This window comes from Streptomyces sp. NBC_01750 (assembly GCF_035918095.1).
Taxonomy (GTDB): domain Bacteria; phylum Actinomycetota; class Actinomycetes; order Streptomycetales; family Streptomycetaceae; genus Streptomyces.
Genome location: NZ_CP109137.1, coordinates 1888463 through 1944646, shown reverse-complemented (window position 1 = coordinate 1944646; position 56184 = coordinate 1888463). Strand labels below are relative to the sequence as shown.

The window sequence follows — 56184 nt, the reverse complement described above, 5'->3', positions numbered from 1 at the left end:
GAGCGGCCGGTCGGCGCTGCGCCATTGCCAGTCCACGGCGAAGGTGAGGATGGCGCCGAAACCGATCGAAGTGATGGCGCCGATGGAAAGCAACCCCGCCATGGCACACCCCCTTTGTCTGTCGTCAACGGGCTCCGTGCCCAGTGCCGCCTTTACTGTTCCGAAGGCCCCGGGGCGCTCCCAGGGGCCTGTTGGCCCCTGTGCGCGCCATACAGCCCTCGCCGGCGGCAAGGGCGCACTGCACTGGCTTTGTCCCCTGCCGCTGTTCCCGGGAACGGATATGAACAGCCGGATCCCGAAGGACTGTTGGCGGCGTGGAGTGGTCCGTTCGCCCCCATGGCCCGCGCCGCCCGCGCAGGGACATTGGCCGCCCGAGGACCCCCCTTCCGACACGGTCATCGCCGTGAACCGGCTGGTGGACAACGCCTCGAAGGCACTCGCCGACTTCGAACCTCTCACCCAGGAGCAGGTAGACCACATCGTCGCCAAGGCGTCGGTCGCCGCCCTGGACCAGCACACGGCCGCTCCGGCCGCCCTCGGGTCCTTCGATCTCACGGAGCCGGGAGCTGTTCGACGAGGGCCGGTCGGCCCGGCATGCGGACCCGTTCGGCCGGGATGCCCGCCTGGCACCGCCGCCCGATCGGGACAGTCCCCGCTGACGACTCGGTCGCGGCGGGAGGGGCTCTTCGTGGGAGCGCAGGTGCCGTCCCGGGCCCACCGGCCCCGGGCAGGGACCTGTGGCCCCTGAGCAGAGCGGCAAGGGTCGACCACTGTGGGAGACGTCGGCCCGTCCCCCTATTCCTCCAGGGAGCCAGCCATGTCCCGCACTGTCACCGTCGGCTTCGACGGATCCCGAGAAAGCCTGGCCGCCGTCGACTGGGCGGCCGAGGAGGCGCTACGGCGCGGGATTCCGCTGAAGCTCCTGCACGTGTGGAGCAAGGACGAAGAACGCCGCGCACGTGTCGATCCGGCGACAGCACGTGGATGGGGGCAGCGGACCCTGCGAATCACGGAGCGGCGTCTGCGGCGCCGCCACTGCGGACTGAGCGTGGTGACCGCGTGGGTCCCGGGTGACTCGGCCGACGCTCTGTGCGCCGCCGGAGACGAATCAGACCTGCTTGTGCTGGGCTCGCGCGGTCTGAGTGGACTGGTCGGCTTCCTCGCCGGGTCCGTATCCCTGGCGGTGCTCGCCCGGATGCGGCGTCCGGCCATCCTCGTACGTGCTCACAACGCCCCGGCGCCCGGGAACTCTCGGCCGGCCGGTGATGTCCTCCTGGGACTGGACGTGTACCCGCCGAGCGACGAGACGATCGAGTTCGCCTTCACCGCAGCCGAACGATACGGCTGCCGCCTGCACGTGCTGCACAGCTGGCAAATGCCTGCTGTGCACGGGCCCGACATGGCGGGCCTCCTGCCGACGTTGTTGGCCGACATCGGGCAGGAGCGGCAGCAGGCGCTTGACGACGCGCTCGCGCCCTGGACGGAGAAGTACCCCGCCGTACCCGTCTTCCGTCGGAGCAGCCAGGGACGGGCGGCGCAAGATCTGGCCGAGGCATCCCGCGACGCCCGGCTGGTCGTGGTGGGACGCCGGAACCGCCGCTCGCGGATCGACACCCACATCGGCGCTGTCACTCACGGGGTTCTGCACCACTCCGTGGCCCCCGTCGCGGTCGTACCGCACGACTGATACCAACGGCCGTCGGTGCGGCCGGAAAGCTGTGTCGCGGGGAGCTGGCACCCACGGATGAGACGGGCAACCTGCAAGGAAGCGCGCCCATGCGAGGCCACCAGTCTCCCGAGGGCCGGGCAGGCCCCGAGGGGCGGGAGTTTGACGACAGGGCTAGCTAGCCCTGTCGGGTGGCGGCGAGGTGGGCGTCCACGGCGACGACGCCGTCGACGCCCTGGCAGAGGCCCACGACCACTGGGACGAGACGCGGTTCCGGAACGTGGCCCCGCAGGGTGACGACCCCGTCGTGGACCTCGACCGCGACGGTGCCTTCGTCCAGGCCGAGGATGCGTCCCAGGACGTCCTGCTCGACCTCGCTGCGGATCTCGACGTCGGAGCGGATGAAGGCGTCGAGCAGGTCGCTGCGGCTGACGATGCCGGTGAGGAGCCCGTCGTCGCCGACCACCGGCAGTTGCTTGACGTGGCGACTGCGGAGTTCCCGCGCGGCCCGGGGGATCGTCCAGTCGGCGCGGGCGGTGAAGACGGGGCTGCTCATGAGCGCGCCCGCGGTCCGGGCCCGGGCCTTGCCCCAGGCGCGCTCGTCGTTCCCGTGCCGCCCCTGCGGATCGGGCATGCCGGTCTCGTGCCGCAGCATGTCGGACGCGGACACGACGCCGATGGGGGCGCCAACCTCGTCGACGACCGGGGCCGCGACGATGTCGTTCGCGTCCAGCAGGGCGGCGACCTCCTGGATCGGTGTGTTGGGGCGAAGGGTGACGACCTCCTCGGTCATCACGTCGCCGACCGTGCGGCGGTGCAGCATGGCATCGGCCCTCCTCCGCATTGCGACGAGGCAGCCGCGGTCGGACTGCCCGGGCGGACGACGCGGCGCGCCGGCCTCCGCGGCCCTGCCGTGCTCGTCCACGCCGTCTTCCCTACCCATGACAGCACTGCGCCGCTCCGGCGACCAGTGACGTTCGGCCTGGCGGGGAGGGCCGGCGGTCCCACGGCCAAAGGGTGCGGCCGAGGGCGAATGCTGGCGACGCTGGGCGCCTTGCCGTTGCGCTTGTCGAGGGGATGATCAGGTCGCCCCCTGACTGCTCACTCAGCGTCATTGAGCTGCGGGCTTCAGCCGCGAATGGGCGACACCTCAGCATGCGACCTCAACAGTTCCAAGGCTGACCTTCAGGTCAGGCCGGAATAAGGGACCGTTGCAGGGCAGGGCTTTCCCCCCGCAGGACTGCGTCGGTTGATACCCACTGGGCAACGGCGCGTACAGGGAACTGCCCTGACCTCACCCCACCACCTCCGGCAGGCGGTCCTAAGCGGTGGCGCGCTCCAATGTTGGTGATGTACTTTGATGGCATACATCATGGATGCTGGAGGTGCTCGATGTCCGTCACACAGATTGATCTCGATGACGAGGCACTCGCCGAGGCCATGCGGCTGATGGGTGTCACGACGAAGAAGGAGACGGTCAACGCGGCCCTGCGGGACTACGTGGCACGGATCAAGCGGCTCGATGCCGCCGAGAAGCTGGCCGCGCGCGGTGCGCGTGGCGAGTTCGAGCAGGCCGCGGCGGCGCATGACGCAGGCAAGCGTGCCCGACGCGAGGCCTTCGAGTGATCACATACCTGCTTGACACCTCCGCCCTGTGGCACCTGTTCCGCACCCCCGGAGCATTGCCGCCCTGGGAGGGGCACATCGCCGCCGGGGTGTTCCACCTCTGCGAGCCGGCACGCGCCGAATTTCTCTACTCGGCAACCAGCCCGCCCCACCGGGACGAGCTCGCGGAGGAGTTGGACGCACTCTGCCATCTCTCTCCCGTTCCGAAGAATGCCTGGCGTTGGGTCGACACCGCCCAGTACAAACTGACCCAGCGGGGTCAGCATCGCGCGGCAGGAGCGATCGACCTGTTGGTGTGTGCGACCGCGGTCCACCACGGGCATACCGTCCTCCATGTGGACAACGACTTCGCGATGGTGGCCGGAGTACTCAAGGAAGTTCAGCAGCGAGACGTACGAGCCTGATCTCCTGGGCCGGTCCACGCTGTCGGCCTGTTGGCCTCTTGTTGAGCGATGTCCAAGTCACTGTCCCGGGACTGTGAACCTGGTCGGTTCCTGAGCGCAGCCGTCGCACCGTCCAGATCTGCGAGTCGTGCGGCCAGGGTGGCCTCCGCGAGCCGGGTTGGCAGTGCGGCGCTGAACTTGAGGCCGTTCAGTGCACGCGCGTCCCCTGCGGGAAGGCACAGTTGATCGGCGGCCTCCGAAATGACCTTCCTCCATTCCGCGGGAGTCACGTCCTGGCGAGGTCGGATGCCGGTGTCTGTTGGCCTCTGGAGGGGATCGGCGATCGTGGTGAGTGTGGCGGCCAGGGTGGCGTTGGCCCGGTAGCGGGCCCAGGTCCACCAGCGGTCTTGGCGCGTCTGGTGAGCGTGACCGGCGGGTCGGTGCCGAGGAGTACTTTCCGTGCCGCCTGAGTCAGTTCGTACGAGGCGGTCCGGCCGGAACCTGCTCCTCCCCAGCGCGCCTTGCCGCCGCCGTCGACCGGTTCGACGAAGCATCGCCGCCGGGACCAGTCGATGTACGTCACCTGCCAGCTCTGTCCGGCGAGGAGCAGGCGCTGAGGACCCGCCACCTCTTCGGTCAGCAGCGCGGGATTGGTCGTGCCGATCTCGGTGCGGCCCGAGGGCAACGTGAACTCTGTAGCCGCGGTGAACACCGCGGTGAGGTCCATGAAGTGCCGGTAGCCGAAGCGGCGTTCAGCCTCGGGGCCGATGAACAGCATCCCTCCGTCCCGGTCCAGGAACCCTTCCTCGATCAGGTGGCGCACGAGGGGCTCGGCCGAAGTTCCGAAGGGGCCAAGCCCTCCCCACCATTCCTGCCACAGTCGGTCTCCGACCCGGTGCTCCTGGAGGCAGAGGGCCAGTACTTGTTGGGCGACGATGTGCCGGGGCGCTGGTGGGGCCGTCACTGGCTCCACCCAGCCGCGTGACCACAGCAGTAGCAGGGCTGCCGCACCGATCAGTCCGCCCTCGTCGACGGTGAGGAACAGGCAGGTACGGGTGAAACCTCGCCGCCGGCCGGTACGGCCACGCCGCTGGAGGAAGGAAGCCACGGTGGCGGGCGCATCGATCTCGATGACGCGGTCCAAGTCGCCTACGTCGATGCCGAGTTCCAGGGGGCCGGTGGCCCATCGGGGCTCGTGGCCCGGTGGGCCACCGGCGAAGCGTGCTGATCACACGGTCTCGGCCACTCCGTTGAGCGCCGGTGCGGGGACCGTTTTAGTGATGTTGACGGGCGGTGCGGCCGCTGCTGTTTCCCGGGCGAGGAAGGAGCCGAGTTCGCCGATGGTGCTCATGAGGGGGGCGGGGAAGACGACGGTGGTGTTCTTGTCCACGCCGATCTCCACCAGGCTCTGCAGGTTGCGGAGTTGCAGGGCAAGCGGGTGGGCCATCATTGTGTCCGAGGCGTCGCCGAGCGCGGCGGCGGCGAGCGATTCTCCCTCGGCGTTGATGATCTTCGCCCTCTTCTCGCGTTCGGCTTCCGCCTGCTTGGCCATCGCGCGCTTCATGCTGTCGGGCAGCTGGATGTCCTTGAGCTCGACCAGGGTGACCTCGACACCCCATTCGGCGGTGGTCACATCGAGGATCTGGCGGATATCCAGATTGATGCGGTCGGTCTCGGAGAGCGTCTCGTCGAGGGTGTGCTGGCCGACGACCTTGCGCAGGGTGGTCTGGGCGATCTGGTTGATCGCCGCGTGGGCGTTCTCGATCGCGATGACGGACTTCACTGCGTCGACGACCCGGAAGTAGGCAACCGCGGACACGTCCACACTCACGTTGTCGCGCGTGATGATGCCCTGGGACTGGATCGGCATGGTGACGATCCGCAGCGACACCCGGTGCAGGACATCCACGACAGGGATGATGAACCGCAGCCCCGGGGAACGGGTTCCCACCAGGCGGCCGAAACGGAACAGCACCCCCATCTCGTACTGCTTGACGACCTTGATGGCCATGGCGAGCGCCACCAGAGCTAGGACGACGGCGATGACCAGGAGAAGGATCAGAACTTCCATGTGTTGCTCCTCAGGTTGAGGACCGCGTCGACCTGCCCGAGGTCCCGGGAATGCGTCGGCACAACGGGTGATGCCATGGGTACCGACTGCTTGGCTGTGCCCGTGGCCCCGTCGCGACGTTCGCGGGCCCATCTGAGCAGGGCGCCCGGAGGTTTCGAGGACCGCGGACTACCGTGCCTCCAGCATCGCTTGCTGCGGATGCGCGCGGCAGGGCCGAACGGTCCCCGAAGCGCCGTGTCAACCTCTGTTTCTCACAGCGGTTCTTCCGCGTGATGAGCCGTCACCGCCGGGCGGAGGCCGGGCGCTCACCTGGGCACCGTGTGCTGTTCGCCGCGGTGGGACGAGGACTTGGCGGGGGCGGAGGGCCGCTTTCGCGGAAGCTACGCTGTGACGTCTTCCCGGGTGTACCTCCAGACATTTCTGACCCGACGTCAGCCAGCCGTGCTTCGGAGGCTTGTCGGCCTGGTCGTGTGGGAGCACGTTGGCGGCCAGAGGACGCTGTAGTGGATCAGGCGAGCCTGCTGGCACGCCCGGGACGACGAAGCTCTGCTCAGACTGCGGAGCTCACATCAGCCAGGGCGCCTCCTCGTGCCCCGTCGGGTCCCGGAACCAGTCCGTGTGCCCCTGGCGGAACGATGTAACTGTGGGTTCCCTCCTCCGCGGGTCAGCCGTTGTCGGCGGGGAGGGGGACGGCCCAGTGCAGGACGGTACCGGCGGGCTGGTTAGGGGTGAGGGTGAGGGTGCCGCCGAGGTCGGTGGCGCGAGCCTGGAGGTTGGCCAGTCCGCTGCCGCGGGTGCCGGCGGGGTCGGTGCCGCGGCCGTTGTCGGCCACTCGAAGCCGCAGGTGCGTGGCGGTGGCCTCGGCGGTGACGTCCACGGCGGTGGCGTGGGCGTGGCGGGCGGCGTTGGCGAGGGCTTCGCGGAGCACGGAGAGCAGCTGGTCGGCCACGTCGTTGGTGACGAGGGTGTCCGGCAGACTGGTCATACGCAGGGCCGGGGTGAAGCCCAGGGCCTCGGCCGCCTGGCCTGTCTCGGCCACCAGTCGGGCCCGCAGGCCGGTGTCCTCGTGACTGGGGCGTTGGTGCAGGGCGTAGATGGTGGAGCGGATGATCTTGATGGTGTCGTCGAGGCCGTCCACGACCTGCTGGATGCGGTCGGCGACCTGTGGACGGTCGGCGACTTGGGCGAGGGTGGACTGCAGGGTAAGTCCGTCGGTGAACAGGCGTTGGATGGCCAGGTCGTGCAGGTCGCGGGCGATGCGGTCGCGGTCTCCGAGGAGGAGAAGCTGTTCGGCGGCGCGGCGGTGTTCGGCGATCTCCAGGGCGAGTGCCGCGTGGTTGGCGAATCCGGCGATCATGGAGACGGTCGCGTCGGCGAATGCGGGACGGCCAGAGAGGCCGGCGACCTGCAGGACGCCGCGTACGTGTGCGGGGGTCGGCATCCCAGTCCCCGGTAGTGATCGTCTCGCCGGAGCTGTAGACCTTCCCGGCCAGGGTGGTCTCGGGCAGGACCAGCCCGTGTACGCGGTCCGCGTCCTGGCCGACGGCGGCTTCGATGACCAGGTCGCCGGTGTGGGGAACGGGTACGGCGAGGGTGATCAGGTCGGCGTCGGCCATGTCACGGACGGTGGCAGTGAAGGTCTTCAGCACCTCGGCGGGGTCGGTGCCGGACAGCAGACTGCGGGTCAGTTCACTGCTGGCCATCAGCCAGCGTTCGCGGCGGTGCACGGCGCCGTAGAGCCGGGCATTGTCGATCGCCACCCCGGCCGCGGCGGCCAGGGTGCCCAGCACCGCCTCGTCATCGGCGTCGAAGGCGGCCCCACCGTGCTTGTTGGACAGATACAGGTTGCCGAACACCTTCGCACTCACCCGGATGGGGGCACCGAGGAAAGTCCGCATCGGCGGATGACCCGCCGGGAAGCCGACGGCGTCCATGTGCTCGTTGAGGTCCACCAGCCGCAATGCGTGCGGCTCGCGGATCAGCAGCCCCAGGATGCCCTCGCCTTCCGGAGTGTGCCCAAGATCGGCGATGGTCTCCTCGTCCATGCCGACCGTGATGAACTGCTTGAGTCCGCCCTCCTCGCCGAGCACACCCAGCGCCCCGTACTCGGCGTCGACCAGGTCGGCCGCAGACTGCACGATCTGCCGCAGCACGACACCCAGGTCGAGGTCGCCGCCAACGGCCAAGACCGCCTCCAGCAGCGCATGCACCCGGTCCCGGGTGGAGCGAACCCGCCTGACCTGCGTCTGCAGATCTTCCAACAGTTCGTCAAGGTGCATCTGCGGCGCCGCTGCTCTGGTGCCCTGCGCGGCCGCGTCGTCGTCCATACTGACTCCCTTCGGCAGGCCGCCTCTGGCTCCTCCAGGATGCCCCCAACAGTCCCGCCTGGCGCCCACCACGCGCACCAACTACGTACAAACGTTCATCTCATTGGAGGACCATCGGCTCCGTCCGCACCGGCGCCCTCCGCGCCTACGACGTGATCCGTATGTTGTCGCGTGGGCGGGGGCACCTGGGGTGGCGCGGGATCTGGGCTTGGACGAGGTCGTCGACCGGTTCACGCTGGACGGCGACGAGACCAGCTGGCTGCGGAACAAGTCCGGTGCCACCCGGATCGGCTTCGCGGTGCAGCTGAAGTTCCTGCTCTGGCGCGGCCGGTGCGGCTGGAGCTGCCGCGCGACGCGGTCGAGCACGTCGCCCGCCAGGTCGGTGTTGCCGCCACCGATCTGGCGCTCTACGACTTCAGCTCACGGCAGGCGCAACGGCACCGCACCGCACCGCGATCCGGGAGCGGACCGGCTGGCACGAGTGCACCTGCACCGACCTGGTGAAGCTGACCTCGTGGCTGGTCGATGCGATGTCCGGCATCGACGACTTCACCTTCGACATGGCCGAGGTACCGCGCCCTCTACCCGCCGGACTGCTTCGCGTGAGAAGGGAAATCCGCTGCGCGGAGGTCCTCTTGGGCTGGCGCGATCACTCTCTCGGCGTAGATCGACAAGGACCGCCAAGATCCCCAAAGGACTCATAATCCGTCGGCCGTGGGTTCGAGTCCCACCCGCCCACTGTGCAGGCCTCTGACGCGTAAATAGCTTTCCGGGGAACCTTCCCACCGCGCTGGTCGCCGGTGACACTTGCTGTCGGTCCCGGCCTTGTGGCCAGGGCGCCATCACAGCCCCACAGTGTCGAGCGGGAGTAGCAGGCCATGGCGAGCGTGCATCCGATGGACCGGCAGGCCGTGTACGACGACTACGAACGCGCCCGACAGACCTTCCACCGCCTGCTCGAGACGGCCACCGCGGCCAATCTGGGCAGGGCCACCCGCGGCACCCGGTGGACCAACAAGGAGCTGCTGTGGCACATGCTCTTCGGCTACATGCTGGTCCGCGTGCTGCTGGTCCTGGTGCGGGTCTTCGGGCGGCTTCCGCGGGGAGTCGGCAAGGCGTTCGCTCGCGTACTGAATGCGGCGACGGTGCCGTTCCACTTCATCAACTACCTCGGACCTGTGGGAGCGGCGAAGGTCTGCGGGCCTCGCTGGATGGCTGCCATGTTCGACCGCGTCATCGGTTCCCTCCGCCGCCGGCTCGCAGGGGAATCCGAGGCGGACCTGGCCCGGGGCATGCACTACCCCGTCCGATGGGACCCGTTCTTCCGGGACTTCATGACGCTTGCGGACATCTACCGATACCCGACCCAGCACTTCGACTTCCACCGCCGCCAGCTCACCCTTGACGACGGCGAATAACCCACCTGGGTACAGGCGAGCCGACACGCCACACGGAGCCGACAGCCGCAGCCCCGCACGCGCCTGAGGTCAGCTGATTGCCGGGCTGCGGCGCTCCAGCAACACCACGTCTCGCCACACCCGTGGTGGCGCCCAACGCGCTCCCGGGTGCCGATGATGCGGAAGCCCGCGCGCTCGTGCAGGGCGAGGCTGGCGGTGTTCTCGGGGAAGATCCCGGACTGGATCAGCTGTGGCGGCGACCCAGCCGAGCACCGCACTGCTCGAGTCGAGGGCGGCGAAGCGGTGCCCGGGCAGCTTCGCGGCGTCGAAGTCTTCCCAGCTGGGGGCGCTGGTCTCGAACGTGGCGTTGCCCTCGTCGATGCCCGCCTGATAGGTCGCCAGGACTTGATCGGCGTGCTCGGCGGACAGCGGCACGATGACCGTGGACGACGGACCGGTGTGGCTGGACATGTGCTGGAACCCCCCGTGGTGGTCAGGCGGCCGTCGCAGCGGTGGTGAGGAGCTTGCCCATGGCGGCGAGCACGGAGGGCTCCACGCGGTAGTAGACCCAGGTGCCGCGCCGCTCGGAGGTCAGCAGTCCGGCCTCCTTGAGCTTCTTCAGGTGATGCGACACGGTCGGCTGGGAGACGCCGACGTCGGAGATGTCGCACACGCACGCCTCGCCGCCCTCGTGGGAGGCGATCGCGGAGAACAGCCGCAGCCGGACCGGGTCGCCGAGCGCCTTGAACATCTTCGCGGCCATCTCGGCTTCTTCGGCAGGCATGGGGCGCTCGGTCAGCGGCGGGCAGCACGGCGCCACGACCTCGTCGGGCTCCAGCAGCGGCAGCACCTTCGCATTCGACATGCATCTATGTTGACACCCGTCGAACTATTCTGTGGAGGGGTCCGTGCAGCTCAGCGGCGGGTCAGGTGGGCGGAAAGGCGCCGGGCGAAGCGGGCGGCGTCCCGGCCGACGCCGCGCAGGGAGTCGGAGGACAGGCTGCGCTGCCACTCCAGCCCGACGAACGCCACACCCGGGTGCACCGGGGAGAGGCCGTCGCGGTGGCGGGGGTGCCCGGCGTCGTCCAGCGCGCGGAGACCGGTGAGATAGGGCTGGTCGGGGCGGTAGCCGGTGGCCAGCAGAATCGTGTCCACCTCCTCCACCGTCCCTTCCGCCCACGTCACCTTGCTGCCGTCGATGCCGGTGAACATCGCGCACCGGTCCGGCATGCCGACGCCGAGGGCGGCGCGGTAGCGGCCGTCGTCGATCACCGGCTGAGCGGGCGGGGTGCTCAGGAGGCGGCCGAGCGGCGCGGTGTCCAGGCCGGTCCGCCGCAGCCAGAAGTGCAGGTCCCGGCCGAGGATCTGCTGCGGCGCAAACTTCACCGGGTGGCGGCCGGCGAGCGTCACCCGTGCCACGGTGGCCAGTTCGACGGCGATCTGCACCGCTGAGTTACCGGCGCCCACCACCACGATCCGCTGCCCGGCAAACGGCGCGGTGCTGCGGTACTCGGCGGCATGCAGCACCGTGCCGGTGAAGCCCTCCAGACCCGGCAGCGTCGGACGGTGGGGGCGGCCGAACGTGCCGGATGCCGCAACAACAGCCCGCGCTGCCAGCTCGTCGCCGCCCTCCAGGCCCGACCACGAAGCCGCGCGGCTCGGCGCGCACCTCTGTCACGCGGTGCCCGGTGCGGATGTCGGCATCGAGCCGGGAGGCGTAGGCAGTCAGGTAGTCGATGACCTCGTCGCGGTGCGGATACCGGCCGGGGGCACCGCCGCCGAAGGGCATGCCGGGCAGGGAGCTGTACCGGGCTGGCGAGAACAGGGTGAGGCTTTCGTAGTACCGCGGCCACGAGCCGGCCGCCCGCTCAGGCGCCTCCAGCACCACCGGCCTGAGGCCCTGACGTATGAGGGCGTGTGCCGTGGCGAGCCCCGACTGGCCGCCACCGATCAGTGCGACGTCGACGTGCTCCATGAAAAACTCCTCCAATTCGACAAATGTCTATGTTGACGTTCATCGAATCAGGTGCCATGCTGGCAGCGCAAGACATCGACAGATATCGAAACACCGAGGAGTCGTTATGAACGAGCCCGTCGCCCCCGCCACCGGCACCACCCACAACTCCGCCGAGGCCGCGCCGTCGTGCTGCGGACCGGCCCCCGCACCGCCTGCCGATGCGACCGCTCCGGCCGAGCCCTCCCCGTGCTGCGGCACCAGCGAAGGCGCGAAGGCGGCCGAAGCCTGCTGTGACCCGGCGGCCAAGCGCGAAGCTGTCGCCACCGGCACCGGCTGCTGCTGACAAGCCGACCCCACCACCGCCCCCTGCCCTTCGCACGAGTCCGGAGACATGTGATGAGTGAGAGCACCACCGCCGAGCTGCCCGTTGTCGTGATTGGTGCCGGGCCCGCCGGCTTGGCGGCCGCCGCCCACCTGATCGAGCGCGGCCTCGAGCCGTTGGTTCTGGAGGCTGGCCCGGCCGCGGGCGCCGCGGTCCGCGAGTGGTCGCACGTGCGGCTGTTCTCCACCTGGGGCGAGGTCACCGATCCGGCAGTCGAGAAGCTCCTCGCCCCCACCGGCTGGGTGAAGCCGGACGCCGCCACCTACCCGTCCGGCGGAGACTGGGCCGAGCAGTACCTCCAGCCCCTCGCCGATGTCCTCGGCGACAAGATTCGCGTCGGCGCCACCGTCACCGGAGTCTCCCGCACCGGCCGCGACCGCATCGTCGACGCCGACCGCGAAGCCCAGCCCTTCGTCGTCCACGTCGAATACGCCGACGGCAGCGAGGAGCGCATCTTCGCCCGCGCCGTCATCGACGCCTCCGGCACCTGGACCACCCCCAGCCCCGCGGGCGGCAGCGGCCTCCCGGCCCTGGGCGAGCGCGCCGCCGCCGACCGGATCACCTACCGCGTCCCCGACCTCAAGGACCCTGCTGTCCGCACCCGGTACGCCGGAAAGCGCACTGCGGTCATCGGCTCCGGCGCTTCCGCCTTCACCGCCCTGGCCTACCTGGCCGACCTCGCCAAGGGCGACGGCGGTGCGGGAACACATGGGGTCTGGGTCCTGCGCCGCGGGATCAACGGCTCGACCTTCGGGGGCGGCGAGGCTGACCAGCTGCCCGCGCGCGGCGCTCTTGGCATGGCGGCGAAGGCCGCTGTCGACCAGGGATACGCCGACGCGGTCACCGGTTTCCGAACCGAGGCGATGGAACGGGACGGCGACGGCCGCCTGGTGCTGGTCGCTGAGGACGGCCGCCGCCTGGACCCCGTCGACGAGGTCATCGTGCTGACCGGCTTCCGCCCCGACCTCACGTTCCTCTCCGAGATCCGCCTCGGCCTCGACGAACGCCTCCAGGCCCCGGTGGACCTCGCCCCGCTGATCGACCCCAACCAGCATTCCTGCGGCACCGTCTACCCGCACGGCCACCGCGAACTGTCCCACCCCGAACAGGGCGTCTACCTCGTCGGCATGAAGTCCTACGGCCGCGCCCCCACCTTCCTGGCCATGACCGGATACGAGCAGGTCCGCTCCGTCGTCGCCGCCATCGCCGGGGACATCGAAGCAGCCGACCGCGTCGAACTCACCCTCCCCGAAACAGGTGTATGCGGAGGCGCCGGACTCTTCAACACCCCCGACACCAGCGAGACGTCCGGCGGCGGCTGCGCCCCCGCGCCCGCCCTGGTACAGATCGGCACCGCCGCGGCTACCGAGCCCGCCGAGGCCACGTCCGGCGGATGCTGCGGCTCGTGACCGACCTCAACGCCGACAACGCGGGGCCGCGACCGGAACAGCGGACCGGTCGCGTCCCCGCGCCGCCCTCCCCGCCCTGTGCCTGACACAGGTCACCAGCTGGGGCATCCTCTACTACGCCTTCCCCGTCCTGAACCCACAGATCACCGCCGACACCGGCTGGCCGACGAGCGCCACGACCGCGGCGTTCTCCGCCGCCCTGCTCATCTCCGCGCTCGCCGGGATCCGCATCGGCCGAGTCCTCGACCACCGAGGCCCACGCACCGTCATGACGTCCGGCTCGATACTTGGCGCCCTCAGCATTCTCCTCATCGCCACCGCCCCCAACCTGACGGTGTTCACAGCGGGGTGGCTACTCGCCGGCCTTGCGATGGCGTCCACCTTCTACCTGCCCGCCTTCGCGGCATTGACCCGCTGGTGGGCACCGGACCACGTACGCGCCCTGACCATCGTCACCCTCGCCGGCGGCCTTGCCTCCACTGTCTTCGCCCCCCTGACCGCCGCCCTCGCCAACCACCTCTCCTGGCGCGCCGCTTACCTGGTGCTCGGCGGGATCCTCGCCGTCGTCACAGTGCCTGCGCACGCGCTCGCACTGAACACCCCCTGGCCCAAGGCGCCTCCACCCGCCACCGCGCATACCGACTCCAGTGCGGCATCCGTTACACGCAGCCGACCGTTCTGGATGCTCGCCGCATCCCTCACTCTCTCCGCCTTCGCCATGTACGCCGTCGTCGTTGCCCTCGTCCCCCTCCTGCTCGAACGCGGCTACACCACCACCCAGGCCGCCTGGGCCCTCGGACTCGGCGGCGCAGGACAGACCCTCGGCCGAACCCTGTACGCCACGCTCGCCCGCCGAACCGGAGTGACCATGCGGACCACCGCCCTGGTCGCCCTCGGCAGCGTCACGACCGCCGCCTTGGCGTTCACGCCGGGCCCGTACGCCCTGCTCGTCACCTTCTCGATCGCGTCACCTCGGTGAGGGCCGTGCCGCTCGTGAACCCGTCACCCTTCAGGCTCGTACCGGCCGTCTCGCTCGCGGCACTGGCGTGCTTGCCCCCGGACTCCAGTCCGCTGAAGAGCCCGTGCGCGGCGTGGCCGATGTCGCCGAGTTCGTCGTCCTCCACCACGTAGTCCGCGGACCCTGGCTTCGGCGTCGAACCACCTGTGCTGTCGGCCTTGTTCAGGCGCATGGCGACTGCCGCGCCCCTTGCATCGCTTTGGGCTTGAGCCCACTCCTGGTCGAACGACAGCGGCCCCCGCCTCGCTCGTCATGATCAACTCACCCATGGTGATCAGTGCAAACGTCCGCCGCACTGCCATGCTCCGGCAAAAAGGATCGAAGTTTCTTGCCGGTACAAAGCAAACGGCCCGGCGCGTAGCCGGCGGAATGGTGCCGTATTCGCCGGGTTCGCGTCAGCAGCCGTGGTCGTCGACCGAGACACCGAGATGCACCGTGCGGTAGTACCTGACGGTCTGCTCCGCTGCTTCGGTGATCGTCATATCCCCCGCGTCGCGGCACGCGTCAACGACGCGGAAAACACCTTGCTCTTCGACCAGAACTGGGGAGTCGACACCGCAGTTCCCGCAGCCACCCCCCTGATCTCCCTCATCGAGGAAGCCACCGGCGCCACGGACACGGTGGCCCTGCTGCGCCTGAGGAAAGCGGGTGTTGACGTCATCGAAACCGCCATCACGCCACAGTTCCGCGCCATAGGCCGCACGCTCGCCGAGATCACCCTCCCCGCAGGCACCGTCATCGCCACCGTCATCCGCGACGGCCAACCCACTGTCCCTTCCCCCGAGATGCGGCTCCAGCCCGGCGACAACTCCTCGTCGTCTCCCACGCCGCCACCGAGCAGGAGATCCACGCCGCCTTCCAGTGACGGTCGCCTGCCCGGCGAAGGGCACGGCCGAGTGGTCAGTGGGTCGCGCAGACCACCTCCACGAAATGGCCCACCTGTTCCTCCGGCAGACGACGTGCGAGGTCCGCTTCGCTGATCATGCCGACCAGGCGATGGTTGTCGATGACCGGCAGCCGCCGGATCTTGTGCTCCTCCATGGCCTGGAGGACTTGGTCCGTGTCGGCCTCCGCGTCGATCGTGATCGGCTTGCCCTGCTCGAGCATGCCCGCAGTCATGGTCTTCGGGTCCTTGCCCTTGGCAAGACACTTCACCACGATGTCACGGTCGGTGATAATCCCGTGCAGCCGGTCGTCCGGCCCGCAGATCGGGAGGGCTCCGACGTCCAGCTCACTCATCCGGCGCGCCGCGTCCTCCAGGGTCTCGCTCTCCTGGATGCACATGGCACCGGCATGCATGATCTCTCGTGCAGTGGTCATGACCGTCTCCTCCCAGCTTCGAGCCTCGCAATCTGCGCGGGAAGCACAGAGAGCTGGCCCGCCCCGACCGGAACGCCTTAAGGCCAGTGTGGGTTCGGCGAACCCCGTACGCATGCCAGCGAAGAGGTGGCGACCCACCACTGTGCCTTCGCCGCGCGAAGGCCGGCCGCCAGGTCACGGCTGCTCCGGTACAGCCCAGCCGGATGCGGCTGACCAGACCCGCATCCCCGGCGCCCCGACCACCGTGACCGGCGAGGGGCCGAGCAGCCACCGAGTGGCCACAGAGGGCCGAGCGGCCCAGGGAGCGAGGCCGGTGGGCACTGGCGCCCTTCCCGGTACGCGTGGAGAGTAGAGGAGTCCTAGGAGGTGAGCCACGGTGACGTACTGGAATGGTGGCTGGGCCTGGATGACCCTGATGCCGCTGCTGTGGATCGCGTTGATCGGCCTTGTGGTGTGGGCGGTCGTGCGCCTGACGCAGCACTCGGCTGGTCGCCACGACGCCACGGACCCCCGGAAGACACCGAGGGAAACGCCAGAGGAGATCCTTGACCGCCGCTTCGCCTCCGGCGAGATCGACGCGGACACGTACTCCGAGGCACGCAAACGCCTCGCCGCCCACCGGCCGGGGCCCGGTGACCGAGGATGACGGTCCCGGCCATTACGGCGCCGCCGCACGCCACGATCGCCGGCGCCGCCCGGCTCATGGGCCGGGGCCGTCTGAAGCGGCTTCCCGTCGTGGACGACAAGGGCCCTCAAGGGCGTGGTCAGCGGGGGCGACCTGCTGAAGATCTGTCTCCGCCCGGACGCCGACATTGCCGAGAAGGTACGCGGCGAACTGGTCGCCCGTCTGATCCCGGCCGGTTCATCAGCTCTGGACGTACGTGTCCAGGACGGCGCCGTCACTCTGACCGGCACCGTCCCCAACAGCTCGCTGATCGATCGGCTCGTCCGGCTGGCCCGCGCTGTGCCGGGTCGTGGACGTGGGCGCGCAGCTGGATGTCGGGCTACCAGTGCGCTGAAGCCCGTCGGCACAAGGCGAGAAATTCACGATTCCGGATGGTGACATCGTGTCCGAGAAGCAGCAGGCTACGCAGGCGGAATACGTGCGCACAGGGTGTGGCCGCACGATCAGTGTCTCCAGATTCGTGCCCGAGGGGCCGCCCGCCGAGATGGGCCGCGTGGTGCTGGGCACCGTGTGCGAGCCCTATGCCCGAAGCGAGGTCTGGGCCTCCTTGACGCCCGAGGAGGCGAGGCGCGTCGCCGGGATTCTGCTGTTCCAGGCCGAGGCCGTTGCTCCACCCGAGCCGGGCGTGCCGGGACATGCCGAGGCCGTTTCCATCTCAGGCGACGCCTATGAAGTAACGGTACGAGGGCACGTACTGACGGTTGATCAGCCTGTGGCGGACGGTGGTCATGACACAGCCCCGACACCGGTGGAGCTGCTCGTGGCCGCAGCGACGTCGTGCATCGCGCACTACGCCGGGCGCTTCCTCGACCGGCACGGCATCCCCCGGAAGGGACTGCGCGTCGCCGCTGACTACAAGATGGCTTCCGCGCGCCCGGCGCGGGTCGGTTCGCTGAGCATCTCCGTGGACGTCCCGGAACTGCCCCCGGCCCGCGCCGGGGCGTTCCAGGCGGTGATCTCACACTGCACCGTCAAGAACACGCTCGAAGTCCCTCCCGAGATCACCATCATGCTGGGCGACCGCTCTGGGACCCGGCCGAGCCGGAGCCAGGACAGCGAGGACGTGGATCGCGTGCCTGCCGACGGAGTTCGGGACTCCGGCGGCACCCTGTGACAGGGTTCAGGTGATCGATCACTACGGTCATGTCGTCGATGACTTTGACTCCGTGAGGAGCCGCGGGACATCGGCTTCCGCCATCCGGCCACTGACGTCCACGACGCCATTGCGCACGGTGACCTCGACGGTGTTCCGGGCAGCCGGGATTCGGCGAGGGACTCGATCTCCTCGCGAGTCCAGGCATCATCGTGTATCAGCGCGTTGAGCAGTGCGTTCCTGTGCACGACACCGACCAGGCGGCCCTCCAGGAACGGCATGTCGCCGCGCACCGATGCGGCCGGTACGTCCATGACGTCACGGACCAGCAGAGGCGCGGGTTCGGCACCGGACACGGGCTCGGCGCACTCCGTCACCCGCCCGGCCGGAGCCGCCTCGGGAGCGGTCGGGCGTGCCGCAGCCTGCTTGGCGGACACCGTGACCGCCGCGGACCGGACTGATCTGCCCCTGCCAGGTCACCACCGGGCTGCACTGTCCAAGGCGGCGTCTGTGTCGTACTCAGTTGTGCGGAACCACCGCGACCGAGCACGGCGCGTGATGAACCACCGCGTGAGCGACGGCTCCGAGATGATGTGGGCCAACGGCTCGTCGACGTCCCACAATGACAACGTCAGCGCCCCGGGACTCATCGACGAGCACCTCATCGGCATGCCCCACGACGATCGCGGTGTCGACCTTCACCTTTGGGAACTTCTCGGCCCATCCCTCAAGCGCTCGTTCCAGCGCCGGGCGCTCGCGCTCCTCCAGCCGAACCCTCTCCTCGGGGCTCACCGGCACGAAATGGTGAAGCGGGAAGACCGGCAGAGCCGCCGCGCTAACGATGCGGAGGCTGGCCCCAGCGGCCTGTGCTGCGTGGAAGGCGAAGTCAATCAAGTCGTCGGCCTGATTCTCGGTATCGAGGCCCAGCACCATGATCGGAGCATGGACGGACTCCCCGACACGACCCCCCTCGGCCTCCTCCGGCTGTCGAACGATGATCACCGGCCGTTCCGAGTGAGCAGCCAGGTGCAGACCCAGGCCCCCAAGAACGAAGCCCCCCAAACCCCTGAGAGGTCGCGAACCGAGTACCAGCATTTCAGCACCGGCCGACTCACGGAGAAGCACCTCGCGCGGATTTCCCTCCAACTGGACCGTCAAGATGTCCAGCTCACTGTGGACCATGTCCCGACGAGCCTCTTCAGAGATCAGCCGGGACGCCCCGTCCCGCGGCGCGGCGGTCGAGACCGGTATTGCCTCTCCTGAGGGACGCTCGGGACTCACGTGCACCAAGGACAGCGACAGTTTGCGGTACAAAGCTTGCCTCGCCGCCCAGTCCGCCGCCGCCAGGCTGGCCGGCGAACCATCGATTGCTGCTACGACGGGCCGATTCATGTCGTCTTCCCCTTTCGATGGGGGTGTCACCGGCGCCAACGGCGTCCGCGCGTCGCAGGCCGGTCCCCGGACGGCCAACGTCGTCGCAATGCTGGCGCTCCTATACCAGCCTTCCCGCCCCGCCCACGCGACGCCAGGGCCGACCGGACCTGTCTGGACGGCGAGCGGTACCAAACCGTTCGGCAACGAGGCCACCACGGCTGGCACCAGCTGACGGTCATGACAACGGCTGTGTCGGCGTACAACCCGGTAAGAGCGGATGCGGTGCTCGACGCGCCGCTGTCGGGCTGGCTGACTCGAGCGTCACTGGGGCCGTTCGACCCGGCCAGGGCCCCTTGGCCTCTCGTGCCAGGGCCGACGGTCAGTGACCCTGGAAGCGCGGCCATAGGGCACCGCGCGGAGACACATCCCGCATGGCGGACATCCAACCGGAAGAGGTTCTCATCATGACGCGCAATGTCGCCGTCGGTCTGGACGGCACACCGGAAAGCCTCGCCGCCGCCGAGTGGGCTGCGCGAGAGGCGCTGCTGCGCAGGGTGCAGCTGCACCTCGTTCACGTAGAGGAAGGGCCTTCGGCACTGACCCGGCCCGCCATCACCCCTGAGATGCGGCGCACCTGGGCCGAGGAGATGCTGGAGAGGGCCGCCGCCGATGTGCGGCAACGCCACCCGCAGCTGGAGGTCACCATTCGGCACTTCGCGGGGCAGCAGTCATCAGCCGGTCTGGCGACCGCCGCCAGCGAAGCAGATGTGCTCGTACTCGGTTCGCGAGGGCTGGGTAGCGTCGCGGGCTTCCTCCTCGGTTCGGTCGGTCTGGCCACGGTGAGCGCCACCGAGCAGCCGGTCGTACTCGTACGGGCGGCAAAGGGGCGAGCAGGCGCGCCCTCGGACTCCGCACCGGCCGAAGCGTCGGGCGAGTACCGTGACGTCGTCCTCGGGGTCGACATCCGCCAGGACTGCGACGCGGTCATAGCCTTCGCCTTCGATGCGGCAGCCAGGCGGGCCGCCAGTCTTCGAGTAGTGCACGGCTGGACGATGCGGCCGGTCTACACAGACTACGCAGCTGTCGACGCCGGAGAGGAGATCGCACAGGCGCTGAGCGACATGCTGATGCCATGGCGACAGAAGTTCCCATCCGTGAACGTCGTGGAGCAAGCACTGTTCGGCGGGGCCTCTCGGCAGCTGGTGTACGAGTCGGCAGACGCCGAGCTCATGGTCATCGGTCGGCGTATCCAAGACGCGCCGCTCGCAGCGCATATCGGCCCGGTCACCCATGCCGTCCTGCATCACTCGGCCGCGCCCGTCGCTGTCATCGCGCACCGGTGAACAGCAGGGTGGCGCCCGAGCCCGGGGTCGCCGGGGGATCAGTGATCCCGCAGTGTCAGCCAGCAGGATTTGCCGGGTGCGAGGGAGACCGCGCGGGTCCGGGAACTCTATGGCGAACGGCAACCGGTCGGACGGCGGCACGCCGACTTCGAGCTGTCCGGGCCGCATGCGGAGCCGGATGCCCCAGTGGCCTCGATAGCGCAGGGCGAAGCTGTATTCGCTGAGTTCGGGCAGGCGTACGGGGTCCAGCCACAGTGCCCCGGCCCGTGTCTCGAAATCGGTCAGTCCGCGCTGAAAGCAGTCAGTCAGCCAGAGCGGCTGGACGTACAGCCTCGGGCCCGAAGCGTCGACGGGCACGGTCTGCGGCAGCTTCGACTGCGCGGGCACGGGCATCGGTGGGATCCAGAGAGAGCTGGCGGTAGGCACTGTTCGCTGGCAGCAGGCCGTCGGCGCGGATCACGAAGGCGCGGACTCTCGCTCGCTGCAGCCCGAGGGCGGTCAGCAGACCCAGGGCAGTTGCGGCGAGGGCGGGTGAGTGGTTGGTGGGTTCCGACAGCGTACGCATGCGGGTCGTGGAACTGCGGTCGGCGTACCGCACCGTGAGGGTGAGTCGTCTCGTGATCTGGCTTTCGCCGCGTAGGCGTTGGCCAATCTGGTCGGCGAGCCCCAGGACTGCACGGTGATGCTGTGCCGGGTCCAGGCAGTCCCGCTCCAGCACAAGGTCGGCCATCAGGTGCGCTGCCGGTTCCAACGGGGTGACCGGGCGGGGGTCGTGGCCGCGAGCGCGCTCGGCCAGCAGCCGAGCAGGACCCGCGCCGAAAAGTCGCTGCAAGGTAGCCGGAGGCATGTCGATGATCTGGCCGATGGTGTGCAGGCCGTACCTGCTGAGCGTCTCCGCTGTGGCGCGGCCGATCCCCGGCAGCGCGGTGACCGGCCGCGGGTACAGCCAGTCGGTCACTTGTCCGGTGGGGACCCAGGTGGTGTCTCCCGGCGCGGACGCGTCGGCCGCCATGGCAGCCAGCATGCGGTTGTTCGCGAGCCCGGCGCTGCTGTCGATGTTGTAGAGGGCCTTCAGCCTGAGCTTCGTCAACTGAACGACGTCGTAGGGAGACAGGTCGAAGTATCTGAGCGCCGAGGTCAGGTCGAGCTGGACGGCGTTGGGTGGGATGGCCTGGACGTGGGGCGTGACGCCAGACATCAGTTCGATTACGTCGTCGTGCTGGGCCTCGCTCAGTGCGGCGTGCAGATGGAGGTGGGCGATGTGCCGCAGACGCGTGGTCATCCTGCACTCCCTGGGCTGGTGTAGCCGAACTTCTTCAGGTCTGCCGAACGGCTACCGGCGGGCTGCAGGTCGGCATACGGGTGCAGCCGAGCGCCTGTGGTGCCGTTGGCCAGGGTCCGCTGCGGCTGTGCAGGAGTCGGGTGCGGGTGACTGGATCCAAGGAGGGCGAGCGCGGCCTCTGGGCCGTTGTCGCGGCGGGCGGCAGCGATCTCGTCCAAGTCCCAGGCCATGGTTCCGACGACGGTGCGGCGGGTGCCGCGCACCTGGACCGTGCCGCGCACCAGCAGCAACCCGCTGTGGAAGACGGTGTGCGCGCAGGCCGGGTGGGAGTCCTCGAAGAAGGCCAGGTCGACCAAGCCGGAGCCGTCCTCCAGGGTGACGAAGATGATGCGTCGGCCGCTGGCGATCGGCGGGGTCTGGGTGGAGGCCCGTACGCCGGCGACGAGGACCTGCTGACCGGGGCGCATTCCGGCCAGGTGCGCCGCGTCGGTCGCGCCGATCTCGCGCAGGAGTCGGTGGTGGTGTTCCATCAGGTGCTTGGAGACGTCGATGCCGAGGGTGCTCAGCTCGGCGCTCAGGGCTTCGCGTCCGGTCATCTCCGGCAGGCCGCTCGGCTCCGCTCCGCCGACGGCGTTCGTGTCGATGGGCAGCTGGCCTTTGCCCGCCGATCGGGTGCGGGACTGCCGGTGGAGTTCGGCGATCTGCAGCAGCAGGTCGCGTCGCGTGAGGCGTCCGTCGTGGAGGGAGCTCATGGCACCGATCTCCGCGAGGCGTTCGGCGACCGGTCTGCTGGGATGGGCCCGCTGCCAGAAGTCCGACAGCGATCCGTACGGCTGTCCCTCCTCGATCCGGGCGCACTCTTCCTCGCTGATACCGTGCACCGCGGACAGTGCGAGCCGCACGCCCCACTGCTCTCCGTCGGCCTTCTCTACGGTGTGCTTCACCTTGGAGTGGTTGATGTCGACGGGCAGAACCGGTACGCCACTCCGACGGGCGTCGGAGACGAGGACGCGCTTGGGCCACATCCCGGGGTCGTGTTCGAGAAGGCCGGCCAGCAGGAATGCCGGGTAGTGCGCCTTGAGCCAGGCACTCTGCAGAGCCGGTACGGCGAAGGCGACCGCGTGCGCCCGGCAGAAGCCGTAGGCGCCGAAGGCCTCGATGGTCTTCCAGACCTCGTCCCGCACCTCCGTGCTGTAACCGCGGGCGTGTGCCTGGTGATGGAACCAGTCCTTGATTCGGGGCAGTCGCTCCTTCTCGCCGAGCGCTCGCCGCGCGATCTCGGCCAGCGCGTAGTCGCAGCCGGTCATCACCGAGAGCGTCTCGATGATCTGCTCGTGCCAGATGGTCACGCCGTAGGTGTCGGCGAGCACCGGCTCGAGGTCCGGATGGGCGTACGAGGGTGTGCCGCCATGGCGTGCGGCGATGTACCGCTCAGGCATGCCCCCGGCGACCGGACCGGGACGGAAGAGACTGATGTCCGCGATGACGTCCTGAGGATCGCGTGGCTGCAGTCTCGACAAAAGATCTTGCTGACCAGGTGACTCCAATTGAAACAGGCCCAGGGTCTGACTCTCCTGGATGAGTTTGAATGCGAAGACGTCGTCGAGCGGTACCTGCTGTGGGTCGTCCAGGTCGATGCGGTTGCCGGTCGTCCGTTCGATCTCGGTGACGGCGTGGGCCATCGCGGACTGCATGCGGACACCCAGGACGTCGAGTTTGATATTGCCCAGGTCTTCGATCTCCTCCTTTGCCGCCATGGCCATGGGGTAGTCGCCCTGCGGTGTGGGCTGCACCGGCAGCCGGTCCAGGAGGGTCGCGTCGCTGATGACCACGCCACAGGGGTGCATGGCCATGCCGTGGACCAGGGAGTCGAGGCCTTCGGCAAGCTCCCACAGAGGTCCGTACCGGTGTGCCTCGGACGCCAGCTGCCGCAGTTCCGGCAGCTCGGCGAGCGCGCCGGTGATGTCCGAGGCCCGCAGGTGCGGGAAGCTCTTGGCGATCCGGTCGACGTCCGCGGGCGCGATCCCCAGCGCGAGGCCGGTGTCCCGCAGGGCCCGGCGGGCACGGTAGGTCTCGGGCATCGCGGTGACCGCCACCCGCTCCTTGCCGAACCGGTCGAAGATCGCGTCGTAGCACTCCAGGCGCCGGGCGGATTCCACGTCGATGTCGATGTCGGGCAGCGATGCCCGGCGCACGCTCAGGAAGCGTTCGAACAGCAGCCGGTGGTCGAGCGGGTTGGCGGTGGCGATGTCCAAGGCGTGGCAGACCATCGACCCGGCGCCCGAGCCGCGGGCCGCGACCCGGATGCCCTTGGCCCGGATGTCGGCCACGACCTGGTGGACGGCGAGGAAGTACGAGTCGTAGTCCAGCCGGGAGATCACATCGAGCTCCTGGTCCAGCCGGTCAAGCGCCGCGCGGTCGCGATCGAGGCCCCGTCGGGCCAGACCCTCCTCGCACTGCCGGCGCAGCAACTGTGCGGCTCCGCCCGCTCCGGGCTCGGCGCCGAAGAGCGACGGTTCCGGGAAGTGCCGGGCGCCGAGCCCGAGGTCCGCCACCGGGTCGACGGTGCATGCGACCGCCGTAGCGGCGGTGTCCGCCATCAGACGACGTGCCCGCCGGACGTCCGCTCCGGCGCATTCGGCAATCATTCGCGCGACGCCCGCCATTCCTCTCTCGTCCTTGAGCCAGCGCTGCCCGCTGTCCAGGTTGCGCCGGTCGATGGGCCGCAGCAGCCGCGCGGCGTCCAGGACGTCGGCGAGACGGTGCTGGTCCGGGTCGGCGTAACGGACGGCATTGGAGAGCACGGCGGTGGTGCGGGTGCGATCGGCCAGCGCAAGGGTCCGGGCTGCCAGCCGCAGGGATCCCGGACCGACGCCGAAACGTTTATGCACAACAGCTTCCAGCCTGATTCCCCTACCGAAGATCTCCTGCCACGGTGCCAACAGCTTGGCCGCGACGTCTTCGCGCCCAGCCGCCAAGGCCCGCACCGGCTCCGAGAGCGGTCCGAGCAGTACGGTCAGGCCGGGGCCGCCGTATTCGCGTAGCGCTTCCCACGGCACCACCACCGGCGCCGCGCCGGACGCGGTGCCGGCGTGGGCGGCCGAGGTGATGCGGCACAGCCGCGCCCATCCGGCCCGGTTCTGCGCGAGCAGCACGAACCGCAGCGGCGGCTCGACGACGTGCGCGCCACCGCGCGCCGGGGTGCGGTGGCGCTGGGCAGGCGGCGGGGGCGCAAGAGCCTCTACCGCCAGGTCGACACCGAAGATCGGCCGGACCCCCTCCTTCGCACAGGCCTGTGCGAACCGGACGGCTCCGGTGACCGTGTCCCGGTCGGTGAGCGCGAGCGCCGTCATGCCCCGCTCGGCCGCCCGTCGGACGAGATGCTCGGGGTGGGCGGCGCCGTAGCGGGCGGAGTAACCGGATGCGACGTGCAGATGGGCGAAGCCCGCCATGCCACACCTCCATCACTCCACCCCTTTTCGGCCATACACCCGATATGTTCATCGTACGCTCGTTCGATTACTCTAACCCCATCAGTCCCGGTCAGCGACCAGATTCGAACACAGCAACGATTCTTTGGTGGGGTGAGCAGCGGCCGAAACGGGCGCCTCCCGTCACCTCCCCAACCGGGCGGAGCAGTTGGAGGAAATCGCCCCATGGCGCGCACCACGCCGCCGTCATTCAGCGGCTCAAGGAGGACGGACGAGCAACGGTTTGCAGCATGAACGACACTTTCCGTAACGGATCGAGTCTCAGGTCGGTCGCGTCAGCCCTCGGGATTCACGTCGCCGTCGGATCGGCCGACTGCCGCTGATCACCCTTCGGCAGCAGCTCCCAGTACAGGTTTCCCGAGGCAAGGGTCACGTTCCAGGAGGCGAGGGGGCCGAACGCCGCCAACTGGTCGAGCACGGGGAACAGAGCCGCCGGAGCGAGCCCACACTCACGTGCGATCCGGTCCATCTCGGTGCACCCGCGACCGGCCGAGGATTCCGCGTGTGCCGCTAGGCAGAGGGCGAACAGTCGCAGAGGCGGGTCGCCGGCGCCCACACAGCCGTCCCTTGCCGCGCGCAGCGCCCAGTCCGCAGCGCTCCTGCGGTCCGGACGAGCGGGTCGCTGAGCAAACAACCCGCCGTCGAGGATCTGGGCGACCACTACCCTGACGGCAACGTCCAGGGAAGTCGGCGTTCTGTAAAGCCACCTTGCCTGCTCCAGCTCACTCCACGGGGCCGGATCGCGGCTGAGGCACAGACTGCGCAGGACCCCGGCGGGCAATCGGACCTGCCCCTTGGAGTCCATGCGCAGTGCGCACTGCACAGCGAGCAGGCGGGCCGCAGCCCCGGTGTGGCTCGGCAAGGCTGCGGCCAGGTAGCTGAGCATCTCCCGCACCCGAATCTGCCATAGGGCGCGCGCTCCTCCCAATCCTGTTCCGCGCCGTTGTCCGCTCAAGAAAGAGCGACGGCAACTGCGCTGGAGGGCCCAACGCTGCCCCGAACATGCCCCCATTGCCGCGGCCGCCGACGTGGCGGTGGCCGAGTGGGAGCCCTTCGACCCGCTCATCCACCACGAGCACATTCACACTCGGCTCCCGACACTCACCCGACGTCAGGGACCTGCCGACCGGAACCCGAAGGCGACACAGCCGTGACCGCGCGCCACGCGATTGAGATCGCCCTGACCCGACCTGCCACCGGCTGTGAGCTGCGTATTGCACGTCGTGCCGTGCCTCTGGGCGCCAACACCGAGCGCACCCGGCTGCTGGCCCTGCAGCGCGCCAAGACTCCAGGGCGCGCGCTGCGAGTACTTCGACATCGACTCGATGCTCTGTTGCCCATCGACGTCCTGACCACCCATTACCCGGACCGACAGGGCTGTGTCCTGCTGAACTTCGCTCTCAGTCACAGCGCCCGCACTGCCATCTGCCACGCTGCGGCAGCCCGCAGCCAACGGCCCCGGGACGGTTCGACACCAGGTCGTCCTCGGTGAGGGTGGTGGAGACGACGTAGTTCGGCATCACCTTGTAGTCGGCGAAGTCCTCCATGTCGGGCCATACCGGGCTGAATGCCTGGTAGCTGGTGCGGCCCATCAGTATCGCGGTGGCTTCCTTCTGCTCCCGGCCCTTGATGTCGAATGCTTCGGGGAGGAACTCGATGTCCTTGAAGGTCCATCCGGAGTTCCGGTATCCGGGCTCACCCCCAGGGGCCTCCACGACGCCGTCGAGGGAGATGGAGGCGGTGCTGATCAGGGTACGCATCGAAGGATCCTCGGTGTCTCGTGTCTGGTTCTCAGGAGATTCGGCCGGTGCGCGATTGGATCACACTCGTGGCTGCGGTGCACCAACAATGATCTTTGACTGCGGATCACTGAGAAACTCATCGGTCGTCGCCTGTCCCTCCCTGAGGTATCGCATCGGGGAGAGTCACACACGTGCCTGACCGCGCGACCTACCAGCAGCTCAACAGCGACGAGCGGTGCAAATCCAGCCTCACCCCGTGGCGCGGCATCGATGCCGTTCATCGAGGCCCGGCACGGCCGGGCGGCCGTCCGCTATCCGCATCCGGATCTGGAAGGACCGCTGAAGGAGACGTACGGAGTGGTCGTCTTCCATGAGCAGATCATCGCGATGGTGCACATCATGACCGGCTGCGGTCTGGACGAGGCCGACCGGGTGCGGCGCGGGCTCTCCCACCCCGAGTCACAGGGGAAGATCAAGGTCTGGTTCGCGCGGCACGCGGAGGCGAAGGGGTACGGGCCGGAAGCGATCGCCCGTACCTGGGAGATCATCGAGGCTTTCGGCTCGTACGGCTTCTGCAAGGCGCACGCGGTGGCCTTCGCCGTGCCTACGTACCAGTCGGCGTGGCTCAAGGCGCACCATCCGGCGGCCTTCTACGCCGGGCTGCTCACGCACGACCCCGGGATGTATCCGAAGCGGCTGCTGCTGGCGGACGCGCGGCGGCGCGGAGTGCCGGTGCTGCCGCTGGATGTGAACCGGTCTGCGGTCGCTCACCGAATCGAACTGGTGTCCGATGGCGGGCCTGGGCCTGGAGTGTGGGGGCTGCGGCTCGCGCTCTCGGACGTCCATGGAATCAGCGGGGTGGAGGCGGCGCGGATCGAGGCCGGGCAGCCCTACTCCTCGCTGCTGGATTTCTGGCAGCGGGCCCGTCCGGGGCGGCCGGTCGCCGAACGGCTGGCCCAGGTCGGCGCGTTGGACGCCTTTGGCGCGAACCGGCGCGATCTGCTGCTGCACCTCGCCGAACTCCATCGGGGCCACCGGGGTTCCGGGGCGGGTTCAGGAGCGTACGGAAGTCAACTCCCTCCCTCACAGCTTTCAGCGTGGGAGGTACCCCCAGGCGAACGGGCAGAAGACTGCTCCGGTCGGTCTCCCGGACCTCGGCGACGCGGAACGCCTCTCAGCGCCGAACTCGGCGTCCTCGGCATGGACGCTTCCCGCCATCTGATGGACGATCACCACGCTTTCCTGAAGGAGCTGGGAGTGCTTTCCGCGCAGCGGCTGCGCTCGGCACGGCACGGGCAGACGGTGCTGGTCGCGGGTGCGAAGGCGGCCACCCAGACACCGCCGATCCGGTCCGGCAAGCGGGTCATCTTCACCACGCTCGACGACGGTACGGGCCTGGTCGACCTGGCCTTCTTCGACGACAGCCATGCCGCGTGCGCGCACACTGTCTTCCACTCCTGGCTGCTGCTGGTGCGCGGGGGTGGTGCAGCGGCGCGGACCGCGCAGCCTCAGCGTGGTCGGCGGGGCGGCCTGGAACCTGGCTGAGCTGGTGGAGCTGCGGCGCACGGGTGGGCTCGACGCGGCGGCGCGGCTGGCCGCGCCCGTACCTGTGGAAGGGGATGGGCCGGGCGACAACGGCCGCCGGATCCAGCTGCCGACGGGCTATGAGCTGAACCCCTGGGCGGATCTTCAGCCGCCGGGTGAGAAACAGGCCGCCACCGGACGGAAGTTGTGGCACCAGAGCCCTGGGAGCGCGGGATGATCCTCTATGTACGCTTCCGGCAGCCGCCGCCGCGTGAGACGGGGCGCGAGACGGGCGCCGGGGTCGAGGCGGCGCTGCCCGTGCTGCTCGGTCTGGCCGAGGACATCAGCCCCGTCGTGCAGGCGCTCCCGCCGGACGCCGCGCTCATCGATGTACGGGGCGCCGAGCGGTACTTCGGACGGGACGCGGCCCAGCTCGCCTCGCTACTGCGGGTGCGGGCCCTCGCGCACTGCGGGGTGGACTGCGTGATCGGGGCAGGACCGAGCCCGATGCTGGCCAGGATGGCGGCCCGGCAGGCCACGCCAGGGACGACCCTGGTGGTGGCGGACGACGAGGCGGCAGGATTCCTGGCCGGCAAACCGGTCGCCGCGCTGGACGGGGTCGGGACGGCGACGGCCCGCACCCTGTGCGCGTACGGCCTCGACTCCATCGGCAGGGTCGCCGGCGCGCCACTCGCCGTACTCCAGCGGATCGTCGGAGCGCGCGCCGGGCGCGAGTTGTGGGAGCGGGCGCACGGCATCGACCGTACGAAGGTCGTCCCGAACGCCACGGCACGCTCGATTGCCGCCGAACGCGCCTTTATGCGCGATGAGTTGGATCCGGTTCAGCACCGCAGGGCGCTGCTCTCGATCGCCGGGGAACTGGGGCTGAGGATGCGCGGGGAAGGCCAGGTGTGCCGCTCGCTGAGCCTCACCGTGCGGTACGCCGACCGGTCGACGACCACGCGTGCCCGCGCCCTGCGCGAGCCGACCGCTCACTCCGTGGCGCTCACCGGCGTCGCGTACCGGATCCATGAATCGCTCGGCCTGCAGCGGGCCAGGGTGCGGAGCCTGTCGCTGCGCGCGGAGGATCTGACACCTGTCGAACGGGCCGCGCGGCAGCTGACGTTCGACCCCGCGGACGAACGGGCGCGGCAGATCGAGGCGGTGGCGGACCGGGCGCGGGCCAGGTTCGGGTCGCAGGCGGTCGTGCCGGGCTCACTCGCCGCGTGACACTTGCTATTGACACATATTCAGTTTTTACCGGCACGTAACTTCCATTCCTTCGTTACTCGTGCGTAAGTTAGCGGCAGCGCCACATACCAGCCATCGCTACTCCCTTGAGCCGCAAGGAGACTGCTCGATGCTGCTCTGGAAACGTGCCCTCAGACCGCTGGCCGCTCTGTTCCTGGCCGCGGCCGTCACCCTCACCCCCGCCGCCGCCGCGCACGCCGATTCGGCCAATGCCGCTTCTGCGAATGCGGAATCCGCTCCCCACAGCGGATGGAACAACTACTCTTGCAAGCCCTCCGCCGCCCATCCCCGCCCCGTCGTCCTGGTCCACGGAACCCTCGGGAACGCCGTGGACAACTGGCTCGCCCTCGCTCCGTACCTGGTGAACCGCGGTTACTGCGTCTTCAGCCTGGACTACGGGCAGCTCCCCGGCGTGCCGCTCTTCTACGGCCTCGGCCCGATCGACAAGTCGGCAGAGCAGCTCGACACGTACGTCGACAAGGTGCTCGCCGCGACCGGCACGTCCAAAGCGGATCTCGTCGGCCACTCCCAGGGCGGCATGATGCCGCGCTACTACCTCAAGTTCCTGGGCGGGGCCGACAAGGTGAACGCGCTGGTCGGCCTCGGGCCCGACAATCACGGCACCACGCTGAGCGGACTTACCAAGCTGCTGCCGTACTTCCCCGGCGCCGAGGATCTGCTCAACACCGCCACCCCGGGGCTGGCCGACCAGATGATCGGCTCCGCCTTCCTCACCAAGCTCAACGCGGGCGGCGACACCGTGCCCGGCGTGCACTACACCGTCATTGCCACGCGCTACGACGAGGTCGTCACCCCGTACCGTTCGGCGTACCTGGTCGGACCGGACGTGCGCAACGTCCTTCTCCAGGACCTGTGTGCGGTCGACCTGTCGGAGCATCTGGCGATCGGGCTGTTCGACCGGATCGCCTACCACGAGGTGGCGAACGCGCTTGACCCGGCGCATGCGACGCCGACGAATTGCGCGTCGGTCTTCTCCTGAGATTCCCCAGAAACGCGCGACTGCGGTCCGTTTCCCCTCGGGGGAGCGGACCGCAGTCGTGTCTGCACTGCTGACGATCAGCGGCCGTGACGCCCGCCGGCTGCTGTCCTACGGCGGACGGTGCCGAACATCGCGGCGGCACCGATGGCGAGGGCGGCGGCGCCGCCGACGGCGATGTACGGGGTGTTGCTGCTGCCGCCGGTCTCGGCGAGGTTCTCGCTGCCCGCGTCCGGTGCGACGGCGGGCTCGGTGGCGGCGCCGTTGGCCTCGGGGGCGTTGACCGCCGGCTGCTCGACCGACTGCTCGGCCGGGGTGGCCGGAGCTGTCGAGTGCTCCGAGTGCTCGTCGCCGCCATGGCCGTTGTGGTCGACCGTGGACTTGTCCGTGCCGTCCGCGATCTCCTTGTCGGAGGGGGCGGAGGCGGCCGGGGCCGCACCGCCGGCGCTGCCGTTGTCCTTGCCGAAGACCACGTCGGAGCAGGTGTAGAAGGCCTCGGGGGAGTCGGAGCGCTGCCAGATGGAGTAGATCAGGTGACGGCCCGACTTGTTGGGGACGACGCTGTCGAAGACGTACTCACCGTTCACCAGCTTGGGGTTGGTGACCTTCGCGAACGGCTTCGCCTCCAGGTCCGACCACTTGAGGGCCTTCGACGGGTCGTAGCCGTCCTTGGTGAGGTACAGCTCGAAAGAACCCTTGTGCGGGGCGGTCGCCTTGTAGTGGAAGGTGTGATTGCCGGAGGCGAGCTTGGAGGACGGCCAGTCGCCGCGGGCCAGGTCGAGACCCTTGTACTTGTCACGGCCCGCGCTGCACAGCTTGCCGTCCGGGATCAACGTCTTGTGATTGCCGGCGGCGTTGGCGATGTTGACTTCGTTCCAGTCGTAGAAGGCCTGCGTCCCACTGGCCGCGACCGCCGCCTTGCAGGCTGCCGAGTCCGGGCTCTCCGGCCCTTCGGCGAAACAGGCGGACACCCGGCTGACCGGGTCCGTCATCGACCCGTGCGCAACGGCCGGAGCGGCAGCCAGCCCGGCCAACGCGAACGGCGCGAACCCGAGGGCGGCGACCGAGGCGACCATACGGCGAGCGGTCATGGTGACGTTCTCCTTCAAGCGGCATATGGGGGGACCCGGGGCAGGCTCGAACGGGCGGTGCGGCCCCCCGTAGGACTACTGCGCCGACTGTTCGAACCGGCCCCGGCGATCAGCAAGCTAGCCGCTGGGAACGCCGAAATCGCCTGCTGGGAGGGGGTGATGGCGATCCTTATGGTCGCTTTAAGGGGGAGGTAAGAGGGGGCTTAAGGAACGCTGCGGAGCGCACAGGCCTGACCACGAGATTCGGCGCTCCGTTGTCCGTGTCCGTCCATGGAGCTGCCTCGTGCCGCCGTGTTTGGCTCCGCTTGGCTCCCCACAGGAGAGGGCTGGAGTCGGCACCACGTGTGGCGAAGCACTGAACGTCCGCGAGTATCTCGGGCCCGAGAGAGGTTGGGTCTGCGTCGGGGATCCCGGTCCAGGCCGCCTGCACGGGGACGGCCCTGCACCCTGATCGCCCGGAGACGTGGGCCGATTGCCCCGAGATCAGGGCGCTCCCAGGGATGTCGCGCAGGCCCGAGGCGGCGCCGGCCCACCAAGCAGGTCAGATGGTGGCGGCGAAGGTCACGGCTACTGATCCCATGCGGTCACCAGGCCGTAGGTGACCAGACCGAAAACAAGGTGCGGTACCACGTCCGAGGCCCAGTCGCCGGCTGACCAGGTGCGAGGATCGCTGATCCCGAGGCGGGCAATCGGCACGTCGGCGACGACCATCACCAATGCTCCGGTAAGAGCCCCTCCCAACCACAGGGGCATCCGAGCGCCTGCCCGGTGGACCAGCGCTACAGCGGCGCCCGCCCCGCACCCCACGGCGACACCCGTCACTGCCGCGAGACCGATGAGCCGGTTGCCCTTTTCGGCCGAGTCCCGGAGCGGAAGCCCCATCCGGGTAGCGATCGTGTCCACCAAAGTCTCCGGCACACTGCTGGCGGGCCTGCCGCGCAAAGCCATGTCGGCATAGGACACGGCGTTCAGTGCAGTCGTCCCCGCGGCCCCCGCTGCGCAGCCGCGCACAATTGTTCGGATCATGCTCCACGCAATCCCCGCGGCTGCCCGCACCCAAACAGCCACAGCACCAGACCACTCGGATCACGGACGACGTGCGGCCGACTGGACGGGTCGACCGGACAGGCTCTCCGGTGTCCGCCGCCCCACTTCGCGCCCCTGAAAATCCATCACGCTCGCTGAAGAAGCGTGAGCGCCTCCTCTGGCACCGCCACGGGCCCAGTGCCCGCACCCCGCCCACGCCGCGAAGACCTCGGTGAACCCCAGGCGCCTGGGAATCGCGCCGCTGGCCGCGTTGGCCAGGTCGTGCACGATTTCCAGGCGCGCCACGTCCGGTAGCGCGAACGCCCCGGTGACCATGGCCGCTGTGGCCCTCGTCGCTATACCCCGCTCGATGGCGGCGGGGTGCAGCCAGTTCGGTCTTGCCCTCGTAGCGGCGGTGCAAGCGTCGGCACCCCGCTACCGAACTTGAATGGGTGTTGTGTGTGTGGGGGGGACCGTCGGACGGGCATGCTGTTTGGCGGCACTCCGAGTAGATCCAGGTGAAGCTCTCACGGCAGGAGGAGCGAGTGACTGGGAGCGAAGCGGATCTGCTGACGTTGCTGCGTGAGCTCGATGATCCGGAGTGGCTGGAGTGGCCGCAGCACTACAACCGCAGCGCGACCGCCCTCCTGTTCGGTGGCCTGGTGGTCCGGCTCGAAGGTGACTTCGCAGCTCGCTGCACGGCTGAGCAGGACTCCCAGGACTCCAGCGAGTACGGACGTGTCGTCGTACCCGCGGAAACAACCATCTGCGGGACCCGGATCGTCGTCAGCGTGAGCAAGTTCGGCTCCCTTGCTGAGGTCTGTGCTGAGAACCCAGGAGCTTTCTTCGGTACGGATGGTGCCCAAGCTGAGGGCGAGCTGGACGCCGCCGACCTCACCAAGGTCAATCGAGCGTTGGCCGACCTCGGGTATGTGGTGGTCCCCGAGGAGTTGCTGGAGTGCGACTACGACGGGCCTAGCCGACTGCCTGGACACGTTCAGCGACCCAGCTGGTGGCATCGCTTCTTCGGCACTTTCTGACGATCGTCCGAGGGGCAGACTGGTGCCGGCGAGGCATCCGTCGATCACGCGCGGCCGGTACTGGAGCTTGAGCTTCTTGAGCCTGCGCTTGACCGCGCGGGCGACCTCGGCGAGGTCGGCGGCGGCGAGGTTGCCGATGTCGCGCTTGACCAGGGACCAGATGCCTCGGCCGGGTTGAGGTCGGGTGCACAGGTGGGCAATTGGAAGATGGTGAGCCAGTCTGCATTCGCGGCGATGAACTCGCGCAGCGGACGGGCCAGGTGCAGCCGGACATTGTCCCAGACCAGCACGACAGGGCCGCCGAGCTGGATGCGGCACGGATGATCACCTCCGTTCTTACCTCTGAGGTGCCTCAAATAGCTTTGCGCAGGTCAGATCGTGTGATCCCCTGCGCAGAGAACAACAGGGGAGGGGTTGCGATGAGGCGAAGCATGCTCGCGGCGGGGGCCGTCATGGTGGTGGCGGGGCTGGGAATCGGTGCGTCCGGGGCCGCGGCGGCCGGACAGGCGCTGTCCGGCGGCGGGGAAGGGCCGGCCTATGCGCACGGCTTCTGGCAGGTGACCGCGGGCAAGGGTTACTGGTTCACCTGCCCCGCCTTGGAGAACACGTCGTCCGCGCCCATCGAGGTGATCGACGTGGAGCTGATCGACCCGCCCGCCGTGTGGAAGACCGGCCCCGCCCGTGCCATCAGCCTGACTGACGTCGGCGTCCTGGGGCTGGGCGCCTACGACGAAACGTTCGCCCAAGAGCCCGGCATGAACAAGGACTACTCCACCAGGCCCGTGCGCATCGCCCCCGGCGAACTGAGCCCCATCCACTACTACCTTCGGGCCGAGCCGATGACGGCTCCGGGCGCCGGGCACGCCGAAGGATGCCGATTCACCTACCGCTCGGGACACCGCGTGTACGTCGAGGACCTCGAAGCTGACTTCTCCCTCGACCCCGAGGACGCCTACTAGCGGGGCTCCAAGTGCGTTGAGAGGCGGTCCGACAGAGCCAGCCGGGTATTGACCGTTGTGGGCTGTTTGCAAGCACTTGTTTTGGGACCAGAGTTCCAAGCTGGTCAGGCCTCGTCGTTCTCCGTGCGGGTGGCTATCCGCCCGGCTGTTTCGAGCCGGGACAGGCGGTGGTGTTCCCGGGCGGCCCAACGTCGGACCCTGTCAGGCTCCAGCGGGGCGCCGTGTCCGACGTGGAGTCTGGTGGGGTTGAGGGCGAGCATCTTTCGCAGGCTGGCGAGGTTGCGCAACGGATCGTCGTGGAAGGGCGGGTTGGCCGGCCTGCCCGGGATGAGGCCCATGAAGGCGTTGGCGACCAGGTCACCGGCGACGAGATCCCCATGGTCGGTGAGGACGGAGATCGATCCGGCGGTGTGTCCGGGGGTAGGCATGATCCGGGCAGCGATCCCGAAGTCCTCCAGGTTCGTCTCGCCCTGGATCAGGACGCCGGGTTCGACGGGTTCGACCTGGGCATGGAGGTCTTTGTTCCGGTCCATGACGCGGCCCATCGGGCCGGTGGGCAGGTACGGTTCGCGGACTCGGCCGGTGCGGAACGGTCCCAGGTCGGCGACATGGCCGGCGACCGGCGCCCCGGTGAGGCGGTGCAGCTCGGCGGCGGATCCGAAGTGGTCGATGTGTCCGTGGGTGATGACGATCAGCGAGACGTCGGAAGGGTCCACTCCGTGCTCGGCGATCCGGTCGCGGATTCGACGGCCGCTGCCCGGTGTTCCGGCGTCGACGATCACCGGCCGCCGGCCCAGGAGCAGGTAGGCGTTGATGGCTGTTCGGCCCATGACCGGGATGGGGATGATCTTCGTGCGGGACATCGTGTCCTCCGAGGTGTGGTGGCTGCTGCCCGTGTGGGCATGCCTGGGATCCGCCGGGCGGTGATGGGCGGTCGGCGAGCGGTGCGCTGGATCTAACGGAAGCGGCGACGGTATTCGGCGGGAGTGGTCCCCAGTCGGCGCTGGAACGAACGGTGCAGGGTCTCTACAGAACCGAGGCCGCTGCCGGCCGCGACCTCCGGCAGGCTGTGGTCGCTCTCCTCCAGCAGCCGGCGGGCGGCTTCCAGACGGGCGGACTCCACGTAGGCGGCCGGTGTGGTGCCGGTGCGCCGGTGGAACAGCCGGGAGAAGTGGCGCACGCTGACGTGCAGCCGCGCGGCCAGAGCTTCGGTGGCGAGATCCGCGGTGAGGTGTTCACCGATCCACACGCGCAGGTCGTCGATCCGGTCGCCCGTGGAGGCCGGTACGGAGAGCGGCACACTGAACTGGCTCTGGCCGCCGGAGCGTTTGACATACATGACCATCATCCGGGCGGTGGCCAGGGCGAGATCCTGGCCGTGGTCCTCAGCGACCATCGCCAGCGCCATGTCCATCCCCGATGTGATACCGGCGCAGGTCCACATGTTGCCGGCCCGGATGAAGATCGGGTCCGGATCGACGGTCACCTGCGGGTACTCGGCGGCCAGTTGCGCCGCGGTGAGCCAGTGGGTCGTGGCGGACAGGCCGTCCAGCAGGCCGGCCGCGGCCAGCAGGTGCGCGCCCGCGCAGATCGAGCCGGTCCGGTGGGCCCTCGGCGCCGCTTCACGCAGCCAGTCTGTGATCTTGCCGTCGAGCACCGGCTCCACACCGTCCTCGCCCAGGCTGACCGCGCCCGAAACGAGCAGGGTGTCCACTCGGCCGTTCACCTCGTCAAGGGTCAGGTCGGCCATCAGCCGGACGCCGCTGGAGGTGGCCACCGGACCGCCGTCGGCTGTCGCGATCTGGACGACGTAGCCGGGCCGGCCGGTGCCGGCGACCCGGGTGGCGACTGAGAACACCTCAGCCGGACCTGTGACGTCGAGCAGTTCGACACCCGCGAAGGCGACTATGACGACTCTGTGCGGTTCGAGCATGCGCTGATCGTCTCGCCCCGTTGTAGCGACCGCAATGACCATGTTCTGTCAGATTCGGCCATCAGTAGGCAACAAGGCTCCAGAACGGAGCTGACTGCGACGGAGGGTCAGACCTGCAGAGTCGCCCGTCAGTCAGCCGCACATCGGCGCGAATCGGGTCATCCAGGATGGGCGGAGGCCGTAGCGCAGCGACGTGACAAGCGTGCGTCTTACGGTTCAGGCCCGATCGGCGGCGGATCCGTAGGCCACGCGCTACGGTGCCATCCCCCCGACCGCCGGCTGCCGACGCGCCAGATGGCCGTAGCCACCGGCGTGCCATACCCTCTCGCGAAACTCCTGAAGGCTGAGTAGCCGGGCCGGATCGCCGGGCGTGGCAGCGAAGTGGACCGTGCCGCAGCGCCCGCAGTACCAGCCCCGGGACCAGACCTGCTCGGCCGCCGGGCGGCCGGCCATCAGCCGCGCGAAGGTCGCCCGGCGCTTGGCGAGCAACACGAATATGGTCACTGCCGTCAGCAGCGCGAGCGCCGAGATCCAGCCGAGGAAGAGGAAGTCCGGCTCGGCAGGCGACGCCGATTCGTAGGGGTCGTACAGACCGTTCCCGTACGGGGACTCCGCGGACGGCTCGCGGGAATCGTCGCTGAACCAGTGGCCTGTCAGGGCTCCCGCGATGAACGTCCCGATGGACACCGCGACGGCGAGCACTCCGAGACACCCGATCCCGTAGGACGGCGGCTTCGGTGCGGGCGCCAGCGCGTCGGACAGCGCCGTGGTCACCTGCCGCGTGACTGTGTGCTGCATACGGTCGTCAGTGCGCGGAACCGTCTGCCTGACCTGGCCTCTCCCTGCCAGATAGGCAGCCGGGACGCCCAGGACCCGGTCCGCGTGACCGCAGCCCGGACAGGATTGCAACTGCGGTACGGCATCGTCGATGTCCCTCATGGTTTCCCCCGCGAAATCCTGTGGATCAATCGTCCGCACAGCGTAGTCAGCGGAGTTGGACCGTTCAGGGAAATCCGCGACGGGCCGGTCAGGGTTGGCTATCGGGTTCATGGCGTCCCGCTCCCACGCCCTCGACGGAGCCGGTGAGCGGGCCACCGGCCCAGCGTAGGTGCGACAGCGCGCGGCGACCTCCCCCGTGCCCCAGCGAACGCCGCACCGTTTTGATGGCCCGTCAGAGTCTTCGACGCCGACGCCCCATGAGGCGCCGGCGTTGATCCCCCGTTCGGCTTAATGCTTTGTTGCGCGCATTAAGCTGGTTGGGACACTAGTCGGACATGCATCCACGACGCAAACACAGGCCATGACATGGCGACCACCTCACGGCTCGGCCGCCAGGCCACGGAAATGAGTTGACGGGCCGCATCCCGAACCGTTTGCATCGACGTCGGCCTGCCACCCGACATCACCCCCCGTCACTCCGCCCCAGAAGGTGCTCATGTGCGCTGGCAAGATGCATGCCGACGAGGTCGACATCGACGAGTCTCTCGTGCGCCGATTGCTCGCCGCGCAGTTTCCTCAGTGGGCCGACCTTCCCGTCGAGTTGGTCGACTCCGCAGGCACGTGCAACGCCATGTACCGGCTCGGCGAGGACATGGCCGTGCGACTTCCCCGCGTCGAGTGGGCCGTCAGCGATGTGGAGAGGGAGTACCAGTGGCTGCCGCGGCTTGCCCCACCGCTTCCGGTTGCCATTCCCGTCCCGCTCGAGAAGGGAGCGCCCGCTGAGGGCTACCCCTGGCCTTGGTCCGTCTACCGCTGGCTCGACGGCGAGAACCCGGCCATCGGCCGCATCGCCGAACCCGCGCGGCTCGCAAAGGACCTGGCGGAGTTCGTCGCCGCGTTGCACCGGATCCATCCCGTGGACGGGCCTCCCGCGGACCGCGGCGTACCCCTGGCGATGCGGGACGCTCCGACGCGGGCCGCGATCGAGGAACTGCACGGAATCATCGACACCGACGCGACGAGCGCCGCGTGGGATGCGGCCCTGCGGGCCCCCGAGTGGACCGGCCCGGCCGTATGGGTCCACGGAGATCTGCAACCCGGGAATGTGCTGACAGCCCATGGACGACTCAGCGCCGTCATCGACTTCGGGTGCCTGGGTGTGGGTGATCCGGCGGTCGACCTGATCGTGGCGTGGAGCCTGCTGACCGCCGACACGAGGGATGTCTTCCGCGTCGGCCTGCAGGTCGATGACGCGACCTGGGCGCGAGGCCGCGGCTGGGCGCTGTCGATCGCGCTCATCGAGCTTCCGTACTACCGGGACTCGAATCCGGTGATGGCGGCCAACGCGCGACACGTGATCCACGAAGTACTCGTCGATCACGAGCACGCCCCGTAGCGAAGGGCCGAGGACCGGACTGGAGCGGAGGACCGAGGACGGACTGGAGCCCGTATCCGCGAAGTGGATACCGCCGCGCGCTGACCCGGCACAGGGAGCCGGCATCCGTCCCGCAGAAACCGCGCCTGCTCGCCTTCGCCGAGACGTATGCGGAGGAAGGGCTCTCGAGGCGTCCGATACCGCAAGCGGCCTCGCCGGCTACCGTCAGCTGTGATCGAGCAGATCGGTCAACTTGCCTCTGTGAGCCAGGATTTCCAGCTCGTCCAGGGCCCGGACCGCATGCTCTGCCGCCTCCGGGTCGCGGGCCGCGAGCCCGCTCGCCTCGAACTCGTCCTCGTCCAGGCGCAGTACGGACGATGCATCCGCCGACACCCACAGATCGAGGTCCAGGTCCTCGACCACCAGCTCGCCGCTGTCGAGGACGGCAGGGCGGGTGATGTCGCAGTACCAGCCCTTCAGCGTGCCGTCGCCGGTGCGGACCTCCTTCACCGCGTACCAGCGGTCCCGCCAGTAGTACTCGGTGAAGACATCGCCTGGCTCGAACCGTACGAAGCCGAAGTCGCGCGTCCCCGCGCCCGCCCACGGCGCACGGACCGTGACACGGTCGCCGTCGTCAGCGACCAGCTCGGCGGGATAGCGGATCTTGGTCTGACCGGCCTTGACCAGCCGCACCTCAACCGAGGGTGCGGACATGACGTACCTCCGTCGCGCAGATCTCGTAGCCGAACCACTTGTTGATCGCCAGCATGGGGCCATTGTCCGCGTCATTGCTGGTGAACGCATCCGTGTAGCCCGCAGCGCGGGCGCGGCGCAGCGAGTCGGTCTTGGCGAGCTTCGCGAAACCCCGCCCGCGATGGACGCGCAGCGTGCCCGTCATGCCGGACATATAGCGGGTGCTGCCGTCCGACTGGGCCGCTGTGAACGCAGCGATCTCGCCGTCCACCAGCACGACCGTGCTCAGCCCACGGTCCAGCAGCGGGTTGTTCCAGGTGTGGCTGATCCAGTCGTCGTAGTCGTCGAAGTCCGTGCTGATGTCGCTGGGCTCGTCCGAGGTGGCCTCGGCGTCCGCCCTGAACATCGGCCGCGGATCGGCCTCGAAGTCGGCGGCGGTACGCAGCTCGACGCCCGCGGGCAGCTCGGGCAGCGGCGGCAGCGTTCCGTTCGCCAGGTCAAGACGCTGGAAGTGGGCCGGACGGGTCGGCCGGTAGCCGCGCTTCTCCGCGAAGGCGCGGGACTCCGGATCATCCATCGCCCAGGCGTAGACGATCCTCGCGCCCTCGGCCGTCAGATGCTCCTCGGCGGTGCGCAGAATCAGCGCACCCGCGCCCTGGCCCCGGTGCTCGGGGTGGACGTGCGGAGTGACGAACGACTGACCCGGCTCGCTGGAGTCGTACGCGATGCCGGCATGGGCTGTGCCGATGATCTCCCCGTCCTTCTCGGCGATCAACAGCCGGTACTTCTTGGCCGGGTTGGCGGACTCCACACCGAAGACGACGGCTTCGGGCGTGGTCACCATGTAAGGGAGGGCGGCACGCCTGACGCGGGACACCGACGCGGCGTCCTCGAGGCGGAAATCGCGGACGATCAAGGTCATGGGTAGGGACGGTACGGGCCCGCCGGGTGGCGGCGCCTCTCATTTTATGGGCGGTGGGGGAGAATCGGCGGGTGACCTTGAAGATCGCCATTGATGCCGATGCGGATGTCGCTCCGTACGAACAGCTGCGTACCCAGATCTCCGGGCAGGCGCGGTCGGGCGCACTGCCGGTGGGCTACAAACTGCCGACCGTGCGGGGGCTCGCCGAGGACCTCGGGCTCGCCCCCAACACCGTCGCCAAGGCGTACCGCGCGCTGGAGACCGACGGAGTGATCGAGACCCGAGGCCGGAACGGCACGTTCATCGCGGCTGCGGGCGACGCGGCCGAGCGCCGGGCGGCCGCGGCCGCGGCGGTGTACGCCGAGCAGGCGCATCGCCTGGGCCTGACCCGCGCCGCCGCGCAGTCGGCGGTGGAGGACGCACTGCGCGCGGCGTACGGGAAGTAGGCGGACGCCGACGCCTCTTGCCGCACCGGGCACACGCGATCGGGCACACGCGATCGGGCTCACGCTGAGCGGTGACGAGGCCGTCGGCCGGCACCGGCCGGGCTCGCGCTGTACGAACTCGCGGCGCCGACTCGCGCGTCCGGCCGTCTCCGTACGAAGGCACGCCGTACGCGCGTCGTCCGGCTCGCGGTGTACCACGGCGGGGCGCCACGCCGACGCCGTACGACGCCGACGCGTCGCGCTCACGACACGCCACCCCTGCTCACAGGTACAAGCCCGCGTCCGCGCCGTCGCTCTGGGCCGGGACCGAAGCCGGGCTGTTGCCGCGGCGCAGCGCGTACAACTCGGCCAGCGTCGCGCCCTCGCGGCCCAGGCCGTCCTCCGTGCCCAGCCAGTTCACCGACTCCTTGCGGGTCAGCGAGCCCACCTCGATCCGGGCCAGACAGCGCCCCGGGCGGACCACCGCCGGGTGGAGGCGTTCCAGGTCCTCGTTGGTCGTCACGCCCACCAGGACGTTACGGCCCTGGCCCAGCAGGCCGTCCGTGAGATTCAGCAGCCGGGACAGCGCCTGGCCCGCGGTGTGCTTGGCCTCGCCACGGATCAGCTCGTCGCAGTCCTCGAGCAGCAGCAGCCGCCAGCGGCCCTTCGATGTGCCCTCGTCCTCGCCGATCGCGATGTCCATCAGATAGCCGACGTCGTTGAAGAGCCGTTCGGGGTCGAGTACGCAGTCGACCTGGCACCAGTCACGCCAGGAGCGGGCCAGGGTCCGCAGCGCCGAGGTCTTGCCGGTGCCGGGCGGGCCGTGGAGCAGGAGCAGCCGGCCGGAGATGTCGTCCGGCGTGATCTTCATCAGCTGGTCCATCGCATCGGCCACCGGCGCCGTGTAGTTGGGACGGACCTCCTCCCAGGTGCCCGCGGCGATCTGGCGCGTGGTGCGGTGCGGACCGCGCCGTGGCGAGACGTACCAGAACCCCATGGTGACGTTCTCCGGCTGCGGTTCCGGCTCGTCGTGGGCGCCGTCCGTCGCCTGGCCCAGGACCTTTTCGGCCAGCTCGGAGCTGACCGCGGTGACCGTGACGTCGGCGCCGCGGTTCCAGCGGGAGACCAGCAGCGTCCAGCCCTCGCCCTCGGCGAGAGTGGCGCTGCGGTCGTCGTCGCGCGCGGAGCGCAGTACGGAGGCGGCCGGCGGCAGCAGTGTGGCGCCGGGCTTGACACGGTCGATGGTGGAGCTGTGGGAGTACGGCTGCTCGCCCGTCGCGAAGCGACCGAGGAACAGCGCGTCGACGACATCCGAAGGCGAATCGCTGTCGTCGACGTTGAGCCGGATCGGCAGAGCGTCCTGAGGCTTGGCAGACATGCGCCCATGATCTGGCACGGGGCCGCCGAACGCACGGTGTTTTGACCGGTGGCGCGCCCGGGGGCGGCCCGCGGCCGGTTCCCGCATCAGCCACCGGCCCGGCGGAGCAGCCCGGCGGTCCTGCGGGCCCCGCGCACCAGCGCGTATCCCTTGGTGAACGCGCGGTCCTTGGCGAAGTTCCGGGCGATGGATCTGCCGACGACGAGCCGCTCGAACTCCTCGATGTCCGTGCCGCGCCGGACGGTCACCCGCTCCAGGGCATACGGGCCCTGCCTGCGCACGGCGAGTGCGTTTCCCACGGCGAGCGACTGGGCGAAGCCGGCCGCGCGGACCGTACGCCGTACCCGGCGGCTGGAGTAGCCGTAGGGATAGGCGAAGGAGACCGGTCCGGCGCCCAGTTCGTCGGCGATGATGTCCCGGCAGCGGACCGTCTCGTACCAGAGGCGGCCGTTGTCCAGCTGGTCGAGCTGGGGATGGGTGTGGGTGTGGCCGCCGATCTCCATGCCGGCGGCGGCCAGTTCGCGCACCTGGTCCCAGTCGAGCATGGTGTCGAGCGCACCGCCCTCGTGGTGGACGCCGCGCAGCCACCCGGTCGAGACGAACAGCGTCGACGCGAAGCCGTGTTCGGCGAGGACGGGGAGGGCGTGCCGGTGCACACCCTCGTAACCGTCGTCGAAGGTGATCAGCACGGGGCGGCGCGGCAACGGGCCGCCGCCCGACCGCCAGGCGGCGCCCAGCTGCGCGGTGGTGACCGGAGTGAACCTGCGCTCGCCGAGCAGCTCCATCTGCTCGGCGAAGGCGTCGGGTGAGACGGAGAGACCGAACGCGGCCTTCGCCGGGCGGTGTCCCACCGCGTGGTACATCAGGATGGGTACCGGCTGGTTCACTCGGGTTCACCTCGCGATTCGGCAAGGGGACCGGACGAGAACGTGGCGCCGCCCCGGCGGGCCCGTACGCTCCCCACCACATAGCCGCCCGCCGCCGCCGCGATCCCGGTGACGATCGCGCCCGCCCGGCCCGCACCGCCGCGTCGCCCCAGCACCATGTCGCGCAGCCCGCGCACGACCCCGGCCGGCAGGACCCGCGTGGTGTAGCGGCGCTCGGACTCGAGTCCCTTGGCCGCGCCCACACTCCGGGCCACGAGTGCCTTGGAGAGGCCCTCGGCGTAGGCACGGGTGCGGAAGTAGCCGAACCGCTCCCGGACGGCAGGCACCTTGTGGTGGATCACCGCGCGGTCGTCGATCAGGAGCACCGCGTCCGGCAGCGCCTTGGTGAGCCGGATGCACAGCTCGGTCTCCTCGCAGCCCAGCGGCCGTTTGTCGCCGTCCCGTCCGATTCCCGTGGCGAAGCCGCCCGAGGCGTCGAAGGCGCTGCGCCGGAAGGAGGCGTTGCCGCCCAGGACGTTGCGGACGCGCACTTTGCCGTGCGGCAGCCCCCGGTATGTACAGCCGACGACCCAGTCGAACTCCTCGGGGAACCAGACCGGTCTGCGGCCCGAGGCCCAGGCGGCCATCGTCCGCCCGCCGACGGCCATCACCGACCGGTCGTCGTACCCCTCGGCGAAGTATCGCAGCCAGTCACGCTCGGCCACGGCGTCGTCGTCGAGGAAGGCGACGAACTCGCCGCGGGCGGCGGCGATCCCGGTGTTGCGGCCCGCGGAGAGGCCGCGGGGGCCCGCGTTGGCGAGCACCCGCACCTCCTCACGTTCTGCCGCGCTTTCCTTGTACTCCCTGCCGAGCCGTTCGAGCAGCGCCGCGTTGTGGTCGACCACGAGCAGCGTCTCGAGCGCCGGCAGTGACTGCGTCCGCACCGAGTCGACGGCCGCCAGGATGTCCTCCCAGCGGTCCTCGGTGTAGACGCAGATCACCACGGAGAAGGCGCGGTCGCTCAAGATGCCTCTCCCCGCGGAATCCTGAGGCTGAGCGTCGCCGACGCACGGCGGCGGGCTGCTCTTCGCACGCCTTTCTCCTTGAGGATCACTCTGAGGACCCGCAGTCCGTCCCGTACGGCACTGAGGTTGCTGACGCCATGGATGCGGAGGTACTCGTGGCTGGGGACCTCCTGCACCCGCAGCCCGGCCTTGACGACCCGGATGTTCATCAGGGTCTCGATCTCGAAGCCGGTGCAGTCCAGCGTGATGCTGTCCAGGCAGCGCTTCCAGAAGGCGTTGTATCCGTAGCAGAGATCGGTGTAGCGGGCCCCGAACTTGGCATTGACGACGGCGCACAGCACCCAGTTGCCGAGCTTGCGGACCGGAGTCATGTCGTCCGTGCCGCCGCCGTTGGCGAAGCGTGATCCCTTGGCGAAATCGGCCCCGGACACCAGTGCGGAGACATACGAGACGATCTCCTGGCCGTCGGCGGATCCATCGGCGTCGATCATCACGATGATGTCGCCTGTGCAGGCGGCGAATCCGCTGATGAGGGCATCCCCTTTGCCCTTGCCGACCTGCTTGACGACCTTGATATCCGGCCACAGTTCGCGGGCGACCTGGACGGTGTTGTCGCTGGAATTCCCGTCGACCAGAACGACTTCGTGAATCCAGTCGGGAAGGGTCTTGAACACGTACGGAAGATTCTCCGCCTCATTCATGGCGGGGATCACGACGCTCACGGGCGGAGTGATCGCGAGATGCGAGGAGATCGGGCGGTAGTTGGCGGATATTCGGCCGACTCCGCTCGCCGGTCCTTCCGGATCGATGGCTGTTGCGGCGCTGTCCCCATGGTGCGACGGTTCGGTGAACGGATCTTGCCCCGGAGCGGCCGGGCGCAGGACTGAGCTCATGAGTCTGTTTCCCTCTCCACCGGTGGACCGCCCGCCCCCGGGCAGTCCGGATGAGTGTCCGGTTCGAAAGGGGGGTACTTCTCACCCCGGCCATGACGGCATAACGCTCCCTGTCTGGTGGGTGAGCTGGCAAAACAGGCCGCGCGGCGTACGGCTCGGAATGAGCTCGAAAACCGAGCACGGCACCCCCCTACCGCGCCCCGCTCCGGATCCATCGCGACGCTTGAGCCCTCCCCTAGAGCCGCTTTGCATGATGAACCGTTGCGGGTGGATGTACGACGGTATTGATGAATAAGACTGTATGGCAAGACCTGAAGCATGACCCCGCTTTTTTACTTTTTTGTTCTACTTCATCGGTCAGATGCGGAACCGTCCTGATCGGATCCTCTTGATCCCTTTCATCAATTGATCAGCGGGATTGGTGAGTTACGGCTTCCGTATTTGCCGACCGAGTGCCCAGAGGAAGAGCAGAGCGGTGATCGCGGCCACCGTGATGATCCCGCCGCCGACCGTCAGGGTGTGCAGGGAAGACCTGGTCTGAGCGACCAGCAGATCGATGACGAGCGCCCCTGCCGCGGCGGTGATGGCGCGGGCCGCCGGGGCCTGCCGTGACAGCACCGCGGCGATGCCGCAGGCCGGTCCGGCAAACAGGAAGAAGAGGATGAACGGCGCGCGCAGCGGCGACCGCACGTCGGCGAGCGCCAGCGCGACGCCCACTCCGGAGATGGCGACCGCGATGCCCGCGAGCACCGGCAGCAGGTCTGTCCGGACAGTTGCCGGCTTGTCTCTGATCGTCCGCATGACCGACTCGCCCCCCAACGCGTCGGATGTCGAGTCTCAATGCTGCGCAGTCGGCGACGCTCCGTCAAGGAGCTCTCACGGAATCTTCTTGGCATGGACACTTCCGGTGAAGTATGGGGCCTGCTACGAAAGTTGTGGCAGAGATCCTGCTAAAGGGAGGTTCCATGAAACTGTCCCGAATCGCGGCATTCTCATCCTCACTCCTCCTCGGCGCCGTCCTCGCTCTCACCGGAGCGGGCCAGGCGCAAGCCTCGGAAAGCGCCCTGGCGCTGGACTATGTGGCCCTCGGAGACTCCTACTCATCGGGTCTCGGGGCCGGCGGTTACGACAGCGCAAGCGGCGACTGCAAGCGCAGCAGCCGTGCCTATCCCAGGCTCTGGGCGGCCGCGCATTCACCCTCGTCGTTCGCGTTCACCGCTTGCTCAGGCGCTCGTACGGGTGATGTCACAGCCGGTCAGCTCGCCCCGCTCAACTCCGCGACCGACCTCGTCTCGATCACCATCGGCGGCAATGACGCAGGCTTCGCCGACGTCATGACCACCTGCGTCCTGCAGTCCGAATCCACCTGTGTCAACCGGATCAACCAGGCGAAGAGCTACGTCGACTCGACCCTTCCCGGCAAGCTCGACTCGGTCTACTCGGCGATCAGGTCCAAGGCCCCGGCAGCCCAGGTCGTCGTCCTCGGCTACCCCCGCTTCTACAAGCTCGGCGGCAGTTGCATCGCCGGACTGAGCGAGAACGAACGGTCCGCGATCAACGGGGCCGCGGACTATCTCAACGCCGCCATCGCGAAGCGCGCCGCCAACCACGGCTACGACTTCGCGGATGTCGCCCCCACCTTCACCGGACACGAGATCTGCTCCGGGTCGGCCTGGCTGCACAGCGTCAACTGGCTCAACATCAGCGAGTCCTACCACCCCACCGCGTCCGGACACTCCGGCGGATACCTGCCCGTCTTCGCCTCCCACGCCTGACCTCCCGGTCAGCCCGACCCTGTCGTTCCATACGTGTTCGGCGTGTAGGAGCCCCCATCCGTCGGGGTCTCCTGCTCGCATGTGACCGAGAAGTCGATCCAGTTGGAACGCACCTCGACCGGACTCCGGATCTCCACCCGGATCTGGTCGTGGTGCGTCCCGTTCGCTCTGTAGGTCAGCTCGATGTGGTTGACCTGCCGCTGCTTGCCGCCCCCCGCTTCGAAGTCCAGCGTCTTCCAGCCGGAGTCGGAGCTCTCCCCACTCCTGGTCGCCCAGCGGTATTCGACAGCCGCCGGAGTGCGGCCGACCGTGATCGTCGCCCGGAAGGCCGGCGCCTCCGCCTCGGGCGGCGGACAGCTGCCCGAGTAACTTCCGTGCACGGTCCGGACGTACACCTTCACACTCTGCGGCGGCGTGTGCGCACCGCCGCCGTTGCCGCCGTTGGACCCATGGCCCGCGTTGGCCGACCCGCCGTCCGTACCGCCACCGCCCGTGCTGCCGCTGTCCGTTCCACCGCCGTCCGTTCCGCCGCCCGGGGCACTGCTGCCGGGACTGGCGGTGCCGGCACTCCCGCCCGCGGGCGCCGTGCTGCCGCCGTTGTCCGATCCGCCCGGGTTCTTGTCCTTGTTGACCAGAGCCCAGGCGAGGCCGCCGATCGCGAGGAGCAGCACTGCCGCACCGGCGACCAGCACCGTGGCCGCCCGCCGCGAGCGGTCGTGCGGCACATCCGTCGTCGCGGTGGTCGCGGGCGTCGGCGGCGGACCGAACCGCCCGGGCGCCGGGGCCGGTGCGGCGGACGAGGCCGTCACCGTAGGGCTGTACGGACCGGGGGAGGGCGGCGGAGCGGTACGCGCGCCGCCACCCGCGCCCACCACCCGCAGCAGATGCTCGGCTTCCTCCGCCGGGAGGCGGTCCGCCGGATCCTTGCGCAGGAGTCCCGCGATGACCGGCGCCAGGGCACCGGCCCTGCGCGGCGGCGGCAGCTCCTCGTCGACGACGGCGCGCAGCGTGCTCAGCGGAGTGTTCTGCCGGAAGGGGGTGTTGCCCTCGACCGCGGCGTACAGCAGTACCCCGAGCGACCACAGATCCGACTCGGGCCCCGGAGTGCGCCCCAGCGCGCGCTCGGGCGCGAGGAACTCGGGAGAGCCGATCAGCTCGCCCGTCATCGTGAGATTGGAGGTTCCCTCGACCGTGGCGATCCCGAAGTCCGAGAGGACCACCCGGCCGTCGTTGGCGATGAGTACGTTCCCGGGCTTCACATCGCGGTGCAGCACACCCGCCTCGTGCGCGGCGCGCAGGCCCGCGAGGATCTCGGCGCCGATGTGGGCCGCGCGCTGCGGGGTGATCGGTCCCTCCGCGTCGAGCACATCGGAGAGCGCGAGCCCCCGCACCAGCTCCATCACGATCCATGGCCGGCCGTTCTCGGTCGCCACGTCGTAGACGGTCACCACATTGCGGTGCGAGATCCGGCCCGCCGCCCATGCCTCCCGCTCCAGGCGTGCGTAGAGCCGCCGCTCGTCGGCATCGCCGAGACCGGCGGGAGCGCGGACCTCCTTGACCGCGACATCGCGTATCAGCACTTCGTCACGGGCCCGCCACACGGCGCCCATCCCGCCCTCGCCCAGCGGGCTCAGCAGGCGGTAGCGCCCCGCGACCAACCGCTCATCGCCCGGCACTTCGCTCACAGCGAGCCCCCATCCGTAGCAGAGCAACTACCCCAAGTTAGCTCACGCAAGGGCTGTTGCCGCCCCCTTGAGCGCCAATCCGCATCCGAGGGCGAGCACCACGCACGCCGTGCCGAGCGGCAGTACGCGCTGCACGGAAGAGAACATCTTTCCCTTGCGAAGGCTTCGTTCGCCGAGAAGGCGGGAGGCGCGTTCGCCGAGCCGGACGGCTGCGAAGCCGGCGGCGGCGAGGGTGAGGGCGAGGCCGGCGCCGTACGCGAGGACGAGCAGCAGACCGAACCAGGCGCGGCCCAGGGCCGCGGCGCCGACGAGCACGACGACGGCGGAGGGGCTGGGGACGAGTCCGCCGGCGAAGCCGAGCAGGAGGGTGGAACGGAAACTCAATGGACGGTGGTCGTGGGTGTGGCCGTGGCTGTGCCCGTGCCCGTGGCTGTGCCCGTGCCCGTGGCTGTGCCCGTGGTCGTGACTGTGCCCGTGGCTGTGCCCGTGGCTGTGTCCGTGCGCATTGCCGCGGTTCCGCCAGGCTCTGCGCACCAGCACCGCTCCCGCCACGGCCACCAGCGCTCCGCTCGCGACGCCCAGCCACGCCACCACGGACGGCGCGGCCGCCGAGCCCGCTGTGATCAGCGCGCCGAGCGCGAACACTCCGAGCGTGTGCGTGACCGTCACCGACGCGCCCAGCGACAGGACGTCGCGCAGGGAGTTGCGCCCGCCGGCCGCCGCGGCTGCCGCCATCACGGTCTTGCCGTGGCCCGGCGCGAGCGCGTGCAGCGCACCGAGCAGCAACGCGGTCGCCAGGGCCAGCGCGGCGAATCCGGCCGTCAGTTCGCGCCGGGACACCAGCCCGGTCAGCGCCTGCGTCCAGCGGTCCGCGCCGCGCGGCAGTACGGAGGCCGGAGCCACCGCCTCCCCGGGCCGGTCCGCCACCGCCGGGGCGCCGCCCGGAGTGACCGAGAGCTCGGCCGCCCGCTGGTCCGGCGCAGAGGAGAGCTGGCCGTTCGGGTACACCGTGAGCCGCCGTGACGTTGTTGCCTTCGGTACGTCGGAGGAGGCGAGCGTCATCCGGTCCCCGCGGGCCGCGATCTCCCGCCAGCCCGGACCCTTGTCGCCGCCCGGCGCCCGGAAGACGATCGTCTGCTGCCCTTCCGGCAGGGCGGCCGTCAGCCTGCACTCGACCCGCAGAGTCGGCAGCCCGGCCTGTCCCGGGCGTACTTCGGCGCTGCTCGCGCCGGGTGTGAGCGCGGCCGCGTGCCCCTCGACGGTGACGTGGCCGTCCCGCGCCGCATCCTGGCAGCGGCCCCTGGCCCAGGCGGACAGTTCACCGGTGGACATCTTCCGGTCGCCGTCGCGGTCGATGGCGGAACGGGCCTGGGCGGCGGGTATCTCGGCCAGGTCCTCGACATGATCGACGCTCAGCAGTTTCGGGGCGACAAGGAGCCCGTCGTACCGGTTGACCGTGAAGTTGCCCAGGGGGTGCGCGGCGGCCGTCCCCGCGGGCAGCAGCGCAAGCGCCGCCCCGGCAATGAGGACCGCCGCGCCGGCGACGGTGGTGCGCCTCCTCATGATGCCTCCAGTGCCTTCAGCGCGGCACGAGCCGCACGCGAACCGTTCGGTGAGAAGCCGGGGTTGACCTTCAGGGCGGCCGTGAGCGAGGTCCGGGCCGCCGCGATCCGGCCGGCGGCGCGTTCGATCATGCCGCGGTGGTAGAGGAACACCGCGTTGCGGCAGCCGGGCGGTGCGGACTTCCCGATGTACGAAAGCGCCTCGGCGGAGCGGCCGTTCACCTGCAGAGCCCACGCCAGGGCGTCAGCGGTGTGCACGGTCTGCCGCTGCTTCCACTCGGCGCGTGCGGCGCGCAGCGCCTCGGGCCGGTCGCCGTGGTCCGCGAGAGCCAGGGCGGTGTCCAGATCGGTGTCCACGCCGTTGGCGCGGGCCAATTCGGTCCAGGTGCCGATCAGTTCGTACTGGGCCCGGGCCTCGGCCGTACGTCCGCGGGCCTCGTACACCTCACCGAGCGCCACCAGCTGTCCCGGCAGCGGCAGCCGCTCCACCACATCCTCGAGCCCGCGCTCGGCGCTCTTCGTGTCGCCCTGCGCGGCCTGGACACGGGCCCGGCCCTCCAGGGCGGGCAGATATGCCGGATCAGCGGCCAGCGCGGTCGCGAACCGGCGCAGCGCGGGGGCGTATGCGCCCTGGGTCCACTCCAGTTGGCCCAGAGCGGTGGCCACGTACGCGGTGTCGCCGGGGGAGACGGCCGAGTCCAGTGCGAGGCCGAGCACCCGGCGGGCGCCCGCGATGTCGCCGCGCAGCTCCAGTACGTACGCGTAGCGCGTGAAGACGGGGATGCCGGGGCGGCGGCCGTCGGCCTCCTTCGCCGCCGCCAACGCCTTTGGATAGCTGCCCAGTTCGACAAGTGCGTCGATCCGGGAGGCGAGAGCCCGCTCGCTGAACGGATTGACCTTCAGCGCCGCTTCCGCGTCCCGCAGCGCGCCGCGGAAGTCGTGCCGCGCCGCCGCGAGCGCGGCGCGCCCGGCAAGCGCCGAGTCGTTGTCCTGCGGCTGGAGGGCGAGGGAGCGGGCGAGTGCCTTCTCGGCCTGCGGATACCGGGTCGGGTCGCCGCCGGTCCTGGCCTGCTCCACATAGGCGGTGGCCAGGGTCGCCCACCCCCGGGCGTCCTTGGGCTGGGCCCGCAGATGCGCCTGGAGGCCGGTGACCCCGTGCGCGAGGTCACCGGTACCGATCCGGTCGAACGGCGCGTCGGCCGCGGGCGCGGCGGTGCGGGTGGTCGGGGGCGCCTCGTCCGCCCGTCCGAAGGCGAGAGCGCCCGCGGTGAGCACGAGCGCGAGCGCCGCGGCGGGCAGAAGAACGCCCCGGACCCGCCCGGCGGACCGGACCTGGGGGCCCGCCCCAGGGCCGGCGGAGGTGCCGGCTTCACGACTTCCGCCGGAGCCGTCGGCGAGCGCCGCCTCGGCACGCCCGCTCGGCGTCTCCGCCTCGAGCCCGGCCGGTACCACCGGGTCGAGCCCGGCCGGTTCACCCGCCCCGCCGCGCCGGGTGAACCGGCCGGCGAAGCGGGCACCTACGCGCCCCGACGGGGCAGGATTGCCGGGGAGCGGCGGTGGCGCTCCTGCTCGCGCCCTGCGCAGGGACATCTGTCTGCCCTTTCCGTTCGTAGATCCGTCGAGGCGATGGGTGCCGGGCGGCTCAGCTGTACACGTTGCGTCGCCGCATCCGCCACCAGGTGAGGCCCAGGCCGATCAGCAGCACTCCCGCACCCGCGGCGACCGCCGAGGCGATCAGCGTCGTGCTGGTGTCGCTGCTGGAGGCGGCCCCTCCGGTGAGCAGGTTGCCCGCGGCGTCCTTGGTCCCGGCGCCCTTGGCCAGCGGGCCACGGGAGCCCGACGTCGGCAGTGCCAGGTACGGGAAGGAGTGGCCGAACTTCTGGTCGTTCGCGTCGACCGCGTCGCCCAAGTCGTTCTTCTGGCCGAGCAGTTCGCCCTCCACGGCCTGGAGCGCGATGTCCAGAACGTCGTCCGTCAGCCGCCGCCCGTTGGGGAATCCGGCGTTGTCTCCGTCCAGTACGCCAAGCCTCTTGGGCTCGGCCGTGGGCGCGATGGAGGTGTTGAGCCGCAGCGCCTCCGCCGGGCGGACGTGCGGCGGCTTGTTGAGCTTGTCGACGCCGGTCAGGAACACCGAGACCAGGTCGTTGCGCGGTTCGGCGGGGGCCTTGATCTTGTAGATGCCCTCGATCAGCTTCGGCAGCTCCGGCTGGGTGACGAACTGGAGGAAGTCACCGTCGTTCCACGGGTGGGACGCGTTGAACTTGTCCTTGGCCTTCACGGGTATGACGACCTCGTTGACCAGCGGCATACCGAGCCGGGACACCTGGGCCCAGTGACCGCTCGCGCTCTTGCGCTGGGTGGTCGTCCAGATGCCGACGATCGGCTGCTTCTCCGACTGCCGGATGTACGCGGTCGGCACCTGCAGTGCGAGGGAATTGACGCTGTAGCCCTTGAGCGTGTCGTTGCCGACCTCGGTGAGGTTGGCGCCGTAGAGCAGGTCGAAGACGCGCAGGTCGGCGAAGAAGGGATCGTCCGCCTGGCCCGCGAACGCCGTTGATCCGCCCGGGATTTGGCGCACGGCCTGGTCGCGCAGTTTCTGGTAGTCCGGCATGGAGGCCTTGCCCACGTTCGACGGTGCCACCGGCAGATCGTCGGCGATCTTCGTGGTGTGCATCACATGCTGGTTCTTCAGCCTCAGCAGTTCGATGTCGTACGTCTGCGTGATGTTGAGGTCCGGGTCGTCGAGTGACGTGACGGGACCGGTGTTGAAGAGGAACGTATTGCCGTTCTTGACGTGATCCTTGAAGGTCCACCGGTAGATCAGGTCGCCCTGGGCGTCGCCGTCACTGTCGATGTGGACGTCGTACTGGGCGTCGTCGGCGAACTTGAAGAAGTTCGGGCCGCCGGCCGGTTCCTGGAACGGCAGCACGTTGGCGACGAGCGTGGTGGTGTCCGGCTTGTCGGGGCTGACGAACGCGTACACGTCGGTGTTGTCGTACTGGGGCTGTCCGGAGATCAGCGGGGCCTCGCGGTGGCTGGAGGCCCGGGCGGTCCCGGGTTCCGCGCCGGTCAGGCCGGAGGCCACCAGGGCTCCGGTAGCCAGCGCCACGCAGGTGAGTGCGGCGAGCCTGTTGAACCCCCGCCGCCCGCTGCTGCTGATTGCGGTCATCGAATCCGTCCTTCGGGAGTGCTGGTCGTGCTTCGATGCCAGCCATTCGGTGCGGAGAGCCGTTCGGATTGGTCGCTGGGGAAGAAAGTTTTTTCGCTGACGAACTGTCCAACTCACCCTGGAATCAGGTGTATTCGGTGACTATTCGTCAACCTTCGTACAGGTGTGGTGAATCCCGTGGGCGGGATACACGAGTGTCCCGGCGGAGCGATAGGGTTAACCTGCCCGGGCCGGGTGCCCTCGTACGGGTGGGGAGTGACATGGAACAGATAACGGTGCGCAGCAGGCCGCGAGTGCCTGCGATCACGTGTGGGAGCAGTGCGACCAGCACGCGTCTCGACCGCCATCTCGCGGTGCTCGGCGGTCCCGCCGTCCCGCAGCACGAGTCGGCCGAGGCGACGTCGCTGATGCGTGAGCTCACCTCACGTGACGTCGCGCACACCCGCAGGAGCAAGAGCGCGCGGGTGTCGCTCTTCGCGCCGCTCCGGCGGCTGCGTCGCTCGCTCTTCGGCAGCCGCGGCTGAACCGACCACCAGGACGTCAGCTCGACGCGAACGCGCTCAGGCGATCACACCGTCCCGGCGCAGCGCCGCTGTAGCCTCATCCGTCATCCCCAGGGCCTTCAGCAGCGTGTCGGTGTGCTCGCCGAGTGCGGGAACCGCGCCCATTCGTGCCTCCGCCGCACCCGGCAGGGTGATCGGGGGCAACAGAGCCCGCAGCGGTCCGACCGGTGAATCCACTTCCCGCCACCGGTCCCGCGCCGCGAGCTGTGGATGTGCGGCCACATCCGTCACGCTGTTGAGCCGGGCACATGCGATGCCCGCCGCCTCCAGTCGGCCGATCGCCTCCTGAGTGCTCAGCCCCGCCAGGGCACGGGCCACCACCGCATCCGTCCTCGCGCGGTTCGCCGTGCGGGCGGTATTGGTCGCGAAGGCCGGATCCTCGCCCAACTCGGGTCGCTCAAGGACCTGTTCGGCCAGCCGCCGCCACTCCCGGTCGTTCTGCACCGACAGCAGCACCTGTCCGCCATCGGACGTCGTATAGGCGTCGTACGGCGAAATGACGGCGTGCGCGACCCCGGTGCGCGCCGGGGCCTCACCTCCGTGCATCCCGTAGTTCAGCGGATGCCCCATCCACTCGGCCAGCGACTCCAGCATCGAGATCTCGACCGGACCGCCGCGGCCCGTGGTGGCCCGCCGCAGCAGGGCGGCGAGCACACCGGAGAACGCGTACATCGCCGCCGCGATATCTGCCGCGGGAATGCCGGCCTTGACCGGCTGCTGCGCGGTCCCGGTCACCGACACCAGACCCGCCTCGCACTGCACGAGCATGTCGTACGCCCGCTTGTGCGCGTACGGGCCCTGGGCGCCGTAACCGGAGATGTCCACGGCGATCAGCCGCGGGTGCGCCGCGCACAGCGTGGCGGCGTCCAGACCGAGCCGCGCGGCCGCTCCCTGGGCGAGGTTTTGCACGAACACATCGGCGTCCGCGACGAGCCGACGCACGATATCGATGCCGCGCGGGTCCTTGAGGTCGACGGCGATGGACTCCTTGCCGCGGTTGCACCAGACGAAGTGCGAGGCGAGCCCGCGGGCGGCGGTGTCGTAACCGCGCGCGAAGTCACCGCCGTCCGGACGTTCGATCTTGATGACGCGGGCGCCGAGATCGGCGAGCTGGCGGGTGGCGAAGGGCGCCGAGACGGCCTGTTCGACGGCGACGACCGTGATCCCGTCGAGCGGAAGGGGCTGATGGTTCATAACAGCCGTGCCTATCGTGTACGGGCCACCTTTGTCACCCCCCGGACCCTCCACCCACTCACAGCAAGGCGAACTGACCCTCCGGCCCTTCCTCGTGATGGTCGAGCACGGAGGCGGGCCGCCGAGCCGCGGCGGGCGGCGGCAGCACACTCCCGAGCTCCTCGCGCGTGATCTCCGTACCCGCCTTCAACTCTTCTTTCTCTACCCGCAGTTCGCCCAGCAGCGCCAGCACGGTGATCAGCTCCAGCAGCTCGGAGGTCCACTCCTGCGGCCACGAGGCGGGCCGTATCGCCTCCAGCGTGCCCGCTTCGGCCTCGCCGGTCCGGCGCTCGAACCAGAGCTCCAGCACGCGTACGCCGGAGACCTCGAAATCCCAGGCTTCACGCGGCACGGGTGAGATGCGCCCGTCACCGAGGCTGAGCACCTCCTCCGCCGCGTCGTAGCCGATCGCATCGGGCCGGGCGGGCACGGCGGCACGGACATACGGCCTGCGCCCCCCGGGCAGCCGCGGCCGCGCTCCACCACGGACCCCACGCAACTGGATCTCCATGAGCCGCCGCCCCAGGTCCACACCGCTCAGCCACACCCCGGGATCGGCCGGCAGAGGCACCACACATCCGACGGACGACGATTCGGCGACGGCGAGAATCCAGGCGATGACCTCCTCGGCGTCGACCTCGCGCCCGTACGCGGTGCTCAGCGCGGACAGCAGCCCCGGCGCGAGATTGGGCTCGAGCCCACCGGGCCGGCGGTAGAGCGGCCGGATCCGCCCGGGCCTCCCTGCAGGCGATCGCCCGTCCGGCATCAGGGCGGACACCACCACCGAAGCGCCCGGCGCACCTGCCACGTACCCCGGCTCGACGACGAACACCTGCCGCTCGTCGGCGACTCGCCACAACTCGGGGCGAGCCACATCGATCAGCCGGTGGTCGGGGATGAGCCACTGCTCGTCGAAGGGCCCGTGCAGCACCCGGACCGGTGCGGGACACCGCCCGTCCTCCCGGACGAATCTGCCAGTGCCGGTGGACTGGCCAGGCAGCTGGCTGACGGCACTGTGCGGCGTACGCACCCGGGTGCACCCGAACAACGCGTCGCGCTCGCCGGCCCCGGCTCCCACAAGAACATCCCACCGCGCCCTGAGGGAGGCAGCATCCGGGGCCATCACCCAGTCGCGCCCCAGCCGCAACGGAGGCGCGCTCCAGGGCATCAGCTCATCGAGCATCGGCATGCGGACATCCTCCCCCTCACCATGGGCCCGTACCGCGGGGAATGGTAGTCGCGCCCACGGGGGACGCGCAGGGGTCGTGTTCTGGACGTAAAGCGTCGCAAGTCG

General features: G+C 69.5%; 51 protein-coding genes and 10 pseudogenes (1 of these 61 running past the window's edge). 22 read left to right on the top strand and 39 right to left on the bottom strand.

Features of this window, described 5'->3' with window-relative positions:
- On the bottom strand, positions 1-102 hold the 5' portion of the coding sequence (locus tag OG966_RS08740; RefSeq protein ID WP_326648875.1) for a hypothetical protein. 93 nt of this gene lie to the left of the window's left edge; 102 of the gene's 195 nt are visible here — the first part of the coding sequence; the start codon lies at positions 100-102; its stop codon lies beyond the left edge, outside the window.
- Between the two features lie 715 nt (positions 103-817).
- Here OG966_RS08740 and OG966_RS08735 point away from each other — a divergent pair.
- Positions 818-1687, top strand: coding sequence for a universal stress protein (locus tag OG966_RS08735; RefSeq protein ID WP_326648874.1), 870 nt, complete (start codon positions 818-820; stop codon positions 1685-1687).
- A 157-nt stretch (positions 1688-1844) separates the two neighbouring features.
- Here the strand turns inward: OG966_RS08735 and OG966_RS08730 are convergent, their stop codons facing one another.
- Positions 1845-2489 carry a CBS domain-containing protein gene (locus OG966_RS08730; protein ID WP_326648873.1) on the bottom strand — a complete coding sequence of 215 codons (645 nt, stop codon included), beginning with the start codon at positions 2487-2489 and terminating at the stop codon, positions 1845-1847.
- A 569-nt stretch (positions 2490-3058) separates the two neighbouring features.
- Here OG966_RS08730 and OG966_RS08725 point away from each other — a divergent pair.
- The gene (locus OG966_RS08725) at positions 3059-3292 is read left to right on the top strand and encodes a type II toxin-antitoxin system VapB family antitoxin (RefSeq protein ID WP_030606313.1); all 234 of its coding nucleotides are present in this window, start codon (positions 3059-3061) and stop codon (positions 3290-3292) included.
- A complete protein-coding gene (locus OG966_RS08720; protein WP_326648870.1) occupies positions 3289-3696 on the top strand; it encodes a PIN domain nuclease in 408 nt (135 codons plus the stop codon). The genes OG966_RS08725 and OG966_RS08720 overlap by 4 nt, the downstream gene beginning before the upstream one ends.
- Before the next feature lie 57 nt (positions 3697-3753).
- Here OG966_RS08720 and OG966_RS08715 read toward each other — a convergent pair.
- From OG966_RS08715 to OG966_RS08700, 4 genes and pseudogenes are all read right to left on the bottom strand, one after another.
- A pseudogene (locus OG966_RS08715) lies at positions 3754-4858 on the bottom strand (helicase-related protein); the annotation flags it as partial.
- 45 nt (positions 4859-4903) lie between these two features.
- Positions 4904-5746 carry a slipin family protein gene (locus tag OG966_RS08710; RefSeq protein WP_326648869.1) on the bottom strand — a complete coding sequence of 281 codons (843 nt, stop codon included), beginning with the start codon at positions 5744-5746 and terminating at the stop codon, positions 4904-4906.
- A gap of 664 nt (positions 5747-6410) precedes the next feature.
- Positions 6411-7187: a sensor histidine kinase gene (locus OG966_RS08705; RefSeq protein WP_326648868.1), complete on the bottom strand. Its 777-nt coding sequence runs from the start codon at positions 7185-7187 to the stop codon at positions 6411-6413.
- Between the two features lie 367 nt (positions 7188-7554).
- Positions 7555-8025, bottom strand: a pseudogene (locus OG966_RS08700) (GAF domain-containing protein); the annotation flags it as partial.
- A gap of 926 nt (positions 8026-8951) precedes the next feature.
- On the opposite strand from OG966_RS08700, the gene OG966_RS08695 reads away from it, so the two are divergent.
- Positions 8952-9491, top strand: coding sequence for a DinB family protein (locus OG966_RS08695; protein ID WP_326648867.1), 540 nt, complete (start codon positions 8952-8954; stop codon positions 9489-9491).
- Between the two features lie 69 nt (positions 9492-9560).
- Here OG966_RS08695 and OG966_RS08690 read toward each other — a convergent pair.
- The 4 genes and pseudogenes from OG966_RS08690 to OG966_RS08675 all read right to left on the bottom strand — a co-directional run.
- Positions 9561-9941: pseudogene (locus OG966_RS08690) on the bottom strand (GNAT family N-acetyltransferase).
- Between the two features lie 22 nt (positions 9942-9963).
- Entirely contained in the window at positions 9964-10335 is a 372-nt protein-coding gene (locus OG966_RS08685; protein WP_326648866.1) for an ArsR/SmtB family transcription factor, read from the bottom strand.
- Between the two features lie 50 nt (positions 10336-10385).
- Entirely contained in the window at positions 10386-11087 is a 702-nt protein-coding gene (locus OG966_RS08680; protein ID WP_326655134.1) for a flavin-containing monooxygenase, read from the bottom strand.
- 82 nt (positions 11088-11169) lie between these two features.
- Positions 11170-11445, bottom strand: a pseudogene (locus tag OG966_RS08675) (NAD(P)-binding protein); the annotation flags it as partial.
- Positions 11446-11551: 106 nt separating this feature from the next.
- Here OG966_RS08675 and OG966_RS08670 point away from each other — a divergent pair.
- From OG966_RS08670 to OG966_RS08660, 3 genes and pseudogenes are all read left to right on the top strand, one after another.
- Complete coding sequence (locus tag OG966_RS08670) at positions 11552-11770, top strand: hypothetical protein (RefSeq protein WP_326648865.1); 219 nt, start codon at positions 11552-11554, stop codon at positions 11768-11770.
- 53 nt (positions 11771-11823) lie between these two features.
- Positions 11824-13218, top strand: coding sequence for an NAD(P)-binding domain-containing protein (locus OG966_RS08665; RefSeq protein WP_326648864.1), 1395 nt, complete (start codon positions 11824-11826; stop codon positions 13216-13218).
- A 76-nt stretch (positions 13219-13294) separates the two neighbouring features.
- Positions 13295-14182, top strand: a pseudogene (locus OG966_RS08660) (MFS transporter); the annotation flags it as partial.
- Here OG966_RS08660 and OG966_RS08655 read toward each other — a convergent pair.
- Positions 14169-14408 (bottom strand): hypothetical protein, encoded by a 240-nt coding sequence (locus OG966_RS08655; protein ID WP_326648863.1) that lies wholly within the window; start codon positions 14406-14408, stop codon positions 14169-14171. The pseudogene OG966_RS08660 and the gene OG966_RS08655 sit on opposite strands and share 14 nt — an antisense overlap.
- A 223-nt stretch (positions 14409-14631) precedes the next feature.
- A complete protein-coding gene (locus tag OG966_RS08650) occupies positions 14632-15000 on the bottom strand; it encodes a hypothetical protein (protein ID WP_326655564.1) in 369 nt (122 codons plus the stop codon).
- Here OG966_RS08650 and OG966_RS08645 point away from each other — a divergent pair.
- Positions 14896-15216 (top strand): TrkA C-terminal domain-containing protein, encoded by a 321-nt coding sequence (locus tag OG966_RS08645; protein ID WP_326655133.1) that lies wholly within the window; start codon positions 14896-14898, stop codon positions 15214-15216. The genes OG966_RS08650 and OG966_RS08645 overlap by 105 nt on opposite strands.
- Here the strand turns inward: OG966_RS08645 and OG966_RS08640 are convergent.
- On the bottom strand, positions 15137-15556 hold the full coding sequence (locus OG966_RS08640) for a CBS domain-containing protein (RefSeq protein WP_326648862.1): 420 nt from the start codon (positions 15554-15556) through the stop codon (positions 15137-15139). The two genes, OG966_RS08645 and OG966_RS08640, sit on opposite strands and share 80 nt — an antisense overlap.
- Positions 15557-15932: 376 nt before the next feature.
- Here OG966_RS08640 and OG966_RS08635 point away from each other — a divergent pair, with 376 nt between their 5' ends.
- The 4 genes and pseudogenes from OG966_RS08635 to OG966_RS08630 all read left to right on the top strand — a co-directional run bounded on the left by OG966_RS08635 (position 15933) and on the right by OG966_RS08630 (position 17355).
- Complete coding sequence (locus OG966_RS08635; RefSeq protein ID WP_326648861.1) at positions 15933-16202, top strand: SHOCT domain-containing protein; 270 nt, start codon at positions 15933-15935, stop codon at positions 16200-16202.
- A pseudogene (locus tag OG966_RS40770) lies at positions 16199-16261 on the top strand (hypothetical protein); the annotation flags it as partial. The gene OG966_RS08635 and the pseudogene OG966_RS40770, both read left to right, overlap by 4 nt.
- A gap of 55 nt (positions 16262-16316) precedes the next feature.
- A complete protein-coding gene (locus OG966_RS40765; RefSeq protein ID WP_406732578.1) occupies positions 16317-16619 on the top strand; it encodes a BON domain-containing protein in 303 nt (100 codons plus the stop codon).
- A gap of 4 nt (positions 16620-16623) precedes the next feature.
- A complete protein-coding gene (locus tag OG966_RS08630) occupies positions 16624-17355 on the top strand; it encodes an OsmC family protein (protein ID WP_326648860.1) in 732 nt (243 codons plus the stop codon).
- A 498-nt stretch (positions 17356-17853) separates the two neighbouring features.
- Here the strand turns inward: OG966_RS08630 and OG966_RS08625 are convergent, their stop codons facing one another.
- Positions 17854-18726: a universal stress protein gene (locus OG966_RS08625; protein WP_326648859.1), complete on the bottom strand. Its 873-nt coding sequence runs from the start codon at positions 18724-18726 to the stop codon at positions 17854-17856.
- A gap of 413 nt (positions 18727-19139) precedes the next feature.
- Here OG966_RS08625 and OG966_RS08620 point away from each other — a divergent pair, with 413 nt between their 5' ends.
- A complete protein-coding gene (locus tag OG966_RS08620) occupies positions 19140-20051 on the top strand; it encodes a universal stress protein (RefSeq protein ID WP_326648858.1) in 912 nt (303 codons plus the stop codon).
- Positions 20052-20225: 174 nt separating this feature from the next.
- Here the strand turns inward: OG966_RS08620 and OG966_RS08615 are convergent.
- From OG966_RS08615 to OG966_RS08595, 5 genes and pseudogenes are all read right to left on the bottom strand, one after another.
- Positions 20226-20444 (bottom strand): annotated as a pseudogene (locus OG966_RS08615) (glycosyl hydrolase family 65 protein); the annotation flags it as partial.
- Complete coding sequence (locus OG966_RS08610; RefSeq protein ID WP_326648857.1) at positions 20353-21333, bottom strand: DNA polymerase Y family protein; 981 nt, start codon at positions 21331-21333, stop codon at positions 20353-20355. The gene OG966_RS08610 and the pseudogene OG966_RS08615, both read right to left, overlap by 92 nt.
- Entirely contained in the window at positions 21330-24785 is a 3456-nt protein-coding gene (locus OG966_RS08605) for a DNA polymerase III subunit alpha (RefSeq protein WP_326648856.1), read from the bottom strand. The genes OG966_RS08610 and OG966_RS08605 overlap by 4 nt, the downstream gene beginning before the upstream one ends.
- Positions 24786-25113: 328 nt before the next feature.
- Positions 25114-25710, bottom strand: a complete 597-nt coding sequence (locus OG966_RS08600) for a hypothetical protein (RefSeq protein ID WP_326648855.1) — start codon at positions 25708-25710, stop codon at positions 25114-25116.
- Between the two features lie 580 nt (positions 25711-26290).
- Positions 26291-26584, bottom strand: a pseudogene (locus OG966_RS08595) (dihydrofolate reductase family protein); the annotation flags it as partial.
- 255 nt (positions 26585-26839) lie between these two features.
- On the opposite strand from OG966_RS08595, the pseudogene OG966_RS08590 reads away from it, so the two are divergent.
- From OG966_RS08590 to OG966_RS08580, 3 genes and pseudogenes are all read left to right on the top strand, one after another.
- Positions 26840-28328 (top strand): annotated as a pseudogene (locus OG966_RS08590) (helix-hairpin-helix domain-containing protein); the annotation flags it as partial.
- Complete coding sequence (locus OG966_RS08585; protein ID WP_326648854.1) at positions 28325-29320, top strand: DNA polymerase Y family protein; 996 nt, start codon at positions 28325-28327, stop codon at positions 29318-29320. The pseudogene OG966_RS08590 and the gene OG966_RS08585, both read left to right, overlap by 4 nt.
- Positions 29321-29450: 130 nt before the next feature.
- Positions 29451-30341: an esterase/lipase family protein gene (locus OG966_RS08580; protein WP_326648853.1), complete on the top strand. Its 891-nt coding sequence runs from the start codon at positions 29451-29453 to the stop codon at positions 30339-30341.
- 77 nt (positions 30342-30418) lie between these two features.
- Here the strand turns inward: OG966_RS08580 and OG966_RS08575 are convergent, their stop codons facing one another.
- The 3 genes from OG966_RS08575 to OG966_RS08565 form a co-directional block, all read right to left on the bottom strand.
- The gene (locus OG966_RS08575; RefSeq protein WP_326648852.1) at positions 30419-31429 is read right to left on the bottom strand and encodes a lytic polysaccharide monooxygenase; all 1011 of its coding nucleotides are present in this window, start codon (positions 31427-31429) and stop codon (positions 30419-30421) included.
- A 567-nt stretch (positions 31430-31996) separates the two neighbouring features.
- Positions 31997-32455: a hypothetical protein gene (locus OG966_RS08570; RefSeq protein ID WP_406732583.1), complete on the bottom strand. Its 459-nt coding sequence runs from the start codon at positions 32453-32455 to the stop codon at positions 31997-31999.
- Positions 32456-32515: 60 nt separating this feature from the next.
- On the bottom strand, positions 32516-32842 hold the full coding sequence (locus OG966_RS08565; protein ID WP_326655132.1) for a GNAT family N-acetyltransferase: 327 nt from the start codon (positions 32840-32842) through the stop codon (positions 32516-32518).
- 158 nt (positions 32843-33000) lie between these two features.
- On the opposite strand from OG966_RS08565, the gene OG966_RS08560 reads away from it, so the two are divergent.
- Positions 33001-33495: a hypothetical protein gene (locus tag OG966_RS08560; protein ID WP_326648850.1), complete on the top strand. Its 495-nt coding sequence runs from the start codon at positions 33001-33003 to the stop codon at positions 33493-33495.
- A gap of 15 nt (positions 33496-33510) precedes the next feature.
- On the opposite strand, the pseudogene OG966_RS08555 reads toward OG966_RS08560, so the two are convergent.
- A pseudogene (locus tag OG966_RS08555) lies at positions 33511-33806 on the bottom strand (transposase); the annotation flags it as partial.
- 108 nt (positions 33807-33914) lie between these two features.
- On the opposite strand from OG966_RS08555, the gene OG966_RS08550 reads away from it, so the two are divergent.
- Complete coding sequence (locus OG966_RS08550) at positions 33915-34454, top strand: hypothetical protein (protein WP_326648848.1); 540 nt, start codon at positions 33915-33917, stop codon at positions 34452-34454.
- 104 nt (positions 34455-34558) lie between these two features.
- On the opposite strand, the gene OG966_RS08545 is transcribed toward OG966_RS08550, so the two are convergent.
- The 3 genes from OG966_RS08545 to OG966_RS08535 form a co-directional block, all read right to left on the bottom strand.
- On the bottom strand, positions 34559-35317 hold the full coding sequence (locus OG966_RS08545; protein ID WP_326648847.1) for an MBL fold metallo-hydrolase: 759 nt from the start codon (positions 35315-35317) through the stop codon (positions 34559-34561).
- Positions 35318-35409: 92 nt separating this feature from the next.
- The gene (locus OG966_RS08540; RefSeq protein WP_326648846.1) at positions 35410-36387 is read right to left on the bottom strand and encodes a GlxA family transcriptional regulator; all 978 of its coding nucleotides are present in this window, start codon (positions 36385-36387) and stop codon (positions 35410-35412) included.
- 252 nt (positions 36388-36639) lie between these two features.
- Entirely contained in the window at positions 36640-37185 is a 546-nt protein-coding gene (locus OG966_RS08535; RefSeq protein ID WP_326648845.1) for a hypothetical protein, read from the bottom strand.
- Positions 37186-37822: 637 nt separating this feature from the next.
- Between OG966_RS08535 and OG966_RS08530 the strand changes: the two genes are divergently transcribed.
- The gene (locus OG966_RS08530) at positions 37823-38722 is read left to right on the top strand and encodes an aminoglycoside phosphotransferase family protein (protein ID WP_326648844.1); all 900 of its coding nucleotides are present in this window, start codon (positions 37823-37825) and stop codon (positions 38720-38722) included.
- 204 nt (positions 38723-38926) lie between these two features.
- On the opposite strand, the gene OG966_RS08525 is transcribed toward OG966_RS08530, so the two are convergent.
- Both OG966_RS08525 and OG966_RS08520 read right to left on the bottom strand, forming a co-directional pair.
- Positions 38927-39415, bottom strand: a complete 489-nt coding sequence (locus OG966_RS08525) for a DUF402 domain-containing protein (RefSeq protein ID WP_326648843.1) — start codon at positions 39413-39415, stop codon at positions 38927-38929.
- The gene (locus OG966_RS08520; RefSeq protein WP_326648842.1) at positions 39396-40316 is read right to left on the bottom strand and encodes a GNAT family N-acetyltransferase; all 921 of its coding nucleotides are present in this window, start codon (positions 40314-40316) and stop codon (positions 39396-39398) included. The genes OG966_RS08525 and OG966_RS08520 overlap by 20 nt, the downstream gene beginning before the upstream one ends.
- A gap of 71 nt (positions 40317-40387) precedes the next feature.
- On the opposite strand from OG966_RS08520, the gene OG966_RS08515 reads away from it, so the two are divergent.
- Positions 40388-40762 (top strand): GntR family transcriptional regulator, encoded by a 375-nt coding sequence (locus OG966_RS08515; protein ID WP_326648841.1) that lies wholly within the window; start codon positions 40388-40390, stop codon positions 40760-40762.
- Between the two features lie 262 nt (positions 40763-41024).
- On the opposite strand, the gene OG966_RS08510 is transcribed toward OG966_RS08515, so the two are convergent.
- From OG966_RS08510 to OG966_RS08490, 5 genes are all read right to left on the bottom strand, one after another.
- Positions 41025-42119 (bottom strand): DUF5925 domain-containing protein, encoded by a 1095-nt coding sequence (locus tag OG966_RS08510; RefSeq protein ID WP_326648840.1) that lies wholly within the window; start codon positions 42117-42119, stop codon positions 41025-41027.
- A gap of 86 nt (positions 42120-42205) precedes the next feature.
- A complete protein-coding gene (locus OG966_RS08505) occupies positions 42206-42982 on the bottom strand; it encodes a polysaccharide deacetylase family protein (protein ID WP_326655131.1) in 777 nt (258 codons plus the stop codon).
- A 20-nt stretch (positions 42983-43002) separates the two neighbouring features.
- Positions 43003-44010 carry a glycosyltransferase family 2 protein gene (locus OG966_RS08500; RefSeq protein ID WP_326648838.1) on the bottom strand — a complete coding sequence of 336 codons (1008 nt, stop codon included), beginning with the start codon at positions 44008-44010 and terminating at the stop codon, positions 43003-43005.
- Positions 44007-44903, bottom strand: a complete 897-nt coding sequence (locus OG966_RS08495) for a glycosyltransferase family 2 protein (protein ID WP_326648837.1) — start codon at positions 44901-44903, stop codon at positions 44007-44009. Before OG966_RS08495 ends, OG966_RS08500 begins: the two co-directional genes overlap by 4 nt.
- Positions 44904-45329: 426 nt before the next feature.
- Complete coding sequence (locus OG966_RS08490) at positions 45330-45704, bottom strand: hypothetical protein (RefSeq protein ID WP_326648835.1); 375 nt, start codon at positions 45702-45704, stop codon at positions 45330-45332.
- A 164-nt stretch (positions 45705-45868) separates the two neighbouring features.
- Between OG966_RS08490 and OG966_RS08485 the strand changes: the two genes are divergently transcribed.
- Positions 45869-46678 (top strand): SGNH/GDSL hydrolase family protein, encoded by an 810-nt coding sequence (locus OG966_RS08485; protein ID WP_326648834.1) that lies wholly within the window; start codon positions 45869-45871, stop codon positions 46676-46678.
- 8 nt (positions 46679-46686) lie between these two features.
- Here the strand turns inward: OG966_RS08485 and OG966_RS08480 are convergent, their stop codons facing one another.
- Genes OG966_RS08480 through OG966_RS08465 form a run of 4 tightly spaced genes read right to left on the bottom strand, consistent with a single transcriptional unit; the run spans position 46687 to position 53094 of the window.
- Positions 46687-48363, bottom strand: a complete 1677-nt coding sequence (locus OG966_RS08480) for a serine/threonine-protein kinase (RefSeq protein ID WP_326648833.1) — start codon at positions 48361-48363, stop codon at positions 46687-46689.
- A 42-nt stretch (positions 48364-48405) separates the two neighbouring features.
- Positions 48406-49926, bottom strand: a complete 1521-nt coding sequence (locus tag OG966_RS08475) for a HoxN/HupN/NixA family nickel/cobalt transporter (RefSeq protein WP_326648832.1) — start codon at positions 49924-49926, stop codon at positions 48406-48408.
- The gene (locus OG966_RS08470) at positions 49923-51515 is read right to left on the bottom strand and encodes a tetratricopeptide repeat protein (protein WP_326648831.1); all 1593 of its coding nucleotides are present in this window, start codon (positions 51513-51515) and stop codon (positions 49923-49925) included. Before OG966_RS08470 ends, OG966_RS08475 begins: the two co-directional genes overlap by 4 nt.
- 52 nt (positions 51516-51567) lie before the next feature.
- Complete coding sequence (locus OG966_RS08465) at positions 51568-53094, bottom strand: DUF4331 domain-containing protein (protein WP_326648830.1); 1527 nt, start codon at positions 53092-53094, stop codon at positions 51568-51570.
- A gap of 260 nt (positions 53095-53354) precedes the next feature.
- Here OG966_RS08465 and OG966_RS08460 point away from each other — a divergent pair, with 260 nt between their 5' ends.
- Positions 53355-53618, top strand: coding sequence for a hypothetical protein (locus tag OG966_RS08460; RefSeq protein WP_326648829.1), 264 nt, complete (start codon positions 53355-53357; stop codon positions 53616-53618).
- A 36-nt stretch (positions 53619-53654) separates the two neighbouring features.
- Here OG966_RS08460 and OG966_RS08455 read toward each other — a convergent pair whose 3' ends face one another.
- A complete protein-coding gene (locus OG966_RS08455; protein WP_326648828.1) occupies positions 53655-54851 on the bottom strand; it encodes a CaiB/BaiF CoA transferase family protein in 1197 nt (398 codons plus the stop codon).
- Positions 54852-54909: 58 nt separating this feature from the next.
- The gene (locus OG966_RS08450; protein ID WP_326648827.1) at positions 54910-56079 is read right to left on the bottom strand and encodes a type ISP restriction/modification enzyme; all 1170 of its coding nucleotides are present in this window, start codon (positions 56077-56079) and stop codon (positions 54910-54912) included.
- Positions 56080-56184: the final 105 nt, after the last annotated feature.

Bases quoted from the DNA above. Each gene is read 5' to 3' on its own strand.
- OG966_RS08735 (WP_326648874.1), top strand. From the start codon at position 818: ATGTCCCGCACTGTCACCGTCGGCTTCGACGGATCCCGAGAAAGCCTG.
- OG966_RS08730 (WP_326648873.1), bottom strand. From the start codon at position 2,489: ATGCTGCACCGCCGCACGGTCGGCGACGTGATGACCGAGGAGGTCGTC.
- OG966_RS08725 (WP_030606313.1), top strand. From the start codon at position 3,059: ATGTCCGTCACACAGATTGATCTCGATGACGAGGCACTCGCCGAGGCC.
- OG966_RS08710 (WP_326648869.1), bottom strand. From the start codon at position 5,746: ATGGAAGTTCTGATCCTTCTCCTGGTCATCGCCGTCGTCCTAGCTCTG.
- OG966_RS08705 (WP_326648868.1), bottom strand. From the start codon at position 7,187: ATGCCGACCCCCGCACACGTACGCGGCGTCCTGCAGGTCGCCGGCCTC.
- OG966_RS08695 (WP_326648867.1), top strand. From the start codon at position 8,952: ATGGCGAGCGTGCATCCGATGGACCGGCAGGCCGTGTACGACGACTAC.
- OG966_RS08685 (WP_326648866.1), bottom strand. From the start codon at position 10,335: ATGTCGAATGCGAAGGTGCTGCCGCTGCTGGAGCCCGACGAGGTCGTG.
- OG966_RS08670 (WP_326648865.1), top strand. From the start codon at position 11,552: ATGAACGAGCCCGTCGCCCCCGCCACCGGCACCACCCACAACTCCGCC.
- OG966_RS08665 (WP_326648864.1), top strand. From the start codon at position 11,824: ATGAGTGAGAGCACCACCGCCGAGCTGCCCGTTGTCGTGATTGGTGCC.
- OG966_RS08655 (WP_326648863.1), bottom strand. From the start codon at position 14,408: ATGCGCCTGAACAAGGCCGACAGCACAGGTGGTTCGACGCCGAAGCCA.
- OG966_RS08640 (WP_326648862.1), bottom strand. From the start codon at position 15,556: ATGACCACTGCACGAGAGATCATGCATGCCGGTGCCATGTGCATCCAG.
- OG966_RS08625 (WP_326648859.1), bottom strand. From the start codon at position 18,726: ATGAATCGGCCCGTCGTAGCAGCAATCGATGGTTCGCCGGCCAGCCTG.
- OG966_RS08620 (WP_326648858.1), top strand. From the start codon at position 19,140: ATGGCGGACATCCAACCGGAAGAGGTTCTCATCATGACGCGCAATGTC.
- OG966_RS08610 (WP_326648857.1), bottom strand. From the start codon at position 21,333: ATGACCACGCGTCTGCGGCACATCGCCCACCTCCATCTGCACGCCGCA.
- OG966_RS08605 (WP_326648856.1), bottom strand. From the start codon at position 24,785: ATGGCGGGCTTCGCCCATCTGCACGTCGCATCCGGTTACTCCGCCCGC.
- OG966_RS08600 (WP_326648855.1), bottom strand. From the start codon at position 25,710: ATGCTCAGCTACCTGGCCGCAGCCTTGCCGAGCCACACCGGGGCTGCG.
- OG966_RS08585 (WP_326648854.1), top strand. From the start codon at position 28,325: ATGATCCTCTATGTACGCTTCCGGCAGCCGCCGCCGCGTGAGACGGGG.
- OG966_RS08580 (WP_326648853.1), top strand. From the start codon at position 29,451: ATGCTGCTCTGGAAACGTGCCCTCAGACCGCTGGCCGCTCTGTTCCTG.
- OG966_RS08575 (WP_326648852.1), bottom strand. From the start codon at position 31,429: ATGACCGCTCGCCGTATGGTCGCCTCGGTCGCCGCCCTCGGGTTCGCG.
- OG966_RS08570 (WP_406732583.1), bottom strand. From the start codon at position 32,455: ATGATCCGAACAATTGTGCGCGGCTGCGCAGCGGGGGCCGCGGGGACG.
- OG966_RS08550 (WP_326648848.1), top strand. From the start codon at position 33,915: ATGAGGCGAAGCATGCTCGCGGCGGGGGCCGTCATGGTGGTGGCGGGG.
- OG966_RS08545 (WP_326648847.1), bottom strand. From the start codon at position 35,317: ATGTCCCGCACGAAGATCATCCCCATCCCGGTCATGGGCCGAACAGCC.
- OG966_RS08540 (WP_326648846.1), bottom strand. From the start codon at position 36,387: ATGCTCGAACCGCACAGAGTCGTCATAGTCGCCTTCGCGGGTGTCGAA.
- OG966_RS08535 (WP_326648845.1), bottom strand. From the start codon at position 37,185: ATGCAGCACACAGTCACGCGGCAGGTGACCACGGCGCTGTCCGACGCG.
- OG966_RS08530 (WP_326648844.1), top strand. From the start codon at position 37,823: ATGTGCGCTGGCAAGATGCATGCCGACGAGGTCGACATCGACGAGTCT.
- OG966_RS08525 (WP_326648843.1), bottom strand. From the start codon at position 39,415: ATGTCCGCACCCTCGGTTGAGGTGCGGCTGGTCAAGGCCGGTCAGACC.
- OG966_RS08520 (WP_326648842.1), bottom strand. From the start codon at position 40,316: ATGACCTTGATCGTCCGCGATTTCCGCCTCGAGGACGCCGCGTCGGTG.
- OG966_RS08510 (WP_326648840.1), bottom strand. From the start codon at position 42,119: ATGTCTGCCAAGCCTCAGGACGCTCTGCCGATCCGGCTCAACGTCGAC.
- OG966_RS08505 (WP_326655131.1), bottom strand. From the start codon at position 42,982: ATGTACCACGCGGTGGGACACCGCCCGGCGAAGGCCGCGTTCGGTCTC.
- OG966_RS08495 (WP_326648837.1), bottom strand. From the start codon at position 44,903: ATGAGCTCAGTCCTGCGCCCGGCCGCTCCGGGGCAAGATCCGTTCACC.
- OG966_RS08490 (WP_326648835.1), bottom strand. From the start codon at position 45,704: ATGCGGACGATCAGAGACAAGCCGGCAACTGTCCGGACAGACCTGCTG.
- OG966_RS08485 (WP_326648834.1), top strand. From the start codon at position 45,869: ATGAAACTGTCCCGAATCGCGGCATTCTCATCCTCACTCCTCCTCGGC.
- OG966_RS08475 (WP_326648832.1), bottom strand. From the start codon at position 49,926: ATGAGGAGGCGCACCACCGTCGCCGGCGCGGCGGTCCTCATTGCCGGG.
- OG966_RS08470 (WP_326648831.1), bottom strand. From the start codon at position 51,515: ATGTCCCTGCGCAGGGCGCGAGCAGGAGCGCCACCGCCGCTCCCCGGC.
- OG966_RS08465 (WP_326648830.1), bottom strand. From the start codon at position 53,094: ATGACCGCAATCAGCAGCAGCGGGCGGCGGGGGTTCAACAGGCTCGCC.
- OG966_RS08460 (WP_326648829.1), top strand. From the start codon at position 53,355: ATGGAACAGATAACGGTGCGCAGCAGGCCGCGAGTGCCTGCGATCACG.
- OG966_RS08455 (WP_326648828.1), bottom strand. From the start codon at position 54,851: ATGAACCATCAGCCCCTTCCGCTCGACGGGATCACGGTCGTCGCCGTC.
- OG966_RS08450 (WP_326648827.1), bottom strand. From the start codon at position 56,079: ATGCCGATGCTCGATGAGCTGATGCCCTGGAGCGCGCCTCCGTTGCGG.